Source organism: Vibrio sp. D431a (assembly GCF_030248655.1).
Taxonomy (GTDB): Bacteria; Pseudomonadota; Gammaproteobacteria; order Enterobacterales; family Vibrionaceae; genus Vibrio; species Vibrio alginolyticus.
Map to the genome: position 1 here is coordinate 57,672 of NZ_JAHGAP010000016.1, position 50,531 is coordinate 108,202.

Annotated in this window: 37 protein-coding genes (1 of these 37 only partly in view); 8 read left to right on the forward strand and 29 right to left on the reverse strand. The window is 43.1% G+C overall.

All coding sequences use genetic code 11. The features are described 5' to 3' along the window. The 4 genes from KJB35_RS15145 to KJB35_RS15160 all read left to right on the forward strand — a co-directional run. Positions 1–21, forward strand: partial view of a type II secretion system protein gene (locus KJB35_RS15145; RefSeq protein ID WP_005377704.1) — the 3' portion only. It extends 471 nt beyond the left edge of the window; 21 of the gene's 492 nt are visible here — the last part of the coding sequence; the start codon falls outside the window, past its left edge; it ends in the stop codon at positions 19–21. Between the two features lie 271 nt (positions 22–292). Beyond that, entirely contained in the window at positions 293–2,032 is a 1,740-nt protein-coding gene (locus tag KJB35_RS15150; protein WP_005389070.1) for an ABC transporter transmembrane domain-containing protein, read from the forward strand. Positions 2,033–2,035: 3 nt separating this feature from the next. Beyond that, a complete protein-coding gene (locus KJB35_RS15155) occupies positions 2,036–3,811 on the forward strand; it encodes an ABC transporter transmembrane domain-containing protein (RefSeq protein ID WP_169644495.1) in 1,776 nt (591 codons plus the stop codon). 251 nt (positions 3,812–4,062) lie between these two features. Next, complete coding sequence (locus KJB35_RS15160) at positions 4,063–4,611, forward strand: hypothetical protein (protein ID WP_005377712.1); 549 nt, start codon at positions 4,063–4,065, stop codon at positions 4,609–4,611. A gap of 42 nt (positions 4,612–4,653) precedes the next feature. Here the strand turns inward: KJB35_RS15160 and KJB35_RS15165 are convergent, their stop codons facing one another. The 8 genes from KJB35_RS15165 to KJB35_RS15200 form a co-directional block, all read right to left on the reverse strand. Further along, positions 4,654–6,876, reverse strand: a complete 2,223-nt coding sequence (locus KJB35_RS15165) for a TonB-dependent siderophore receptor (protein ID WP_213907947.1) — start codon at positions 6,874–6,876, stop codon at positions 4,654–4,656. Between the two features lie 199 nt (positions 6,877–7,075). Beyond that, positions 7,076–9,052, reverse strand: coding sequence for a Fe(3+)-hydroxamate ABC transporter permease FhuB (fhuB, locus tag KJB35_RS15170; protein WP_213907945.1), 1,977 nt, complete (start codon positions 9,050–9,052; stop codon positions 7,076–7,078). Continuing rightward, entirely contained in the window at positions 9,049–9,933 is an 885-nt protein-coding gene (locus KJB35_RS15175; RefSeq protein ID WP_005377718.1) for an iron-siderophore ABC transporter substrate-binding protein, read from the reverse strand. The genes fhuB and KJB35_RS15175 overlap by 4 nt, the downstream gene beginning before the upstream one ends. A gap of 11 nt (positions 9,934–9,944) precedes the next feature. After that, positions 9,945–10,709 (reverse strand): ABC transporter ATP-binding protein, encoded by a 765-nt coding sequence (locus KJB35_RS15180; protein ID WP_005377721.1) that lies wholly within the window; start codon positions 10,707–10,709, stop codon positions 9,945–9,947. Between the two features lie 324 nt (positions 10,710–11,033). Next, positions 11,034–11,252, reverse strand: coding sequence for a hypothetical protein (locus KJB35_RS15185; protein ID WP_005377723.1), 219 nt, complete (start codon positions 11,250–11,252; stop codon positions 11,034–11,036). Between the two features lie 87 nt (positions 11,253–11,339). Continuing rightward, positions 11,340–12,464, reverse strand: coding sequence for an HD-GYP domain-containing protein (locus KJB35_RS15190; RefSeq protein WP_017634025.1), 1,125 nt, complete (start codon positions 12,462–12,464; stop codon positions 11,340–11,342). Between the two features lie 274 nt (positions 12,465–12,738). Next, positions 12,739–13,944 (reverse strand): aromatic amino acid transport family protein, encoded by a 1,206-nt coding sequence (locus KJB35_RS15195; protein ID WP_033905238.1) that lies wholly within the window; start codon positions 13,942–13,944, stop codon positions 12,739–12,741. Between the two features lie 161 nt (positions 13,945–14,105). Further along, positions 14,106–15,299, reverse strand: coding sequence for an iron-containing alcohol dehydrogenase (locus KJB35_RS15200; RefSeq protein WP_285358169.1), 1,194 nt, complete (start codon positions 15,297–15,299; stop codon positions 14,106–14,108). Positions 15,300–15,928: 629 nt separating this feature from the next. Between KJB35_RS15200 and KJB35_RS15205 the strand changes: the two genes are divergently transcribed. Next, positions 15,929–17,194, forward strand: coding sequence for an HD domain-containing phosphohydrolase (locus tag KJB35_RS15205; RefSeq protein WP_213907941.1), 1,266 nt, complete (start codon positions 15,929–15,931; stop codon positions 17,192–17,194). Positions 17,195–17,248: 54 nt separating this feature from the next. Here KJB35_RS15205 and KJB35_RS15210 read toward each other — a convergent pair whose 3' ends face one another. Continuing rightward, a complete protein-coding gene (locus KJB35_RS15210) occupies positions 17,249–17,851 on the reverse strand; it encodes a 2OG-Fe(II) oxygenase (protein ID WP_005377733.1) in 603 nt (200 codons plus the stop codon). Positions 17,852–18,011: 160 nt separating this feature from the next. Further along, on the reverse strand, positions 18,012–18,782 hold the full coding sequence (locus tag KJB35_RS15215) for a TerC family protein (protein WP_017820626.1): 771 nt from the start codon (positions 18,780–18,782) through the stop codon (positions 18,012–18,014). Between the two features lie 411 nt (positions 18,783–19,193). On the opposite strand from KJB35_RS15215, the gene KJB35_RS15220 reads away from it, so the two are divergent. Continuing rightward, positions 19,194–20,132, forward strand: coding sequence for a LysR family transcriptional regulator (locus tag KJB35_RS15220; protein ID WP_005377737.1), 939 nt, complete (start codon positions 19,194–19,196; stop codon positions 20,130–20,132). A gap of 19 nt (positions 20,133–20,151) precedes the next feature. Here KJB35_RS15220 and KJB35_RS15225 read toward each other — a convergent pair whose 3' ends face one another. The 4 genes from KJB35_RS15225 to KJB35_RS15240 all read right to left on the reverse strand — a co-directional run bounded on the left by KJB35_RS15225 (position 20,152) and on the right by KJB35_RS15240 (position 24,856). After that, a complete protein-coding gene (locus tag KJB35_RS15225) occupies positions 20,152–21,033 on the reverse strand; it encodes a YjjW family glycine radical enzyme activase (protein ID WP_021033867.1) in 882 nt (293 codons plus the stop codon). Positions 21,034–21,055: 22 nt separating this feature from the next. Next, positions 21,056–22,600, reverse strand: coding sequence for a YjjI family glycine radical enzyme (locus KJB35_RS15230; RefSeq protein WP_213907939.1), 1,545 nt, complete (start codon positions 22,598–22,600; stop codon positions 21,056–21,058). Between the two features lie 212 nt (positions 22,601–22,812). Next, on the reverse strand, positions 22,813–23,436 hold the full coding sequence (locus KJB35_RS15235) for a LysE family translocator (protein ID WP_193837399.1): 624 nt from the start codon (positions 23,434–23,436) through the stop codon (positions 22,813–22,815). A gap of 202 nt (positions 23,437–23,638) precedes the next feature. Further along, entirely contained in the window at positions 23,639–24,856 is a 1,218-nt protein-coding gene (locus tag KJB35_RS15240; protein ID WP_193837400.1) for an HD-GYP domain-containing protein, read from the reverse strand. A gap of 487 nt (positions 24,857–25,343) precedes the next feature. Between KJB35_RS15240 and KJB35_RS15245 the strand changes: the two genes are divergently transcribed. Next, positions 25,344–27,047: a bifunctional diguanylate cyclase/phosphodiesterase gene (locus KJB35_RS15245; protein ID WP_005377743.1), complete on the forward strand. Its 1,704-nt coding sequence runs from the start codon at positions 25,344–25,346 to the stop codon at positions 27,045–27,047. A 107-nt stretch (positions 27,048–27,154) separates the two neighbouring features. Here KJB35_RS15245 and KJB35_RS15250 read toward each other — a convergent pair whose 3' ends face one another. The 5 genes from KJB35_RS15250 to KJB35_RS15270 all read right to left on the reverse strand — a co-directional run bounded on the left by KJB35_RS15250 (position 27,155) and on the right by KJB35_RS15270 (position 31,485). Then, positions 27,155–27,628 (reverse strand): response regulator, encoded by a 474-nt coding sequence (locus KJB35_RS15250; protein WP_005377744.1) that lies wholly within the window; start codon positions 27,626–27,628, stop codon positions 27,155–27,157. Next, complete coding sequence (locus KJB35_RS15255) at positions 27,615–28,952, reverse strand: sensor histidine kinase (RefSeq protein ID WP_017820621.1); 1,338 nt, start codon at positions 28,950–28,952, stop codon at positions 27,615–27,617. Before KJB35_RS15255 ends, KJB35_RS15250 begins: the two co-directional genes overlap by 14 nt. Before the next feature lie 3 nt (positions 28,953–28,955). Then, the gene (locus KJB35_RS15260) at positions 28,956–30,374 is read right to left on the reverse strand and encodes a DASS family sodium-coupled anion symporter (RefSeq protein WP_238843119.1); all 1,419 of its coding nucleotides are present in this window, start codon (positions 30,372–30,374) and stop codon (positions 28,956–28,958) included. A gap of 248 nt (positions 30,375–30,622) precedes the next feature. Beyond that, entirely contained in the window at positions 30,623–31,087 is a 465-nt protein-coding gene (locus KJB35_RS15265) for a GNAT family N-acetyltransferase (RefSeq protein ID WP_053350583.1), read from the reverse strand. Between the two features lie 35 nt (positions 31,088–31,122). Beyond that, positions 31,123–31,485, reverse strand: coding sequence for a hypothetical protein (locus KJB35_RS15270; protein ID WP_017634013.1), 363 nt, complete (start codon positions 31,483–31,485; stop codon positions 31,123–31,125). A 479-nt stretch (positions 31,486–31,964) separates the two neighbouring features. Here KJB35_RS15270 and KJB35_RS15275 point away from each other — a divergent pair, with 479 nt between their 5' ends. Beyond that, positions 31,965–32,522 carry a DUF3750 domain-containing protein gene (locus KJB35_RS15275; protein ID WP_054574115.1) on the forward strand — a complete coding sequence of 186 codons (558 nt, stop codon included), beginning with the start codon at positions 31,965–31,967 and terminating at the stop codon, positions 32,520–32,522. Positions 32,523–32,573: 51 nt separating this feature from the next. On the opposite strand, the gene KJB35_RS15280 is transcribed toward KJB35_RS15275, so the two are convergent. From KJB35_RS15280 to KJB35_RS15325, 10 genes are all read right to left on the reverse strand, one after another. Further along, positions 32,574–34,151: a sensor domain-containing diguanylate cyclase gene (locus KJB35_RS15280; protein WP_005389121.1), complete on the reverse strand. Its 1,578-nt coding sequence runs from the start codon at positions 34,149–34,151 to the stop codon at positions 32,574–32,576. Between the two features lie 184 nt (positions 34,152–34,335). Continuing rightward, positions 34,336–34,806 carry a heme-degrading domain-containing protein gene (locus KJB35_RS15285; protein WP_053350586.1) on the reverse strand — a complete coding sequence of 157 codons (471 nt, stop codon included), beginning with the start codon at positions 34,804–34,806 and terminating at the stop codon, positions 34,336–34,338. Continuing rightward, the gene (locus KJB35_RS15290) at positions 34,803–35,843 is read right to left on the reverse strand and encodes an oxidoreductase (protein ID WP_042522861.1); all 1,041 of its coding nucleotides are present in this window, start codon (positions 35,841–35,843) and stop codon (positions 34,803–34,805) included. The genes KJB35_RS15285 and KJB35_RS15290 overlap by 4 nt, the downstream gene beginning before the upstream one ends. Before the next feature lie 11 nt (positions 35,844–35,854). Further along, entirely contained in the window at positions 35,855–36,628 is a 774-nt protein-coding gene (locus KJB35_RS15295; RefSeq protein WP_025766712.1) for a DeoR/GlpR family DNA-binding transcription regulator, read from the reverse strand. Between the two features lie 177 nt (positions 36,629–36,805). Continuing rightward, positions 36,806–37,648, reverse strand: coding sequence for a phosphate ABC transporter substrate-binding protein (locus tag KJB35_RS15300; RefSeq protein ID WP_238843118.1), 843 nt, complete (start codon positions 37,646–37,648; stop codon positions 36,806–36,808). Continuing rightward, on the reverse strand, positions 37,638–38,258 hold the full coding sequence (locus KJB35_RS15305) for an OmpA family protein (protein ID WP_005377755.1): 621 nt from the start codon (positions 38,256–38,258) through the stop codon (positions 37,638–37,640). The genes KJB35_RS15300 and KJB35_RS15305 overlap by 11 nt, the downstream gene beginning before the upstream one ends. Beyond that, entirely contained in the window at positions 38,251–39,564 is a 1,314-nt protein-coding gene (locus KJB35_RS15310) for a TolC family outer membrane protein (RefSeq protein WP_213917154.1), read from the reverse strand. The genes KJB35_RS15305 and KJB35_RS15310 overlap by 8 nt, the downstream gene beginning before the upstream one ends. A gap of 15 nt (positions 39,565–39,579) precedes the next feature. Beyond that, on the reverse strand, positions 39,580–40,893 hold the full coding sequence (locus KJB35_RS15315) for an HlyD family type I secretion periplasmic adaptor subunit (protein ID WP_047102180.1): 1,314 nt from the start codon (positions 40,891–40,893) through the stop codon (positions 39,580–39,582). Beyond that, the gene (locus KJB35_RS15320; RefSeq protein WP_268206798.1) at positions 40,890–43,061 is read right to left on the reverse strand and encodes a type I secretion system permease/ATPase; all 2,172 of its coding nucleotides are present in this window, start codon (positions 43,059–43,061) and stop codon (positions 40,890–40,892) included. Before KJB35_RS15320 ends, KJB35_RS15315 begins: the two co-directional genes overlap by 4 nt. Beyond that, entirely contained in the window at positions 43,058–50,440 is a 7,383-nt protein-coding gene (locus tag KJB35_RS15325) for an Ig-like domain-containing protein (RefSeq protein WP_285358193.1), read from the reverse strand. Before KJB35_RS15325 ends, KJB35_RS15320 begins: the two co-directional genes overlap by 4 nt. Positions 50,441–50,531 lie beyond the last annotated feature (91 nt).

Sequence of the window (50,531 nt, forward strand, 5' to 3'; positions counted from 1 at the left end):
ATACAAACTGACGATTGCTAATTCCCATATAGAGTGGCAGTAACACTTTTACTTTTGGTGTCTTCATCGTTATTGCAAGGTAATGGCTCCAAAACAACCATTAACAACTATTTCACATAATGTCGTCGCACAGTTAGCTCATAGAGATAAAACCAGTAATTTGCGCCGACACATGGCTATAATTGAAACAATCTATCGTTTTTAAACCCGCCTATAACTTGTGCTTGTAAACTCATCATTTCGCTCAATAATAGTTCTATAACAAATTCAATAATTTAAAGCGGGAGGCGTAATGAGAATATTCTGGCAGCTACGTTGGTATTTCCAACAAAAGTGGAGGCACTATGTCGGATCCATTCTGCTTTTCGCTGTGATATCAGCACTACAGCTTGTTCCGCCCAAAGCAGTTGGCATCATAGTTGACGGCGTCGTAGACAACACTTTAGATACAAATACGCTGATTCTATGGCTCTCAGGGTTAACTGTACTGATCTTTACCATTTATGGGTGTCGCATCTTATGGCGAATTTGGCTTTTCGGCGCAAGCTGGGAGCTCGGGACCATTCTACGTAACCGTCTATATAGGCATTTATCGACACAGCCACCTCGTTTTTTTGAACGTTACAAGACGGGGGATCTGATGGCTCGTGGCACTAATGATGTGCGTAATATCGTTATGACAGCCGGCGAAGGGGTTTTAACCGCCGCAGACTCTTTGATCACTGGTATTGCGGTTTTAATCATTATGGTAACGCAAGTAAGCTGGAAGCTCACCGTAATGGCGCTTCTTCCAATGCCATTTCTTGCCATCATCATCTTCTTTATTGTGCGCATCCTACATCAACGCTTTCGTGTCGCTCAGGAAGCCTTTTCTACCATGTCAGACATGACACAAGAGTCACTTAATGGCGTGCGAATGCTGCGTGCTTTCGGATTAGAAAACCAAGAGCAGCAACGTTTTGAAGAGGTTGTGGATGATACTGGCGAAAAGAACATCGCTGTTGCAAGAGTCGATGCTAGATTTGACCCGGCAATTCAGTTAACCATCGGTCTTTCTTTCCTTCTTAGTGTCGCTGCTGGTGCTTACCTTGTTGATAAAGGTGAGATCACGCTTGGTGATCTGACCGCATTTACGATGTATTTAGGGTTGATGATATGGCCGATGCTGGCATTCGCATTCCTATTTAACATTTTAGAAAGAGGCTCAGCTGCATGGAACCGACTACAAGAGATCTTTGATGAAAAGCCAGAAATTATCAGTGGTAATAAGCCAATAGAAAATAAACCACTTCCGTTAAAAATTGATATCGACGATTTCCACTGGTCTAGTGATTTACCGCCCGCTTTGACGGAAGTAAACATCGAACTTGAACCCGGAAAAATGTTGGGAGTTGCAGGGCCTGTAGGAAGCGGAAAATCGACCCTGTTAACACTACTTTTGCGTCAACATGATTTAGAAAACGGCTCAATTAAATTCGGTGATGTCGAGATCAAGGATGCCCTACTTCCACAGTGGCGAAACCGCTTTGCTGTCGTTAACCAAAGTCCGTTTCTATTCTCCAAATCTATCTTCGACAATATTGCCTTAGGCAACCCTAATGCAGAGAAAGAAGAAGTCTATAGAGCAGCAAAGTTAGCCTGTATACATGACGATATTGAGAAGTTTCCTGAAGGCTACCAAACAGAAGTTGGTGAAAAAGGCATTACACTCTCCGGCGGGCAAAAACAACGTATTGCGATAGCACGCGCTATGCTGCTGAATGCCCAAGTGTTGGTTTTGGACGATGCACTTTCCGCTGTTGATGGACGGACCGAACATCAAATCCTTAAGAATTTGGAAACACACTACCGTGATCAAGCCCTAATCGTTATTGCGCACCGCCTCACCGCTTTGGAAGCAGCAGACGAGATCATTGTATTGAATCACGGACACATTACTGAACGTGGGCAACATAGCGCTTTATTAGCGCATAAAGGCTGGTACGCCGAGATGTTCGAGTATCAGAAACTAGAGCAGGCGATGGAGGAATAATGAATGAACCAGACCAGCACGTTTAAACGGTTAATGTCTTACCCATTATCTCAACCAAAGCCAATGATTAAAGGACTCGCCTTGCTGTTTATTGCTGCGTTAGCCAGCGCTGGCGGCCCTTGGTTGATTCAATATTTCATTGATGAGCACATCGCTAAAGGTGACTATTCACAAAATGTTCTGATTTCGCTAGCAGTAGGTTATATCGCTCTTCAGATCGTATCGGCAACATTCCAGTATTTTCAGTCATTGCAATTTAGCATTGTCGCGGCTAACACGATCAAAGCGATTCGTAAGCAAGTATTTTCTGGCGTGATTAAGCAGCCGTTATCTGCGTTTGATTACACTCCTGCTGGAAAATTGGTGTCGCGAATCACCAACGATACGGAATCTTTACAGCAATTTTATGAGCTTTTGATCGCGACCGTGGTGAAAAACGTGGTCATGATTGTCGTAATGCTTGGCGTTATGTTTTTCATGAGTTGGAAGCTCACACTCGTTGTGCTTGTATTGCTGCCGATCGTCATCGGCTTTATGTACTTGTTTAAGCAGCTAAGTACAGAAAGCTACCGAAAGATGCGTGACCTATTGACCGATATAAATGCGAATCTGAGTGAATCCATTCAAGGGATGAGTGTCATCCAATTAATGCAACAAGAAGAGCGTTTTAATAAACAGTTCAACGAGCTAACCGCAGAGCATCTGGTGGCATCTAAACGAGTGATTCGGCTAAACGGCTATCTGCTAAGACCATTAATGGACTTACTCGCTGGTCTTGCGTTGCTTTGCTTGGTTGCGATCTTTGGTTTTAATGGTATTGAGTTGATTGGTGTGGGGGTACTGTATGCATTTATCAGTTATCTTGCGCGAGTTACTGAACCACTAATTGAGATGACTCAGCAACTTGCTCTACTTCAGCAGGCGTTAGTATCAAGCGAACGTGTTTTTGAATTGATTGATGCGAAAGAACAAACTTACGGGGGCGATCATCAACCATTAAGGTCAGGTGCTATCGAACTTAAAGACCTCACATTTAGCTACGATGGTAAACAGGACGTCCTAAAAGACATTTCGTTGAAGGCCAACCACCAAGACTTTATCGCGCTTGTCGGGCATACAGGAAGCGGTAAAAGCACATTAGCGTCACTGTTAATGGGCTTTTATCCAACTCAATGTGGTGAACTGCTCATAGATGGTCGTCCACTTAAAACATTAGGGAAAGACGTACTTCGCAAAGATGTGGCAATGGTTCAACAAGATCCACATATTCTCCCTGCTTCAGTCAGAGAAAACATCTCTCTCAGTCGGGCGGTTGATGACAATCAAATATGGGATGCGTTAGACAAGGTAGGTTTGGCAGAACAAATTCATCGTTACCCTAACGGGCTAGACACGCAGTTAGGTCAAGGCGAAACTAATTTATCTGCGGGTCAGAAACAGCTTTTGGCGTTAGCACGTGTGCTCGTGGTAAAACCTAAGATATTGATATTAGATGAAGCAACCGCAAATATTGACTCAGGAACAGAGGCTTTAATCCAAAAGAGCTTGGCGGTACTCAGACAAGACATGACGCTCGTTGTTATTGCTCATCGGCTTTCAACTATCCTAGATGCAGACCAAATCATTGTTCTTCATCATGGGGAGTTAGTCGAGAAAGGCACACACAAAGCACTCTTAACGCAAAATGGTCGTTATGCTCAAATGTATCAGTTACAGCAAGCAAACCGACATCTACAACAGATTGAAGAAGACACCAAGCAACTCGAAGAAGCGGTGTGATTTTATGCCCGTGCCTTCTTTTTATTTAGTTGGTATGGGCATAATTGGTGTAACTTCAAAATTTAGCCTTGTTAGCTTCCAATTTCTTCATAATGTAAACTAATTTTCTATTTCTTACCTATTATTGACATAACCCCTCGCTATATCACGCAAGGTCGTTGTAAAATCGTACGGTACTTAAGTCTACTGCCTGTGGCATTGGGCCGAATTCCGCTTTCTAATTATGCACATTAATCTCATGACACAAGTCCATGGACAAAGATAAGTTTACTAACATCTATCGCTTGCCTGGTTCGATTCAAATTCGTATCGGTAAATGGCAAAAGACGTTCCGCGGCACCTCTGATTTAGTTTTACATCAGGCGCTAATGGAGCGTAATAAGCAATTTAAGAAGCCAGACTTTTTACCTAAAGGCTGGTGTGTCACTCCTATTGATGAAAACGACATTACCATTACGCATCACGGTAAATATATCCAAACCGTTATGCGCACAATGCTGGACAGAAAGGTCTCATACAAGCGACTGTTCCTATCTCGAATGAGTCTCGAAGATGGTGAAAAAGTGCTCCACAATTACAAGCTGGAGTGGGTAAGAAAACATAACCAGATCGCCAAAAAGTACAATCAAATTAAAAAGAAACAATATATGAACTTTGCAAGAGAAGAAGAGGAAACCCTCTACCCTTCGATTCCAAAGGGTGAGTTTGACAAAACATTATGGAACAAACTTGTCGTATCATCGTTTGGTCCGCAGAAAAAGTACAAAAACCCGCACTTTGTCCGTAAAGCCGATTTCTAAATAAACACCCCTAAAGTTAGGGGTGTTTATTTATACGTTAACTCACCAGTCGTAAGTTAAACTTGCAATAACATTTTGTCGGTCGCCATACCAACAAAAGCCATCACATGTCGCTATGTACTTTTTATCCGCGATGTTTTTAGCTGCGACTTGTAACTTGTAATCGCCGATTCGATAACTGACCGTCGCATCCATTAAGAAATAACTTGGTACTTTTAGTCTCTCTTCATTGTCTCCGTATGACTCACCTGTATAGCGCGCGCCTAAGCCAACAGCAAAGCCATCAAGAGGTCCATCAAAGAAACGATAATGTGCCCAAGCTGATGATACGGTATTCGCCACTTGGGAAGATGTTTTGCCAACCCATGCCTTATTGATGTCTTCTTTTATCTCTGCATCAACGTACGCAATGTTCCCGATCAATGTTAAGGATGGTGTCACATTAGCTACAGCTTCAAACTCAACGCCGTTATTTTCTATTTTTCCTATTTGCGTTAATTCACTCAAGTAGATACGAGCCAAGTTTTCTTTTGTTGCCCGATACGTTGCAATATTGAAATAACCATCAAATGAATCCGGTTGGTATTTCATACCGATTTCAAATTGATCACCGCTTTCAGGCTTCGCTGGCTTACCATTGCTGTCTTCTTGAATAATTGGATCAAAGTACTGAGAGTAACTAAAGTATGGCGTGAAGCCAGAATCAGAAATATAAGCCGTTCCCACGCTAAACGTCCACTCTCCATTATCGACTTTCGTGCGAGCACCCGTGGTAACATTATGTACTTCATTACTTGTATCGTCGTAACGTGCGCCCAATAACATCGCCCATTTATCGTTGATCAGCATATGATCTTGAAAGTAGACGCCGAGCTGCTGATTATCGATTTTCGTTCTTTGTTTATCGGTTTCGCTCAATGGTTGTAGCGTATTCGGATCGAGTAACATTATGTTATCCGAATAAGTAGGATTAAATATATTAAACCTAGGATCGGGCAAAGCTCCCATTGGTGTGTTTAATAATGCATTACCATTAGCAACGATAGGGTCATTGGCAAAATCTTTACCATCGATACTGATCATTTGAAAATCTATGCCCAACATCAAGTTATGCTCAACACTTCCCCAATTTACTTGGTGCATCAAACGATTATCGATATTAAAAGCATCAGATGACCCATCTTCTGTTGAAGCACCCCGAAGTATGGTTTTGCGTTCATTTGATGGGTCCAAAGCCGGCCCCAACGCAGGCACGTCAGCCGAGTAAACGTACGAATACATTTGTCTTAGCTTAACATCCATTTCGCTGTAACGAGCTGCTTGAACAAATGAAGTGGTATCATTAAATGCATGAGAAAACTCATAGCCTAAAGACACCTGCTCACGCTCAAACGTCTCCCAGTTAGGATTGCCTATCGCTAAACTATCACTGATCTTTCCATTTTCGTTTGGCGTTAACGTTCCTTCAACTGGCAAAAATTGCAGATAAGGATCTGAGTCGTCTTTTTGATAGCTCGTTAGAAAGGTAATTTCAGACGTCTCATTAAATTTGTACGTCATCGATGGAGAGAGAAGAATGCGCTCTGCTTCTACCCCACTAATTCTCGTCCCATTTTTTCTCGCTAACCCTTGAAAGCGGAAAGCTAACTGCTCACTCACCTCAGAGTTTACGTCAAGAGAAAGTTGTTTACGGTCTTCAGAACCGTACTCCAAAGATACAAGTCCTGACCCCCCATCAAATTGAGGTCGCTTACTGACAACATTGATAACCCCACCTGGAGGGTTTTGCCCATAAAGAACAGACGCTGCACCACGTAAAACTTCAACCCTCTCTAACGCAAACGGATCTATTTGCCAACTATAGAAGCCAGAAGAATATAAACGGGTACCATCTTGATACAACCCGCTGTTCGCTTGTTTAAAACCACGAATAATAAACCAATCTTGCTTGTTATCTTCGCCGAAATAATTAGTTTGAATGCTTGGTGTGTACTGTAGTGCGTCAGAAATGCTAATAGAGGCACGATCATCCATTTGCTCTCGCGTAACAACAGACACCGCTCTTGGAGTCTCATTGATAGCAATATCAGTTTTCGTCGCTGCCCGACTCTTCGCTCCGAGATAACTAAAATCTGGACCAACTGCACTGTCTTGCTGCTGTCCAATCACAACTATATTTTCATCTTCCTGAGCCAAGACATTTGGCGTTGATACAGCTAATACAACCGCCATCGACGTTGGTGTCAGCATAAACTGCCGAGTCATATTCTCTCCTTTTTGTCGGCAGCCAAACCAACCCTTCATGACTTCAGCGACCGCTGAAAGAAAAGCGAGTTACGGCATCGCCAGTTGTTTCCGTAAAAGACAAACCAGAGGTTTTGCATAAAGCACTCGCATAGGTTACGAATGCCACTACGAGTGCTTATTTGTATAAGTACTTTCTTGGTTGAGGCTTAGCTCATTTCTATAAGCGGCGTAAACCCCACATTAAATACAAACCGCCAATGAGAGACGCCATAAGCCCTGTTGGTATTTCTTGCGGGTAAAGGATCTGTCGTCCCAACCAATCAGCCAACAACATCACCCCTGCCCCCAGTATCGCGGCGCATAACATGTGTTGTGACGCTTTGTTAAAACCAAATAAGCGAGCTAAATGCGGAGCCAACAACCCAACAAAGCTAATCGGGCCAACAACCAATGTCGCACTGACCGTGAGACAAGCAACTAAAAGAAGCAGTATTGCGCGTGAACGATCAACTCGAATTCCAAGTGCTTTAGAGGAAGCGGCACCGACAGGAAGAATATCTAGCCATCTTACGCAGAGAAAACTCAACCCTATAAAGACAAGCGCAGATAAAGACAATGGGAGTAACGTTTCAACCGAGACATAGTAGGTAGACCCAGACAACCAAGCCAATGCTTGATAACTTCTTGGGTCACCAGTGGCTAGAATAAAGCTCTGTATTGCGTTCATCAGTGCGGTTATCGCAATACCAGTCAACAAAATACGCTCCGGCTGAAAGCCTGACTTACGGTTTAGCAGCACAATGACTAATACCGTCGCTAATGCGCCTACGAGCCCGCCTAGAGAAAGAGTGAAAATTGACGAACCAAACCCAGTAAACATCGCGATGATCAATCCCATCGCTGTCCCTGAACTGATACCGATCACTTCAGGACTTGCCATTGGGTTTCCACTTAGGCGTTGAATCATGGTTCCAGCAATCGCTAACATTGCCCCCGCAATTGCTGCTGCAAATAATCTAGGTGCGCGCCATTCCAAAAAAATCCAATTTTGGCTAGCAAATAAGTTTGTCCACCCTTCATTTTGCACAGCAACCGTGGCAAAAAGAACAACAGAAATTAACGTGCCGATCAACGCCAATGAGATCGCTTTAGGGTTTAGCTTATAAACATGTTGACGGTGTCGAGTTAACACTGTTTGAGTATGGCCCTGCGTCTTTTGTGATAAACGAGGTAATAGCCATAACAGTAACGGAGCGCCCAATGCAGCCGTTGCTGCTCCCGTTGGTATAAAACTCGCCATTAGCCCTGGCAGTTGCTGAATAACCAAATCGGTTAAAGTCAATAACATGGCACCAATAAGCATTGATACCCAAAGCTTATGCTGGACTTTATTGATACCTATCAATCGAGTAATTGCTGGCGCCGCTAACCCGATGAAACCGATGATTCCTACGGCAGAAACCACCCAAGAAGTGATTAACACCGCAAGCCCAAGACAGACAAAACGCAACTTAGCTAGCGAGACACCTAAACTCTTGGCACCTTGCTCGGAGAGTTCCAACAGACTTAACGGCTTTGCAATCACAAATGCAACGACCGTAGCAAGTGCGATTCGAGGGGCAAGATACGAGAAATCTCCCCATCCACTCTGAACAAGCGAACCGGCTCCCCATATCATTAACCCATTCAGCTTTTCGGTATTCATCATCAGAATAACCGTACTTAATGATGCAAAGTACAGGTTTATCACTAACCCAGAAACGACGACAACCGTTGGAGATAACGCTCGTCGCCATGACAACAGCATCACCAACCCCATCGATATCACACCGCCGATGAGAGCAACCAAATTAGGCGCGATATCCAACATCCAAGGTGCGAATAGCGTAGCTAACATCAAAGCAAAACTTGAACCGCTCGCCACACCAAGTGTCGTGGGTGAAGCGAGAGGGTTACGCAGCACTTGCTGCATCAATACCCCAGCAACCGCTAATCCAGCACCAGATATAATCGTGGTGAAGACTCGAGGCCACCAGCTAAAGTGAAGTAAAACAGAATCGATAGATTGAAAGTTAGGCTCCCATAAACTGCTTAGAGCTAACGAAAATGAGCTTACTTGGTACAATTGGAAAGCACCAATAGAAAAGGTAAATGCCGAAAGTAACACCACAAAGCTTAAAGGCATCGTTTTCATTGTGTTAACTCCTCGACCTTACTCGCCGTAACTAACTCTGCGAAACGGAGGGCTGAAGGCATAGAACCAAAACTCCAAACGGGCGCGACTTGCATGACCTTTTCACCAGATTGTTGAACAACATATTGCCAAAATGGGTCTTGAGAGAGCTGCTCCGCTCCACCATAAGGTAATGGCTCTACGATAACGATTTGAGCTTTTATGCCAGCTAACTTGTCGATGCCAACTAGGCTGAAGCCCCAGCTATTCGTCTTTTCATTCCATGCATTACTCAGCCCAATCTTTTCGATAGCCTGGGAGTAAAGACTATTTTGACCAAAAACACGTACGTGCTTTGTATCCATAAACTGAATCATTAGAAGTGGCGGCTGGCCTTTATTTATACGCTGTTTTAATAAAGACAAACGTTTTTCATATTGTTGGATAAGCGCCTCTGCTTCCGCCTCTCTTCCCAGCTCTTCACCAAACCTCCGAGTGAAACTGGTAAGTACCGACCAATCCGTAATCCCGCTTTCATATAAGTCAATGGTGGTAACCGGGGCGATATCAACTAAGCGATGCTTCATTGAGGAGAAGTACGGGGCAATAAAAATACGATCAGGTCTGAGCTCGTAAATGCGCTCTATATTGGGTTGAGTTCTTAACCCTACATCCTTCGTTTGAGGTGGTAACGGTGGCGATTTTACCCAAGCATCGTAATCTTGCCCTTGAGCAACGCCTACAGGTACGACCCCTAAAGCCAACATCGTTTCAGTTTGTGTCCAATCAACCGACATCACCCGAGGTGATGCGTCAGCTAGTGCTTGAAAAGAACTGACCAAAAGCGCACTAAGTGAGAGAGCGAAAGAGAAATGTTTAAGTCGAGTGTTTGTACTACTCATTATTCCAACCTTTAGCTTGGCATCGCCACCGGATAACCCGCAGGGTGGTCAGAGATCATCATCTCTATCCCATATATGTCCCTCAACTTAGGTTCAGTAAACACCTGTTCAACATTGCCTTGTGCAATCAAATCACCTTGATGTAATGCAACGATGTAGTCGCAAAATCGTGCAGCCAAGTTGATGTCGTGTAATACGATAATAACGCCCAAACCCAGTTCTTGACTGAGTTTAGAGATAAGCTTCAACATATCGACTTGATGGCTGATATCTAGCGCAGACAAAGGCTCATCAAGAAGCAAATACTCGGTTTTTTGGGCTAACAGCATAGCTAGCCACACACGTTGACGCTCTCCTCCAGATAACGTGTCCACTAAGCGATCTGCGTATTTTAGTGTGCCTGTCATCGCCATTGCTTCTTCAACAATGTCGTGATCTTTCTTACTCAAACGTCCAAGTAAACCATGCCATGGATAACGACCAAAACCGACTAAATCTCGACCTAAAATACTGTCGGTCACTGGAAGATGCTGAGGCAAGTAGGCAATGTGTTGGGCAAACTTTTTCGCTGAGAGATCGTTAATGCTCGTTCCATGCAGAACCACGTCACCAGCGGTGTATGGCTGTTGCTGTGCCAGCAACTTTAACAATGTGGATTTTCCTGAACCATTGTGTCCAACAAGAGCGTATGTTTTTCCGGGTTCAAATGTCACATCAAACGCTTTTAGCAATGACTTGCCTTCAATCTCAAACTGGAGTGCTTTAGCTTCCAACATCCCTACTTCACCTAATAGCCATTTACGAATAACAGTTATTCAAAGCTCTCATTCGTTGATCACGTTTGCCGTTCTTATTCAACAGAACGATTAATAAGGGAGGTTTTATATAACAACAAAGATACAAATGCAAACCGTTGTCATTATCATTACATCAACAAAATCATTGAGAGAATTGCTAAGTGTTAGTGATAATTTGCTCTGCTGAACTTCATTAGTAAATTATAGGCAGGTCAACGAGAGCAGCGGTCTCCCACTGCTCTCGCATAAATTTGAACGAATACTGCAGCGTATGAAGAAATGAAAAATGCCGCAGTGAATACATTAATGACGAGCGTCAGCGCCAAACTCTACTTCTTTATAGATATCGGCCAGCGACTTTTTACCTTGTTTGTCTTTGGCTGAACGCTTTTTCTTAGTTTGATAATGGTATTCTTGCTCCTGAAGTGCTTGTTCGTGCTCTTTTGCTGACTCAACAAACTCAGGATTTGCAAGTGCTTGTTGGCGTAAGCGGTTTACTCTTTCAAGGGTTTCCCACAACATACTTCACCTCCAAACTTATTACTGTATATAAAAACAGTATTGTTTAAATATTCCTCCTCGTCAACATTTCAACTTTGTTACTGCTCTTCACATTAACCCCAAGCCTGTATAGTGCTCAGGATATTTGTGGATGATTTGCTTTATATAACCTTGATGCTCTCGCAGAGCATCAACACATTCTCGAGATAACCATCCCTGATATACCCATTTTTCAAGTTCTAACAATGCGTATGGGATGGACCACGCTTGTCTGTACGGATGGTGCGTCGTCATAAAATCAAAGGCATTCGCGACAGCCGTAATTTGCGCGGCGATTGGTATATCATCACTGGTTAAACCATACGGATAACCAGTGCCATTTAAATTTTCGTACTGATAAATAATCATCTGCAAAAACAAAGTCACACTCGGGTGAACCGGATTTCCGATACGGGCAACTATGTCATCCGCTGAATCGATACAACGCTCAATATGTTGAATCAATATCGCCTCTTGTTCTTGAGAGTAATTTGTTCGGCGGCTAGCAATTTCAACTGGCAGCTGACTATCACCGAGCGCATGGAACTGAGCAAAAATACCAATATCTTCGACCATTTCGTCATTCAGGTGATAACGATCCGCTAACTGCGTTGCGATAATTTGACTGTAGTACTTCATGCGTTTGGTATGCGCGTAATACTCAGGTGAATAGCCTGGCATCATACATTGCATTCGGTTAGCTAGCGTTTCTATCGCATTGACTACTTGAGTTTCTGATTCAACCGCAAATCGAATCATTTCGAAATAAGGTTTAAGACCATTCAGCGCTTCTAAACTAAACGCATCACGTTGAGTGGAGTTCAAAAATACAAAACCAGTAAAAGCTTTATTGTCATAACAAGGAATAGCAGCCGACGACTGATATCCGTGTTTGAGTAAAATTTGAACCCGAGGACAGTGCTTAATATCATGAAGGTCTTCGACGATACGAGGAACCGCGTTTTTAGAGGCAATATTGAGGTGGTGGAGTTTACGGAATGCTGATTCGTGATGGGCTAAACACCAAGTGTCGAACTCACTTTCTGCAAATGATTTGAGCACATCTTGGTCTGGGTGATATTTTGCAAATGACACCCTATCAATACATGGCAAGTGCACCTGCATCCTGCCTTTTAGCGTTTGCAGTTGCTCGTTAAGCGGTTTTGCAAACGGGTAAAAACTCCGGTGCGCCATGCTTCACCTCCACACCAAAGCAGAGAAACAAGAAAAGCTCATTGTGTTGCAAATTCAATGGTATTTTGAGCGGTTTTCTCCACTTAAATTATCGATATACCACAACTTAAGTGTACGAAATAAAAGCACATTTCTACCAATTTTTTCACCGGATATCTTACGGTAATTTGATCCAGATTAAAAAAGCCAACGAGCGAAACTCGTTGGCCTAACAATACTGATTGATTACGATGGATTCAGTAACTAGAAGTTATTCAAAGAACGTTCTAAACAACTAGCCTAGAGCAGGAAGAACACCCAGCGTAATTAACACCTGAGCGAATACGATGCCAGTGCCAGCGATGCCCGTTATCACTAACGCACCTTGACCACCTGCGACGCGGTACTCCCCAGTAAAATCATCCGATTTACGAACCTTGATCACCATAACCAAAGGCAAAAAGATGGCTAAAATCGCTAAGGCAATCGCTGCATAGCCCAAAGCCATAATAAAGCCTTGAGGATAGAAAAGTGCGAAGCCTAGCGGTGGAGTAAACGTCACTAGTGCCGCAATCAAACGATTAGGCTTATCGTTACTTCCTTTGATGGTATCACCCAAAAATTCGAATAGACCCAAACTCACGCCAAGGAACGATGTCAACAATGCCAGGTCAGCAAACACACCAACAATGCTACCCAAATTTGATTGGTGTACTGTCTGAGATAGTTGACCAATCAGTGCGCTCAACCCTCCGTTCTCAACAAGCGTACTTTGGCTAACCACACCCAACGTCACGATTTGCCAAAAGATATAAATAACGAGTGGAATCGTCGAACCAATAATAACGGCTTTGCGTAAAGAAGAAGTGTCACCGTCTAAGTAATTCACAATTGCAGGTATACTTCCGTGGAAACCAAACGAAGTAAAGATCACCGGAATCGCCGCTACAACAAGGCCTTGTTCGATTGGCATACTTAACAAGTAAGATTCCGTAACGTTTGGAGCAAGAAAAGAAAGCACCGCAACCATCGCAATGAGCTTCATCGCGAACAGAACTCGGTTTACTTTATCGACCGTACCGGTACCCACTGTCACAACTAAAGTCACAATCAAGGTAAAGATTATCGTTGATGTAGGCCCTGAAATATCGAGGTCAAACCATTGTGCAAGGCGGTCTCCGAACTGAGCACCACCGCCAGCGATATACGCTGCACATAATGAGTAGAAAAGAAACAACATCGCAAAACTTGCCACCCACTTGCCTTTTTGACCTAGGATCTGTTTCGCCAAAGTATGAAGTGTAGCACTACTCTCCGCATGTTGATGAAGCTCAAGCATAAGCAAGGCAGTGAAAGCCATCAGAGCCCATAAGCCTAGCATGATGATAATAGAAGTTGAAAAACCAATGCCGGCAGAGGCAAGTGGAAGCGCTAGCATACCAGCGCCTATTGTAGTGCCCGCAATAATTAGCGTACTACCGAATACTTTAGAACGACTCATTGTATATTAATCTTTACACTTTATTAGAAATTATCAGTATTAGATCGGGCAACGGCGGACCGAAACCAACACCATATTTGTATTGCCGTCGATATTGTAGGATCTTTAGCAGAAGATCAAGCAAAGTGTAAGGATAAAAAACCACACATGTAAACTATAATTTACACCTTGCTGATATTTAACAATAACTGTGTGCATTCTTCCCTGTTCATGAACTTGGGAACAGGGTAATTCCAGTGCGCCTCTTTCAGAATTAAATCAACAAGCGCATCAGCATCTTCACGTTGAATGAGCGCACTGGTTTGCTCAATATCAATAGTTGAAAACAAGGACTCCAGATTCGCCAAAAAATGCTGAGCACTTGCGTTACCTAACTGCCCCTCGGCCGTCAACTCATCGAGCTTTCTTAGTTGAGGCTCAATCTCTGATAATGAAAAGCGCAGCACAGGCAACAAGGCTAATCCGTTTGCCATACCATGAGGTATTCCATATCTCGCACCGAATGTGTGAGCAAAGGCATGAACATAACCCAAACTCGCTTTGGTAAATGCTAAACCCGCGTAATAGGATGCCATAGACATTTTATGACGAGCTTCGACATCATCCCCTTGCATCACAGCCCTAGGAAGATATTTAAAAATGAGTTTAATAGCGGCAACCGAATAAGCCATCGTTTCTTGAGTAGCGTTTTTCGATACATAGGCCTCAATAGCGTGGGTTAATGCATCAACGCCAGTATCAGCCGTGATCTTAGGAGGTAAACCAATCATTAAATTCGCATCTAAAGCTGCCATTAGTGGCACCAACTTTGGATCCATTAAAGGGGTTTTAATGTGTGAGGAGGGATCTGACACGACCGCAGCGATAGTAACTTCACTTCCGGTTCCAGCCGTTGTTGGAATAGCAAAAAGCGGTGCTGGCATTCGCCATACCTTCAATAGTCCAGCTAATTTTTTTATTGGCCGTTTATTGGTAACTTTCGCAGCAATAACTTTTGCACAATCCATTGCAGAGCCGCCACCCAAAGCTAATATGCCCTCACAATGAAAACGATGATAAGCCTCTAGACCGCTCTCAATCTGATCATAGGTAGGATCGGGCTTAACTTGCGAGAAAACATCTAACTGTAAATCGAGTTGTGCTGCTGCCTCAAGCACCTTATCTACAATACCGGCTTGGACTAACCCTTCGTCGGTTACTAACAAAACGCGTTTAAATCCCAGCTCGGCCATCGATTCTAATAGCTCATTCATCGAACCAGGGCCGGAAAACAAGGTTGGTCTCGGCATAGGAAGGATAAGGGCTGCTATTTTTAACCCTGCGGTGTAAGTCCGATATAAACGATGCTTCAACATACGAAATCCTTTTCATTTAGAGCTATCATTCTAGCTACTTTTACCACCTATGCTTACTTTGCAATCACACATTTTCAATAAACTTATCTCACCAAAAAGGCTAACATCGCTGGGAAGCCGTACCATTTTATTATCTTTCCTCAACAACATGAGCTACAGAGAAAATGTTTTCAACGACGCTCTATTGTCATGTAGTTAACAAGCTGCTTTCCCTATTACTCTGTTAGTTACAGAGCAAGCCTCGAAGAAGTCCTCTTATTTTTTGCCTTCAAAAGCAACAATATGAATTCTGTTAATCACACATCAATACCGTGTGTCTCTGGTTAAGCCCGAACACGATTTACAAAAATAAAAATAAGAATGTGTTACATCATGATTTATTGTCGTTTTCAAATAAGTCAACAAGAGCAACAATAATCTTTCAAAACTTATACTTAGTTCAAATATCTGACTCTTAACCATGAGCTTCAGGTGATATTATTATGCAACTAGGATTATTATCCCGCCCATAATCAAAACTATGTCTAAACGCCCACCTTTTTGGGGTCTATTCGCTGTCGTACCCAATTTTTCCTATCACCTTCTGATTTGGGTTTAGCGTGGGCTAATTAGCAATGTCGGTATAAACCATGAATCATTCTTGCCATTCCCATACGGACATGGGCTTTGAAGTCGATCTGAAACAAGCACTTATCTGGGTTGCTCGAGCACTCGACTATGTAGGTGTTGATGATACGCACCATAGCCACCGTGTCGCTTACATCGCTTACCAATGTGCTCGGGTCATGAACTGGGAACCAGAAAAAGCGGAGTTTTGCTACTTCGCAGGGATGATCCACGATTGTGGGGTCTCCGAAACACAAGAACATAAAATGTTACTTGAGGAGTTGGTGCCACAAGACGTAAAAACACATTGCTTAAGAGGATACCGAAGCCTCAAGCAGTGTCGTTTGTTGCGTCAGTTTGCTACACCTGTTCTTTACCACCATACACATTGGAGTGAACTAAAATATCTTGATTTACCGCCTTTTGAAAAAGAGGTCGCTGCCCTACTCTATTTAGCCGACCGTCTCGATTTTATGCGTTCCAAATACGTCATGAACTGCCACTGTGACATTGTCACACTTCATGAAGAACTAATTGCAGAATGCATCATGGCAAACGCTGGAACTTTGTTTAATCCAGACATGGCTAAGGCAATGGTTAAGCTCGTTATGACCGACGCATTTTGGTTCGCGATGGAGTCTGAAAATATAGAAACCATCGGATTAAACTTTAAAAGCATTGATTGGCTTCAAAAACAGCTCACCATCCAAGATATGAATAGTTTGGGCATGTTTATCGCTCGAATTGTTGACGCAAAAAGCCCATTTACTTATCAACATTCGCAAAAAGTGGCGGAGTTATCTCGGTATCTAGCCATCAAGCTTGGGTTCTGTGAGCACGACCAAGAGATGTTATTTATTGCTGGGTTGGTGCATGATATCGGAAAGTTAAAAACACCAGATGAGATTCTTCATAAAGAAGGCTCTCTTAATAAAAAAGAGTATACGCGTATTAAACGCCATACAATTGATACTCAGCTCGCATTACACAAAGTGTTTCCCAACGCTAAAATAGCGGAGTGGGCCTCTAATCATCACGAGCGTTTGGACGGTTCTGGCTATCCTTATCATAAAACAGGAGACGAACTCGATGTACCATCGCGTATTGTCGCGGTTGCCGATGTTTTTCAAGCTCTGTCTCAGGACCGTCCCTACCGAGGACGAATGGCTCAAGCACAAATCGCCGCGATTATGGGCGAGCAAGTCGCTAAACAAGAACTTTGTTCTGACGTCTATGCAGTGCTAGAGCGAAACATGACCGAGTGTTACGAGCTATCAACTAATGTTTAATCGATAAAGGGCGTATCTACGCCCTTTGCTGATTTTGTGCAGGTTGCAAATCAATCATTTTGCAATATCAAGTACATTGTCTCGCACACCATTGATTCTGAACCAACCTGCAATACTGAAACGCTCAGCATTGGTCGGTAAAACCTCATGCGGGAATTGCTCAGATAAGAATAAAAGTAAGCGTCCCGATTGAGGAGGGATGGTTGCTATCTTATTATCATTTAGATCGTAAACCACCAATTCACCTGCATCCTTTTCCGTCCAAGATTCGTTCATGTAAAAAACGGTTGTCAATCGACGGTTTTCATTGCCCTTAAAACAATCTAGATGCTTTTGGTAGAAATCCCCTTCCTCGTACTTGGCAAAGTGAGCTTCATACTCAAAAAGCCCCAGAAACAAGTGACGGTTCACTTCTTGGCGTATTTCTTCCATCTTATCTAAGTAAGAAGTAACCGCGTGCCCCATATTGGGCGATAACCATTGAATTTTGTCACTTCGAATTGACTCAATACGTGTCACATCGTCATTACGACCAATACGCGCTTTTTTCCAGTTACTTGGAATGCAGTCTCGTAATTGAGCCACTTCTTGTTCAGAAAGAAAATCATCCCAGATGTAGTAGCCATGGGTTGCTAACGCATCGATCATTTTATCCATTATTGTCGTTCACTCATATTAGTTGGGCGGTCTATATAAAAAATCTTCAACCCCACAACAAATGCGATTTTTTGTCGAAACGACAACAAAATAAAAAGAGACTAAAAATAGGTGATGACGAATATAAAAATGCCGCTCATATGAGCGGCAATATCTTTTATTATTGACGAGCTTCTAATCTCGTTGGATGAACTCGCAACGGACTAAGACGTTTAATAGTCGGGCGTTGTTTGTTTTTTAACTGGATATGACAAAGTTCCAGAATTAAGCCGAATGCCATCGCAAAGTACACATAACCTTTGTTGATATGAATTTCGAAGCCTTCTGCCATCAATAAACCACCTAACAAAACGAGGAATAACAAAGCAAGTGTCTTAAAACCAGGGTAACACGACACCAGGTTATTGATTTTTTCTGCTGTCATGACCATCACGATAGCAGAAGAAACAATCGCTGCGACCATAAGTGGGACATCACTTGTCAAACCAACGGCGGTTATCACCGAGTCCATCGAGAATACAGCATCCACGGCAACAATCTGCAACAGAACTACCGCTAAACCAGTACGGGCGTGAGTTGAGTGAGCCGACTCGTTGTGATTTAACCAACTCCACAACTCTTTCAGGCTTTTAGCCAAGAGGAATGCACCACCCGCAATCATGATAACGTCTCTTCCGGTAAACGCATGGTTCGCCAAAGAAAATAGCGGTTGAGTCAGTTGCATGATCCAAGAGATTGAAAACACTAAACCAATACGAGCAATAACAGCAAGACCAATACCAAGGTTTCTTGCCAGCTTACGTTGGTGCAGCGGCAGTCTTTCACATAAGACAGAGATAAAAACGACGTTATCAACGCCTAAGACAACTTCAAGCGCAAACAAAGTGGCGAAAATAGCCCAAGCTTCTGGTTGCATAAAAAGTTCTAGCATGAGCATGTCTCCAATAATAAGAAGACATATGGTGAAGGGTTTTGTCGACTAAAGGGGTCGTCCATTAATTATTTATACCTTTGTTACTGAGGGATCATGAGTAAATCACCAAACAATCAACAAAACAATATCTATTTTAATTAACAAGGAACAAGTTTAATTCGTGTACAAATCAATCAACTCCTCCAAATTGATTAAAATTACATAGAAGCTTTAGAATTGAATAAATGAAAGCATTAAAGTCCAACAAAACTAAGATAAATTTCTAGACTTATAAGCACCATCAACCCTTATGCAACCCATTAAATGCATTGAGTTCAAAGAGAAACAGGCGTGTTTCCGAGATAAACAATAGTAAAAATTTGTTTCATGCTGATATACTGCCAAAAATCATAAGAAACCATGCTATTTATGGACTACATTGCTCTTTCGCGTATAAGCCTTAAACATCTAACTGTTTTACATATGTTGTTAACCACTCACAGCGTCACACTTGCGGCAGAACGCTTGTGTGTAACACCATCGAGCGTCAGTAAAACGCTCGGACAGTTGCGCGAAACGCTAAAGGATGACCTTTTTTACCGTGATGGCACTCGCTTAGTGCCGACAGCATTTGCGCTGCATATAGGCCCATCAATCCATGGCATACTCTCCAGTATGAATGGATTATTACATCAAGGCTCTTTCAATCCGGCTTACTATCAAGGTAGTTTTTCATTAGCAATGCGTGAAAGTTCATTTGAGCTCTTTGCGCCAGTTCTACAGCACTTGTCCCAACAACTGAGCAACCACGCGCACTTGAATGTCCATGCGAAAGAGGAAATGAGCTTCGATGCATTAGCAAGAGGTCAAGTGGATTTTTTGTTGCTTCCTCACGATCTCAGCCAACCACCCACACAAAATAAAGACTTGGTCTGGAAAACCATTTTGAAAGACGAAATGGTTTGCTTAATGAGAGCATCGAACCCACTCGCTGAGCAACCCTTATCTGTTGAAAGTTACCTTTGTGCAAGACACATCGGTATTCATGATAAAGATCTGTCACAACCTTATTTTGAGCAAAATCTCACCCAAAGGCATTCAAAGCGAAACTTGGCCATGCGTGTAGCCGACTTTGGTTCAGCTGCGGTGATGTGTCAGCACTCGGATTACTTGTTCACATGCTCCAAGCTTTGGGCAAGAGCGGCAATGCAAGCAAAAGGTTTGGTTGAACAAGCTCTTCCATTCGATTACGGACAGGTAGCCTACAGCCTCGTTTGGAACAAAGCGAGCTTAAACGATCCCGCTTTAAAATGGTTACAGCAACAATTACTCGACGCCTGCGCCATGTTAGATGCCTGTGATGCGTAAGCATAGATAAACAACGGTACTACGTGAGTACTGTCGGCACTGTGATAGGGTTACTCACGTAGCATCGAAGCTCTGATTTTAAGCGTTCGATATCATGATGAGAGCACATATCCCAAGTTAACGCCTCCCCCACTACTCCGTGATGCTGAAAGGCATTTAAACGGATAAGCACCGATTCAGGAAGAGTACTCAAGTAACGCCCAATTGCTACGATTTCTATATCTAAATCACTTTTTTGGGGAATATGCAGTAAGCGGACCTCGTACAATTTTTCGTGCTCAACAAGGTACTGAAGGGTTTTAAATACACGATGATTATCACGCCCAGTTAGCCACTGATGCGTCTCCGTCTGCCACGCTTTCAAATCGATCATTGCGCCATCCAGAAAAGGTAGAATACGCTGCCAACCAGCAACCGCTAAAGAACCGTTACTGTCGATGAAACAAGAGAGGTGCCGTAATTCAGGATCTTGTTTTATCCCTTTAAACAGCTCAATAATGAAAGGAAGTTGTAAGGTAGATTCCCCACCGGATACAGTAACACCACTGATGAAAAAGCGATGTTTGCGTATCAAATCGAGCATTGTTACTACAGAGTAGTCAGTAATTTTTGGATTAGATTGGTTCTGACATATCTCTATACAATGATCGCAGTGGGTGCACTCCTCTTTAAGCCAAACAACGTTGTTGTTTTCGTCGAACTTCAATGCGCCTGCTGAACATTCACTCACACACTCACCACAATGATTACAATGGTTTATCGTGTGAGGATTGTGGCAGTTCAAACACTGATAGTTACAACCCTGTAGAAAGATGACTAGACGATTTCCTGGCCCATCAACACAAGAGAAAGGAAGGATACGAGTGACTTTTGCCAAAAGGCTTCCACTTCGTCTAGACATCTTGTTCTTTCCTAAACCGAACTTATGCCTGCGTGTAAGTCGGTGTTACTTCATGACTCACCACACGTGGCGAGCGTTCTAAAATTTTGGTATTTTTTGCTGCTTCTGCACCTAGAAACGTCGTGTTGGTTCTCGAACCTTCTTTATCATATTTCGCGACATCTGAAAGTTTGATCATGTAGCCTGTCACGCGAATTAAGTCATTTGAAGTGACATTCGCGGTAAACTCACGATAACCAGCATTTAGTGCCCCTTTACATAAATTGAACATCGCTTCTGGGTTAGATTTCACCGTTTCATCAATCGTCAAAATATCGCTGATACCCGCACGATAATACTGATGATGCTTCGCCGTTGCTTGTACATAAGTGACAGGGTCTGGCTCTGCACCATAAGGCAGACGTACACCTGGCGTAACATCATGATCTAAGCTAATGCCGCCTTGTGCATGTAAGAGCGCTTTGCCATCTAAACCATATTTCACCGGGGTTGAGTCCACCAGTTTAGCCAGTGTTGCTGAAATATCATGAGCAAAAGTATTTGCTCGATCATTTTTTCCGTATCGCCCTATTTGCCCTTCTTTTTCAAATAGAAGGTTTACCGCTTCGGCCATGCCGTAAACGCCATACATTGGCGCGAAATAGGACTCTTTTATCAACCCTTCTTGCGTCAAAAAGCCTTGAAAGAAGTTCGATTTTTCATGCAAGTGCGTGCTTCTTGCGTTTATGAGCTCGACCATTAATCGATGGTAAGAAGGCAACGCACTGTTTAAGAAGTCGTTACAGTCTGATGCTCGTTTTGCAACTTCTTTTAAATTCATTCGCACCAATGTGTTCGAGCCACCTGCTAATGGAAGCGAGTTGTAGCAACTTACAATACCAAAGCGTGAGCCGTTGTAGGCTTTCGCGTGCATTGGGTAATTGGCGATATGCGGTTTACTGCATTCACAAATGTTCTGTGTCGCTTGACGAAGTAAGTCATCAGGCGTAACTGTCTCGTCGTACATAAAGGTGAGATTCGGTGCGATCTGCTTGAGCTCCGCATCTACTTTTAAAACAGTGCGACAAATAATGTTGTCTGTCGGTCCGACATTCACATGCATAAACGCATCTGGCAATGTGCGATCCAGCATGACCCAAAAATGTTTTAACTTTTTGTAAATCTGGCTCTCTGTTAGGTCGCCTATGTAAGGCAACAAGACATCATCTAACTGACCTAAGTAAACCGGAATGTTCGTTACCGAAGGAACATGATGGTAAATGATGGTCAGCATGTTCAACGCATCATCGAAATCATCAGCCGGAGACAACTCTAGATAGTCTGAGCCTTGCGATAGAAATTTAGCGTAATCAGGCAACACGTAGCGAGGTTTAAACGGTGCATGACCTTCAAACATATCGCAGATGATGCCTTCATCCATTGCTTGTCTCAGTGATGGAGATACGGTCATATAAGGAATGTACGATTCCGCCTCTAACGCTAAAAAACTCGACTTCTGTTTTGGAGAAAGACGGACGTCGGTCGCGATATCTAGAAAACGTTGTTGTAGTTTAGAAAGGCTTGTCATCTAAGATATTCCTACAAAGTAACCACAAGCCCACAAGACAAAATACGAGCTCTACCCCTAAAGAGTAACGTGATTTTACTCCTGCTTGACTATTGCCACTAATGAAAATAAACAAAACGTCTATTTCCATTCTGGAAATAAGACAAAGCTAAATTAGCGCATTCCAACTTACTATATGGGAAAACCTAACTGCGTACCGAAATCTGTCTTATTTATCGGTTTGCCGTCGACAACATCACGCCTGCACCAATAAATACTCCACCAGTCAAACGATTGAACAACTTCGCCCTTCCAGCGACAAACAACCAATCGGAGGCTTTTACCCCTAACAATGCATAAAATGTTAGCCAGCTAAGCTCAAAAACCACAAATGTAGACGCGAAAATCGCGTATTGAGCCAGTAGCGGTGCGGAAGGTTCAATGAATTGAGGAAACAAAGCGGTGAAAAAGACTATCGCTTTGGGGTTACTAGCGCCAACAATGAAACCACTAGTGAACGCGCTGAACGCTGTCGCGGAACTTTGAGTCGTTGCCGTTTTATTAAAATCTGTCTGAGATGAGCGCAACGCTTGAATACCTAACCAGATTAAATAAGCGGCGCCACACCATTTGATAATATTAAAAACTAACTCAGATGAAGCAATGACAACTCCCAGCCCGGTAAATGAGAGCGTAAGGACGATCGTAATCGCAGATAAACTGCCAAGCGCAGTCATGAAAGCAATACGAAACCCACTACTCACTCCTTTACTTAAACACAACAGTGAGCTTGGTCCTGGTGAAGCTGTGAGCACGAGAATGGCAAGAGTGTAAAAAATCCATGTATCTATTTGCATTGGCATCCCTTCCAGCAAAATGAGGTTTATAGCCCATTGTGTATAGAACTATTTTATCGCCCGGTTTCTATCCATGAAGCCGAGGTCTTAATAACCATCTTGCATCTAAATAACTTAGAAAAAATTAATAGATAGTTATGCAAATAAAATACGATCTACATGCAAGGATGTAAAGCCTGTTGTATAAGCTTATCTATTTCTCTTAATCATAAAAAGGCTTAGGATCGATCTCTAACGATGAAGGCGCTATCGCTCTTTCAATTTTGTACGCACTCGTTTTTAAGTCCACCATCGTGACATCAGTGTATCGTTTATACTTGCGGGAGTAGAAACATTTCACTTCTGGCTTTAATGCTTGAGATTCATTTGAAGACCAAACAATACCAACACGCCCATCGTTCAACTCGACAATAGAGCCTACGGGGTACATCCCAATGCAATTAATGAATTTGTAAACTAAGTCGGCGTCTAAATGAAATGGCGTTAGACTCAACAAGATTTTAAACGCTTCGGCAGAACTCATGCCTTTTTTGTAACAGCGATCAGCCGTTAGCGCATCGTAGATATCTACGATACAGCTCATACGGCCGTGAATTGGAATCTCCTCCCCCTTCAAGCCTCTAGGATAACCATTGCCATCTAACTTCTCGTGGTGCATCAAACAAACATCACGGCTTACGTCACTAAGTCCTTTTACGTGAAGGATAATCTCACCTGCGAACACTTGATGTAGCTTCATATGTTCAAATTCTTCAGGCGTTAGCTTCGCTGGCTTGTGCAAGATCTTATCATCGACTTTAATTTTACCTACATCATGAATAATGCCACCTACAGCAAGCTGTTTTAGCGTTGGCTTATCCAAGCCCAAGTACTTACCGAATGACACTAAAAGACAAGCGACATTGACGGAGTGTTCCAATAAGTAAGAGTCTTTTTTTCGGAGTGCAGAGACACACTGCAACGCATCTGAGTCAATCAAAACACTTTCAATGACATCGTCAGCCCAAGCTTCTACTTCATCAACTTCAATGATTTTTCCTTCAAAAGTTTGATTCAATAGTTTCTGCGCCAAATCTTTTGCTTCGGCGATCAGCTTTTTGGCTCGCTTGTGTTGGATGTCTCTCGAACGATAAGTTCGTTGACCCCTCTTAAAATCTGAGTGTTTCTGCTCTCTCGTCTCTTTAGTGGCATCAGTTGATTCATCTACAGGCTTGAAGACACACTGCTGCGAAGATAATGTTTGATCTACCCAAACATACTTTACGCCACTTGTAGCAAGCTTCTTAATGCCTTCAGGGCTAGATATCCGCCCTGCATTGGCTAAATTGACGCGCTTGTTGTGCTCTATCGCGGTAACAAACATACCAACGCCGATATCAGCGAGCGCAATTTTGATTGAATTTTTCGGATCGTACTGCATATAAAGAAGGCTTACTCGATATTAACGTCCGCATTATAAGAGATTTGATTACTTGGCGTGATAATAAATTTGAATTGATTACAATTAATGAGCATCCTGTCAATTAATAATCGGTCGCGCTCATTAAGTCCTTTTTGTTATTATGGTTTTATCCAAGATAACATATATACAAATGACGTTAGAAAACAGCACATTGATACCGACACAACTGAAAATAACTTTAGGATAATTATTCATAAATATTTATAGATTGCGGACGGCATCAATAACTGTATTTTATAAATGATTTTTACTGTTGACTATTTTTTATAAATGTCGATGATTAGCCGCCTAATCTTAGTATGTTATTAACCTAGTAGCGCATAAAATGATAGCCAAACAATTTGAACTGACACTTTTGTGATTGTAATGTACGCCAGCAGATCAACTCTATGTTATCAACCCCAACACTCATCTCTGATGCTAAAAGGCTCGAGGAGGAAATATCTTGACCACCATATTTGACCAACAAGTCTCAGATAGTGACCGAGAGTTCCTAAAAATCGTCGAAGAACGATTCATTCATATCTTCGATGTATTTAACGAAGGCCTCTTTTACATGGATGAGTTTGGCACCATGGTATTTTATAACAAGGGCTTTTATGAGCAGCTTGGTATCAACGCTGGTCGAATCAGCTTAGAGCAATGGTTAGACCTTGTTCACCCTCTCGATCGAGAAAGACTCTCCACTCGGGTCGATGCTCACATCATTACCAACAACACAAGGGTCACAACGACCTACCGCGTGCGTAAACCCAATGGACAGTACGTCTGGATTGAAGGCGTAGCCATGACCAAAGAAACAGAACATGGTCATTATATGGTTGGTAGCCACCGTGATATTTCTGAACGCAAGCTGATGGAAAGCTACATTCATCAAGTCGCATTTCATGACAATGCGTCAGGTATGGCTAATCGCGCCCATCTCTTGCTGGATATTGAAGATAGTGTGCGAGCCACCGATTCTTGTGCATCTATCTGTTACATTCAGATAGAAGAGATTAAATCTTACTTAAATCAATATGGCAGCGAGTTGGTCGATGGGTTAGTGGAAAAATTGCTACAAACTCTCAGTCACCTACCTTCTCCAAATAGTTCTGTATATCGCGTACATGATGATGACTTTGCGATTTTGATTCACGATGAATGCTCGGTAGAAACGCTGCAAAGTTATGCCGAAAGTTTAAAGGAAACCTACCACGAGGCAGTGATTGAAGAGGGCCAATACTTAGGAAGTAACATTAGTATTGGTTTGTATCCTTGCATAGATCCAAGTCACTCAGCAGAGGAAATATTACGTAAAGCAGCACGAACTTGTCAGTACGCAAGCGAGCAGAATAAAGACCGTGTTGCGGTTTACAGTGAGAAAACTCAGCATGCCGTAGACCGTTATTTCTTTATTGAACAAGGTCTAAAAAGTGCACTAGAAAAACAGACATTAAGCGTTAAGTTTCAGCCAATTATTGACGCCAAAAGCTCAAAAGTAGTGAGCTTCGAATCTCTGGTTCGCTGGCGTAGCAAAGAGTTTGGCGAAATTTACCCAGACGAATTCATCCCCGTCGCAGAGAACAAAGGTTTGATTGTCGAGCTCGGATATCAAGTCTTTGCCAAAGCGTGTGAATTTATCAAAAACTACCGTGAGCGTTACCAAAACCAAGTTCGCGTCAACGTGAATGTTTCTGTACTTCAGTTAATGAACAGTGAATTCCCTGCGCGAATTAAAGCCATGGCGGATGAGGTTGGTGTCGATCCTGAGTCTATTGTGTTGGAACTAACAGAAACGTTTATTTTGGATAATAATCAGACAGCCATTGCCCCTCTGAATACCCTCAGGGAACTAGGATTTGCACTCTCTCTGGATGACTTTGGATCTGGTTACAGTTCATTAAATAGCTTCTTCGACCTCCCGATGACACAAATCAAAATTGATAGGTCGATGGCGTGGAAAACACTAACCAACCGCTCTTCACAAGAATATCTGAAGTTTCTTATCACTATGTGCCAGGAAAATAATATTGAAGTAGTGATTGAGGGAATTGAAGACGCCAAAATGTGTGAATTTTTTACCGAAATGGGCGTCGATTATCTGCAAGGTTATTGGTTCTCTAAGCCACTTTCTGTTGCCAGTGCAAGCCGCTATTCGTTGAGTTAAGCATACTAGAGCAATATTCCGCACGGCCACGTTAAACATGCTGAACTATTCACTATAGATTTCAGACACTAACTGGCCGTGACGAAAACAAGCTTAATGTCCCCCGATTAACGTAGACGTTCAAACACCACACTCTGATCTAAATGTTCGTGATACTGAGTGTAATCTAAGCCCACATCAAAGATATATTGGGTCACCAGGTTTCTAACGCACTCTATTAATTGGCTTGCTTGCCATGGTTTTTCAAAGTAGCGGTCAATGCCTGCGGAGTTGATCGCATTAATCGTATCGGTGTGCGTCGCTTGCCCGGTAAGAAGCACTTTCCTCGTAAAGCCAAAACGACCGTCCTTTGATACATCGGTCAGCAGCTCTACTCCCGTTTTACCTGGCATCACATGATCGGAAATAATCAATGCGATCATCTCGCCTTCTGCATCAAATTCATCCATCAGTTCTAGAGCCTCACCTGCTGATTCGCAGTCTTCGACATTCAACCACTGATTTAACGGCTCTAAATCTTGTAGAACCGCGCTTAGTACCTCTCGTTGGTCATCAACGCAAATTACATTAAGCTTCTCCATGTTCACCCTCTACTGGTAACTTGATTCTAAAAATCGTTTTTTCACTGTCGCTCTTTACTACAATAGAACCGTTATATCCGGCGATAATGCGCTTCACAATCGACAGACCTAACCCTAAACCAAACGACAATCCCCCCTTTTTAGTGGTGAAGTTTGGCCGGAAAATTTTTCTACGTGTCGCTTCATCAATTTCTGGTCCGTTGTTAGCAATCGTGACCAAAATTTTACCCTTACTCTCCCGAGTATGTATTTCGATACCGGGTTTCTCCGTTTCACCAAGTGCATCGCACGCATTCTTTAATATATTTACCCAAACTTGGACGAGTTCGGTTTGAGAACCAATAAAAGCAGGTAAATCCGCAGGGCTAAAACGAACACTCACTCGTCTTAAGTCACTTTGCAATAGAGCCAAGGCGCGATTGATTGAATCATTGATGTTAATCGCTTCATCCAAGTCGATATCCGTGCGCCCCAATTGTTTTACGGATCGTACAATGCCAACGGTATGTTTAGAGGCAATGCGTAAGTCATGGAGATCTCGTCCCATTTGCCAGAAACGTATCGCTTCTTCTGGTCTTTTTAGCCAATGTTCCGAAAGGAAATTATTTGGAACGGCACGTGCAAGATCACGAGCAACCTCCTTGGTTAAACCGTAGTATTTTTCGAAGTGGCGCCCCCGCTTTCTCGCTTCGCTAGAAGAGACTTTCTGCCCTTGCATTAAACCAAAATCAAAAAATTGACTCGCTTCCGGATGAACTTCTTCAAGCAGTTCCATGATAACTGTCTCTAGCCGTTCTGATTTACTGCTTACAACGCCTATCGCATTGTTCAACTCATGAGCAATACCCGCTGCAAGCTGCCCCAACGTTGTCATTTGCTCTGCGGTATGAAGCTTTTGTAGTGCTTTTTCTTTAGCCAATGCCTCTTGCATTGCGCGCCGTTGACGACGAGATAATTCGTTAACCATCACAGGCATAAATTGTGTCGTCAATGGTCCGTATATCGCCTCTTCCACGGCGGGTGTATCACGTTGTATCCAAGCCAATTCAACATCGGTTTGAGCAATCACTGTCGAAGAGGCAGTCCACGTACCAGAAAAGAAACTGTGTACGCCAATAAACGCACCTTGAGACGCAGAAAATACCTGGATCGGTTTCTTGTCATCTTCCGCGTAATAGCCCGCCAGCTCTCCCGAAAGCACATAGTACAAGCGATCGTTGTAGCCTGCTTGCTCAATAAGCACCGACCCGGATAAAACCGTTAATCGGCGTTCAAGGTGATTAAAGTAGCGTTGTACTAACGCGTCTAACTTCGTTTCGTACATGGGTTATCCAATATGCCCAACAGTATGTAAAATCCACACCATCACAAAACTGAGTAATACGCCAATCACGCCTAGCACGGCACCGATACGAGCCATTTGGCCGCTCTCGACATGCCCTGTTGCATGAGCTAACGCGTTTGGTGGCGTACTGATTGGTAACGACATACCGAGTGAAGCGGCAAATGTCACGACCAAGATTAGAGTAACTTCAGCGCCGAGAGGCGTTAGCGAAGCCATAGAAGTACCCAGCGCAGCCATAATCGGCATCAGCAAGTTTGCGGTGGCTGTATGCGACATAAAGTTTGCCATTAACAAGCACAAGAAAGCCGCACCAAACAAGACAACATATGGCGAGAACTGATCAAACGGTATGCTGTGTACCACCAGCTTCGCAAGCCCGGTTTTATCTAGAGCAAGGCCCAGAGCAATACCGCCTGACACCAACCAAAGCACATCCCAAGAGATTTTCTTCAAGTCTTCTTTGTTGATGATGCCCGTCAAAGAGAACACTGCGACCGGAATTAATGCTACTGTGTAAGAATTCATTCCATGTGCAGAACCCATCAACCAAAGAATAATCGTGCCGGCAAAGGTGACGTAAACCATTATTGCTTTGGGTGTTTTCAAAAACTTGCTTTTAATGTTCAGATCGATGGTGGTTTGTTCGGCTTTATACAAAAAGCCAATCAGAAACCAGGCTAACGCCATCATCACAATAACGAATGGCACACCAAATACCATCCATTCACCAAACGTAATTAAGTTGTCACCAACCAAATATTTTAGGGCGATGGCATTCGGTGGCGTGCCGATTGGAGTACCAATGCCACCAATGTTGGCCGCAACAGGAATACACAAAGCGAATGCAATTCGACCTGGGTCTTTAGGCCCGAAAACTGCTATCACAGGGGTTAAAATGGACAACATCATCGCTGTTGTTGCGGTGTTTGACATAAACATGGAAAAAACAGCTGTGATCAGCATCAACCCCAGCATAACGAACTTTGGTTTTTGTCCAAATGGTTTGAGTAACACTCGGGCTAAGTTGACATCTAACCTGTACTTTGTCGCCGCCATAGCCAAAAAGAAACCGCCGAGGAAGAGCATGATAATCGGACTAGCGAAGGTCGCCATTATCTCGTTATATTGTAATAGCTCACCAAAATGTGGCTGCCCTTCTTGCAAACGAAAGAGCACAATACCTTTATTTGATACAAGCAATAGCTCTAGGACAATGATCACAACCGAAGTGGCGTAGATTGGAATTGGCTCGAATACCCAGCAAAGTGCGGCAAGCAAGAAGATTGCAATCACTCTTTGCTGGACGATAGTAATGCCATCAAATGGGAACGCAGAGAGAGGCATTAACCAAACAAGCAATGGTATCAATGTTGGAACAACGTATTTGAGATAAGGGCGCATAGTACTACTTCTCTTCCTGAGATGGTTAGCCAGACACATTTGGCGTTTGGAACGCTATTACCCGCCGCAAAACCAAAACTTTCAGACTGTTTTTAAGCCTTCAGAGACGAAATGCGGTAATGGCGTTCCAGAGAAGATTATGTACACTGTTTTCAAACAAAACGTTGGTGCGAGATCAATGAACTCGTTTTCACATTGGAAAACATTTTATATCTGTGTTCAAGCTCACTAAATGCTCACTATTTAAGTTAAATATACTTTTCCATCATAAAGTTAGTTAAGGTTTCTCCCCTAACCTCAACACGTTGTCGAGACTTAACTGTGAAACCCATTTTCTCGTAAAAAGGTCGGGCGGTAATACTCACTTCAGAATACAGTCGTTTTATCCCCTGTACTTTCGCCTGTGAACAAAGAAAAGACATCAAATCACGACCAACACCTTGTCCTTGGTATTCATGATGGCAAAAGAAATGATCAATCAAGCCGTCACCTTGCAAATCACAATAGCCAACGACCTGCCCTTCTATCTCCGCGACGTATGGTTGAATATCGTCCATTTTTCGTTGCCACACATCGAGGTCAAAATCTGATGGTGCCCAAGCGGAAACTTGTGATTCCGTATAATCGCGACGATTAATGATTCGCACAGTATGGTAAAAGAGTGCCCACAGTGTTGGGGCATCCTCGGTGCGATAACAGCGTATTGAGAGCATCAATTTCCTCATTCCTATTCAATAAATACTAAGCATTAACGCAAAGTGATACTAGTGAACTCATCATTTTCAATGCCAATCACTAAAGGCTTCCCAATCTGATCACTGTTCATCAATACGGTAGTATTCAGCTCACGGCTTGATCTGCGTATATTGCTTTTTCTTATGATATGAATATTCACAATATAATCGGAATACTCCTTTGTGATTCCGCCGGAAAATTCTACGTGCTCACTTTCATTGTCTCGGACAACATGAAATTTTCGATTGGCTTGAATATCAGTACTGATGGAGGAATCACCATAGTTCAGCACAACGGACGTTGGTTCGCTATCTTGATTGGCAAAACAGCCAAATGCGAACATGCTTAATGCGAGTATACTTTTTGATTTAAACATTAATTATTCTATTTCTAGTTATTTTTCTGCTATTTGCATGACCAAACAGCACTTGTTCTGTGAGCGCCTATTGTGCCATAGCTGAACGCTGACTCTAAACGCGCAAAAAGATGAGCGATGAAAATTCCGCCCAAAACAAGCAAATGTGAGACAATGTGAGGGTCCCAAACTCACTCAATTAGTCAAAATCCACTGTAAGCCTCTGTTTTTTAATGCTTTTAATGCATGTGGTCGTGTAAGGAATACATACAACCTCTTACTTTTTCATACGCAACTAGACGAATCGTTCGAGAAATACGGCATCGTCTATGCCACATGTTACAAATCGGCTTACCTTATTATTACGTATGAACTGGAATTATGGCACTAACTTCCCTCTCTCTTTTAATAAGGAGAGGATTTCAACAATCAGGCTTGCCACGTTTTTATAGCTAAAATCAGTAGAGCGTTACCAACATCGGTTGGTCTAGGAGCAATAAATGAAAGACCTTCTCAACTTTACTCACCTTGTAAAAATTGGGTTCATGTCAATCGCGGTTATGCTGGGTGGATGCACTCAAGGAGATTGGCGTACTGCTAGCAGAGAACCTGCGGGTATCGCACCCGACCCTTCTAATGTTAAGCATGCTGTGATTGAGTTTTACGCCGCAGATGCGTTTGGTTGGCGAGGCTGGTTTGCTGTTCATACATGGTTTGCAATAAAGCCTGAAAATGCGAACGAATATACAGTGTATGAAGTAGTCGGCTGGAGAGTGAATCGCGGACAACCCGCTCTATATCAGTACCAAACTGGGACGCCAGATCGATATTGGTATGGTGCAAAACCAGAAAAGATCCTCTCCATACAAGGTGAAAAGGCCCGCCAGCTTATCCCTAAAATACAAAGTGTTATTAACCAATACCCTTGGGCTGAAGAATATACGCTGTTTCCAGGGCCAAATAGCAATACATTTCCGGCTTGGGTGGGTAAACAAATTCCAGAGTTAGAGCTAAACTTGCCGTTTCGCGCAATTGGTAGCGGTTACGCCAGCGATTAACAGCAAAGGTTAGTCACTGGCTCGTTTTATGTTCAGCATAAAGCGCAATATCTATTGTGCGTCGTCACCCAACTCCGTTCTATTTCTTCCATTATGTTTCGCTTTATACAGTGCATTATCGGCGTCTTTCATTACCGCTTCAATTGGTGTGTCATTGCCTTTCCAGTGAGAAACGCCCAACGAAACCGTGACCTTACCAACCACCTGAAAGTCATGTTGTTCCACGTTGTGTCTAATACGCTCTGCAACATCCATAGCGTGGTTTACGTCTGTTTTTTCCAAAAACATCATAAACTCTTCACCGCCAGAACGACACAGGTGATCATTAGAGCGAGCTTGGTCTTTCATTAACTGCGCAAACTCTCTAAGTAAGTTGTCACCCACGTCATGGCCATAGTTATCGTTTACGCTCTTAAAGTGGTCAATATCTAGCGCCAAAACAGAGAACGCGGTATTTTCCTGCTTAAACAAACCAAGAACTTTATCTAATCCACGTCGATTCAATAATCCAGTCATCGAATCTGTTAATGTATCCAGTTGCAGCTTATCAATGGTTTTTGACACGATACCAAATGCTTTAAGAAAACTAAGCTTCAAATGTGAGACCTCAAAATACCAAGACTTAACCAGTTTGAGATCATCGATAGATGATGAATGTTCTTCGACACCTCGCACAGCACCCGCTAACTGCCAAAGTGGTCTAGAAATAAGAAGGGACAAGAACCAAATTAGCAACAAAGTTAATAAACCAATTGGAATCGACTTAAGGAAAACATTCCACATCTGTTCATCTAGCACAGATAACGTCATCGATTTCGGGCGCTGAGCAACAATTCCCCATCCTGATGACTTTACTGGCGCATAACCAGCAAGCATTTCGACGCCGCGAGAGTTAACAATTTCTTTGTTGCCGCTCTGCCCCATCGTCACCGCTTTGATTGCTTCATTATCGTCGATTACTTCACCAACCCTCGATTGATCTGGGTGATAAATCAGAGTGTTACTCTCATCGACAACGTAAAGGAAAGAACCATCTTTGTATGCGTGCTGGCTGAGTAACTCTGCGAGAATATTTTCTTTTTCTAGATAAATAGTGCCGCCGATATAACCTAAATATTCATTAGATTGAGAAAATATAGGGTATGAGATGGTTAACAAGTAATTTCCAGCGGGCGATATAAATGGTTCAGTAACAACTGGTGCTTGAGCGTTTAAAGATTGGCGTTTTCTTTCACCCACTAACCTTACACCTTTCACCTGAAGTGTTTCAGGTGATACGGAAATAATAACCCCTTTTGCATTAACGACAACCACAGAGTTAAATGATTTGGTTTGCGTTCTTAATCTCTCAGCCTCTTTATCAAGAAGCTGAGCGTCATGCATCTTGTCTTTTAGCACGTTCGCACTGTATTTTAGCTGCGACATTGAGCTTTCTATGAAAGAGTCTGTCATTTCAGACATTTTTTGGGCGTAAACACGGTTTGATTCTAACGTGTTATTGATGATGAGATCCCTTTGAACACGATAAATCGAGTAGAATGCGTTGATCAAAGTGACAAGCACACTGAACACACATAGGGTGACAATAAGATTTCTAAGATTGAGTTTTTCTTTTCTTCTAAAAGACATTGCCAATGGCCAACTTTGAAGGCTTTCTATATGAATGAGCGTATAGGTTATATGAAATTGATTTGATTTTCAGGTAGTAAGTTGGGATCAATGTTAATATTTGCTCACATTAAAGAACACTTTATGAGCTAAAAAGAGAATTCAGTAGCACGATAAAGAACCGTGCTACTTTCATATTTGGCGTTTAAGAGGGTTTTGTCTCTATCATCGTTTTTAATATATCCACAACTAGCTGATGATCATCTAACTGCGGTAAACCCGATACCGTCACGACCCCAACCAAACCAGACCCAGAAAGCCGAATTGGGAACGCGCCACCATGAGCACAGTACTCACGAGCATCGAGATGAGGCTGATTTTCGAAATCACGTTGCTTTTGCTTGTTGTACAGAGAAAGATAGTAAGAGCTGTGGCCATACCTTAATACTGAGTTTCGCTTCCTACGGACCCAATCTAAATGATCAGCGCAGGTTCCTGCCATCGCGTATTGAAATAGCGTTTGTCCAAAGCCGTAAACCTCAATAGCAACAGCCGCGCCGCGAGCTTCAGCCTCTTCTTTTAGAGCGAGGCCGATAGACCACGCAATATGGTGATTAAATTCCGCCAACTGAAGTTCATGCTCTTGCAGGGCCACGAGTTCAAGCGTCAAACTCATGGTTTCACCTGAATCGTTTTACCCGTTTTACTGCTTTCCAATGCCATCTCAATCAGAGCGATATTCTGTACTGCTTGAGCGGCAGGAACCGGGTTATCAGTGCCCAAACGAATGGCGTCTGCCACACCAACAAAGTAAGCTTGGTACTCGCCTCTCTCCGTTTTGATAGTTTGCGCACCGTCTTCGTCGTAACGGACGCCGTATAACACCTCATCTTCTTCCGACCAAGCATCGTTTTCCGGCAAACGGCCTTCTTTTAAGTAGCCCTCTTGAGGATCTAATCCGAACTTTTCATATTTAGCTTCCGTACCCAATACTTTGTAGCGGAGATTCGGCTCTGGGCTATACAAGTTTGAATGCAAGTGCACAATATGCTCAGGGTAATGAAGTATCAAGTTGTAATAATCAATCGTCGTCGCGCCCGGACGCATCATTCGACATTGTGCGTCTATCGCATCTGGCAAGCCAAACAACACCAATGCTTGATCGAGAAGATGAGGAGCAAGGTCGAATAGAATACCACCGCCATCTTGAGCCTGCTCTCGCCATCGTTGACGAACTTCAGGGCGGTAACGGTCAAAGTGTGACTCAAACAGCTTTATATCACCTAACTTACCTTGTTCGATAAGAGATTTAACCGTGAGAAAATCTCCATCCCAACGTCTATTGTGAAAAACGCTCAGCACTAGACCTTTCTCTTCCGCCAAGGCGATAAGTTCATTACCGTCTTCTATACGAGTAACAAACGGTTTCTCGACGATGACGTGTTTCCCATTGTTCAACGCACGCTTTGCAAGTTCGTAATGTACGTCATTTGGCGCAGTAATGATTACGAGCTCTGCATCACTATCATCGAGTAAAGTATTCGCATCAGAAAACCACTTAGCATCTGGCCAATCATTTTGAACCGCCTCCTGTTGACGAGAGCTTATCGCGCTCAGCGTTAAATTTGGTAGCGCTTTAATGAAGGGTAAATGAAACGTTTTTGCTGAATATCCGTAACCAATCACAGCGGTTTTTACGGGATCGTAAGCCATTGTAAGATTCCTTATTTCGGTGATACAACAATACATTCAATATCATTGTGATCGAGGAGTTGTTGAAAATCTGATTGAGGGGGATGATCGGTAATAATGATGTCGATCTTTGACAAATCACATACGTGGTGGAAATTGTCGCTACCAATTTTTCGGGATTCACAAACGACGATGACCTGCTGAGCTTGAGCAATCATCGCTTGTTTCATTGTTGCTTCTAACAAACTATTTGTTGTCAGCCCTCGGGATGTCAATGCACACACGCCAATGAACGCTTTGTTCACGTGATACTGCTGCATTTGCTGCTCTGCTTGCGCCCCTAAAACTGCTCTGGCATAAGGGTCAAAGTGTCCGCCTAAGAAATAAACGTCCATTGTGTCGTTTGTTTCAGCAGCGGTCAGTACATCAATGCTGTTAGTGACGACGTTGAGCTTGTTTTCTCCACAATGTGCTTTTCCTGCATAGAGTGGGAGCAGAGACAAAATGGTGCTGGTATCAATAACAAGATGGTCGCGCTCATCCAACAACGCTGCGGCAGCTTGAGCTAGTCGATGTTTAACGTCACTCACGGGTCGACTCGCGTATGCCTCGGTATGGGAAGAGATCGGCGCAAGCATGACACCACCTCGTATTCTTTGTAACCCAGGTTGCTGACTCAACTTAACTAAGTCTCGACGAGCTGAATCTCGCGAGATACCAAAGTACTCACAAACTTCAGACAACGTTACTTTGTTTTGCTGCTCCAGCTTCGCTCTGAGTGCTACGAGTCTTTCTTCTTGTGTCATAACTTAAATTCACTTAAGTGGTTTTAAGTAAACTTGCCACAATAATAGAAAAATTACCAACAAAACCACTTACAACCAACTCAATTGACCAAAGGTTAACCAAAGATAAATGAGCAGCAAGGCAAACTTCCTAGAGCGGTACGTTCACTCAAGCCCACATAGTTAGGCGTATGAAGTTTATTTATACCCGTTTAAAACAACTGGCTCATCTAGCCCTAACTTCACCCTATTTATTTTAATAAGCGCTTTTGGTAGTGGAATAAACCCAGCATTTCGTACCTGTTGTGTATTGTTGTCGGTTGTAAGGAGTTCAAATAGCTTTGATTTTTTGATCTTCTGATTAGTGTCGAATTGTTTATTTATATAAACGTAATAGACCACGGAAAATGGATAGCGAAGAGAATAGATGCAATCTGTGCTCAAAGAGCATGAGTCATCGTTATGATGAACGGAGAGAGCCTTGTAGCTCGACCACTGTTCTGAGTATTTAAAATCGGAGTATCGCATATAAGCTTTGGCTAAAAAGTCGTCGCTTAAAGCCCGTTTCAATCGGTCTTCATCAAGCATTTGAATCGATGATTGACAACCATTAGAGCTCACATCTGGGTTACTTAAACGCATCTCCCCGAAAGCATACGTATTTGCATCACAGCGTTTCAATTCACTAACGGAAACACTATCTACCGTACTCTTTTGACTATTGATTACGACAATAGCGTTTGCCATTAAAAACAAACGTATAGGCCTGTGGCCTCTTTCTCGTTGAAATCGAGAGATGTTTTCATCTGACCATTTCTTAGATGTGATCGCAATAGAGGTCCCGTCATTTAGCATGTCGTTAAAACCACCAGACTGAGATGCAAGCGCTACATTTACACTTGGCTCATCTATCAATGTTTCTATCGTTTCTAGTATCTCTGGTTCGACAAAAATCGATGTTCGAGCCTCAGAGTCAGCAAATGCCAGCGGTGAAATCAAACATGAAGCTAGAGCAAATAAAGGCAAGACTTTAATTTTCATAATTCAACTCCAACTTCGAATTAGGTGTCAACTCGCTGTCCGAACTAAATATAGTCCACGCTTGTTCAGTACTTTCAGCTTTCGTGTTTACAACAGCAATTGTGCGCCTTTCCCGTTTTTTTAGTTGTACCGTCAATGCCGTATTCTGATAAAACTCTTGCTCTTCAATTCGATTATCTTGAATGCCGTTTCTCACTAGCAATTCTCGTATAGCTGCCGTCCTTTTCTTTGCCAACGCTTTGTTGTATTCGAGTGACGCTTCAGGGCTTGTGTCTCCTATCAGTATGACTTGCGCATTTGGGTTACTCTGAAGCAGTGCTTTCAACTCGCTTAGCGGCATATCATGAGATGGCGTTACCTGATGCTCATCCATCGCAAAGAAAAAACTGATCAGGTGTGTCTGCGAGTCGTTGACCCAATTCGCACAACCTTCACTGTCAACAACGACACCTTTTGGCGTATCTGCGCAGTTATCTCGTTGGTTTATCACACCATCACTATCATTGTCTTTAAGGTCGTTGTACTGGTAAGTGGTCAACGTCGTATCCGGTGATTCAGCACAGCCCGCTAACATGAAAACTAGAAGACTCGTCACTGCGAATTTATCCATTATTGTTCTCCTTCCAGTTCTCTGGATACTCAACTCGCAACGCATAAGTCAGAATCCCCATCGAGTTGAATAAACGGTAAGTGGCAACCAAATGATCGTACTTTGTTCGGGTGTAGTTCCGTCTCGCAACAAACGTTTCAACTTTGGCATCTAATACATCTAACAAACTGCGTCGCCCTACATTGAACTGCTGGATGTACCCTAATTCAGTTACTTTCGCCGCATCAACGTTGACTTTTAAAAACTCCATTTGCTGTTGAAGCAATGTATGTGCGTCCCATGCCAGCCTTACACCTTCATTCGCATCTAGTTCTGCATTTGCTCGAATAGCCCTCGCCTCCTCAACTCTCCAGGCGGATGACTCCACTCGGGAGTCTGTAGAAAAGCCGTTAAAAAGATCGTAGTTGACCGTCAGCATAACCTTTGCATCTTCGTTAATGCCTTCAATATTATCCACGTTGTCTGTTTTGTTGGCTGACAGCTCAAGCTTGAGCTCTGGGTAGTAACCCCCCTTTTCTCTTTTTACTTCATGTCGAGCTGCCTCTAAATCTTTCATCGCCGACTGTATGGATGGGTGCAACCTAACCGCTTGTTTGAGTGCTTCGTCAAGCTTATTCGGAAGCAATTCCTGCGGGTAAACAGGCTCAACTAAGTTTTGCGGCGCTCGACCAACTAAACGTACAAATCTTGTTCTAGCATCGGAAAGATTGTTTTGGGCGGCAATCAATGAGGACTGTGTTGTCGCGACACGCGAAGAAACTTGCGCTAAGTCGGAGTTGCTGGTTAAACCTTTTTCTTTTTTATCTAGAATGAAACGGTAGATCTCTTGGTGTTCACTTAGGTTTCTTTCTGTCAGTTTCATCAACTCTCGGGCATGTAAAACGTCCACATACGCTCTGACAGTATCTAATGCGACATTTTCCGCAGATGCCAATAAGCCCAAGCGTTCAGCTTCAGCCTCGTAAGATAAGCGATCAACGTCAGCACTTGTTTTAAATCCATCAAATAACAGTTGGGAGATTCTTACGCCCATCTCCGTTCTTTCTAATGTTCTATCTTCACTGTCGATGTAGTTTCCGTTGTTATATCGAGTACCTTCGTACCCTGCTGCTGCATACAAATTAACCTGAGGAAGAAATGAACCATTTATGGCATTTCGGTCTCGTACCATCGACTCATAGCGAGAATAGCGAGCAAGCAAACTTGGGGAGCTATCGAGAGATAACGTCACTGACTCTTCTAAAGTCAAAGCGTTTGGCGACGATGATACTGCAAACAAGACCAATAACGTTGATTTAAGCCGCATCTTATATCCTTATGTCTATCTTTCTCTGAGCGAATTCTCTTTCGCACGTAATATAGGTTTTAACCAATAATTCAGTACTGTTTTTTCTCCTGTAAGAATGTCTACCACAACCTGCATTCCCGGGATGATCGTAAACTTATCATCAACCTTGAAAGTAACGTTGGCACGGTAGTAGGCATTGCCCTCTTCATTTTGAAGTGCATCGGCGCTTACGTAGGTCACTTCTCCTTCTAGGCCTCCGTAAATGACAAAGTCATAGGCAGACAACTTTACCGTTGCCGGCAGGCCTGGCCTTATGAAGGCGATATTCTGAGGAGAAATTCTCGCTTCAACGATTAACGTGCTATTACGAGGGACTATTTCTAAAATAGGCTCACCCGGCTTAACCACACCTCCGATGGTTCTGACAAAAACATCTTTGATGGTTCCATCGACCGGAGAAAGTAACTGCGTTCGATTCAACTGATCCGCAATCGCCTGACGACTTTCATTGAGCTGCGCTAGTTGCGTCACAACTTCATTGAGCTGCCCTTGTGCCTCTGCCCTAAAAGCAAGCGCAGTACCACGATAATCTGCGATGGATTCAGAATACACAGCCCTTTGCTTTTGGGCAGCAGCTTGTGAACTCGCGATGTCTCCTTTGAGCTTTATAACGTCTCTATTCAGTTTTAATAATTCCACTTCAGCTACCGCGCCACTAGAAACCACCTCTCTCAGCATATCTCGCTCTTTCGAGACAATAACCAGACTGCTTTTTAGTGTTTGAATGGTATTCAAGGTATCTAGATAAGCTTGCGATTGTTGCTCAATTCGCAATTTAGCCTCCTCCAGCTCAGACTCCAGTTGGCTCAACCGCTCAAGATAGTTTGCTTTGGCATTCAGATAGGCAGAGTGGCCGGTCATCGAAATATCAAATGTCTGAGGCTCGATACTCACTTGTTGTTTCCAATCCAGTTGGAGGCTATTCACTTTTACCGTTTCTAATTCAATTTGAAGCCTCTGCTTTCTGGCGAGCAAAGATTCAACTTGTTCAGAGGTCTCCGAATAGGTCGACTTAAACCTTGTATCATCCAGAATAGCGATGGTTTGCCCCTTAGTGACGCTTTCACCAGGCATGACAAGTAACTCCTTTAGAATGCCTCCCTCTAAGCTCTGAATCGTCTGAACAGACAAAGTAGGAACAACCTTTCCTTCGCCGACAACCACTTCGTCTAACCTCGCCCACGAGGCCCAAATAATCACACTTAGCACTAACGCGGCAGACAACCAAATCAACGTTCTCGAACGGTTTGCTAAATGAGCATTACTCCAACGAACTGTGCTCATCATTGACCTCCTTCGCGTACAATTGATACTGCGCGTACTCTGTTCGTTTTCGCGTTAGACTGTTGTTTAGCAAAAATTTCTTGGGGCGATCCTTCCCTCAAAATTGTGCCTTTATCAAGCACAACAATTCGATCACAAAGCGATAATAAGGAATGTTTATGAGAGCTAATAATCATCGTCGTCGAGTGCGGCAACGATTTGAGAGCATTAAACAATGCATTCTCAGCAGGCTGGTCTAAGGAACTGGTTGGCTCGTCTAAAATTAATGCTGCTGGGTTTCGATAAAAAGCTCTTGAAATCGCTACAGCTTGCCTTTGCCCCCCCGACAAATAACGCCCTCCTTCTCCGACTTGCGTTTCTAGACCATGAGGAAGGCGACTCATGTACTGGTTCAAACCCGATAATTCTATCGCACGGCGTAAACGTTCTTGATCAATAACATGATGTCCTAATACTATGTTTTCCATAATGCTGCCGTATATAAGATGCGAATCTTGGCCAACCCAACCCGTTTTCTCTCTTATCAATTCGGCGGACCAAAGCTGACTGTCAATGTCATCAAAATAAACGCTACCCTGTAAGGTACTGAGTTGATTGGTAATAATAGAAAGGAGTGTAGACTTTCCGGCTCCTGCACTACCAATAACGCCAACGCGTTCGCCTTGCTTGATAGTAAGATTAATATCTCTCAAACATGGCATATCAACATCTGGGTATTGGAAGCTCACGTTTTCTAAACGTATATTCCCTGTAAATTCGGCAGACGTAATGACCTGACTGCGTTGCACCTCCTGAGGTAAAGACATGATAGAATTTAAGCCTTCAACCGCTGTTTTTGTCTGTTGATAGCGAAGTAACAGCATAGCTAACTGGTTAATCGCCCCTGCAGCACGACCGCTAAGCATGACAATAGCAATGAGCCCCCCCATGCTGAGCAATCCCTCAGAAATTCTGTACACGCCTGTTACAAGTAACATTACGGTAATTATCTGCTGGCTAGATTGAATGGAGTAAGCAACGATATTCGAATAGTTTCGCGATTGATTTTGCCAATCAGAAAGCATGGATACCGTTTGCTCCCAACGCTTTTGTGCTTCTCCCGTAGCGTTATTTTGCTTAATCTCTTTTAAAGAGGACAATGAATCAAACAAGTGAGCTTGTCGCTTCATGGATAGTGCAGCACTTTCCGTATGTGATTGTTCTATTTTTGCTTTTACCGCAAAGCCAAGGATCAGCAGGGTAAACATGACGGCAATAGGTATGAACATCATTGCCCCACCTAGCCAACCTATTAAGACTAAAAATAACAACGTAAATGGGAGATCAACTAAGGTCACAAGAGATGCAGAAGTAAAAAAATCGCGAACACTATCAAAATCTTGTAGTTGTCGAGCGAATGCACCGACTGATGCAGGACGGTGTTCAAGTTTCATCCCCATAACTTTAGAAAAAAGTATCGAAGAAAGCTTGTTATCGATGTACTTACCCGCGGTATCAGTGACAACTCCCCTTGCTTTACGCAATAGCCAATCAAAAATAATGATGACGGAGACACCAGCGACCAAAACCCATAATGTACTGAAAGCTTGATTAGGCACTACACGATCGTAAACGTTCATAGTGAAAAGCGGAATAACTAGCGCTAGCGTATTGATAAGGAAAGAGGCAATCAAAAGATCTCGATACCACGGAGACATTTCTTTCACTACGGCGAAAAGCCAATGTTCATTATAATCCGCTTGAATAGAACTTATCCGTTTGTCCAGCTCTGGACGCATAGAAACTTGCCATGCTTGAGGCTGGAATCGATTATGCAGTTCCTCGCTCGTGACGTATTGCGTTTCACCTTGATCTTCACTAAATAACGTGACTTGATAATCGCTGTTATGTCGCTCAGATATAATAGCGGGTTGTAACGTCTTCCTATTGATTACCACCAATGGAAAGCTCAACATTGCGGTGGATTTTAAATCGATTAATGTGAGTTCAAGATCGGCTCGCTCAGCGGCTCTGATGAATAAGTCAACATCCAATCTACCCCCAACAAGAGGTAATCCAGAAAGCACCTTTTTTGTATGGTGTCTAACCTCAAAATAACGCATCAACCAAGTTAACGAATGCCCCCAAGGATCGTTAGTCAGCTCACTTGATGAGGATGAGTGATGCTTCATGACATACCACCTACTAGCAAGTTGTTGTCATCAATCATCTTCTGTAAGACATTTTCTTCGGCTACGCCAGTCGAGTCACCTTTGTAAAGCTGATCGAGAGTGACGCCCTGCATAAGAATCTGTTGTTTTGTCCCCGTCTCTTCTGGTTTTATGTGAAGCGTTACGCCATCATCATTCTCTGTTAAATCGAGCTTATTATCGACTTCTGTTATCGAGGTAGCGGTGATTATCGAGGCGATATCAATTGTGTCATTATCATCACCAATAACGGATATTTGGAAGTCGTTGATCACATCGTACGAGGGCTTTAACTCGTTACCGAGCCCTGAACTGTCAAACTCGAATACATCGCTGCCACTTCCTCCAATAAGCAAATCATTAGCATCTGTCGCAAGTAATGTTTGGTCACCCTCTTCCACTAAGGCAACATTGACTGTCTGAGCAGCACCTTCTGCGACTGTAGCACCCAGTGTTGCAATCGGTTTTATCGACAACGTAAAATCACTTGCACCGCTAAACCCGCCAACGATGGAAAGATCAGCGACATCCTCTTGATCAACAGTATAAAAGCCGTTCAATCTTTCACCATGACTCAACTCTAGATCTGTTGGTAATCCGCGAATCTCCACACTTCCAAACTCTTCGGGTGCAGGATTGACTAAATTCATGCTCAACCCCAAAGGAATACTCCCAGACGCTTCAGACACAATAGATTGATAATCGGCCGTTAGTGTTGGCTCATCAGCTTCAGGGGTAACAACAATGGTTAGATCGGTAGTTTGCACATCTCCAAAATCGGTTTCGAGTGTCTCTGACACTATCGCTTGATCAAACGTTCTAACATTGAGAGCAACATCCATCGTTCCAAATGCATCCTTCGGAACGAACTCCAAACCTGACACTTCATTTGCTCGCACTAATACCGTCGCCACGGCATTGCCCGCGTCATCGAAGGTAAAGGATGAGAATTGAGTTCCAATACGAATCCTACCTAAGCCTTCCAATGCAGAGGGTTCAGAGCTTGCTTTGATCAACATCGACACTTCTATATATTCGTTGCTATTTGTTTCAAAACCGCTCGCTAAAAAGTCAATCGAAATGGAATCACCTTCATCTCCAGTGAACGTGTTAGAGGTTGTATTCAACGATACATCGTCGCCAATCGGTTTTACGCCGACGTTGAACTGAGAAGTGGTATAGTTATAGTCGTTTGATCCAGACTCTTGGGTAATAGCTTGCAGTGTTAGTGAAATATCCCCACTAAAATCTAGTGGCGGTAGAAAATAAACCTTATCAAGTTGTGCTTGAGTTAGCTGCCACTCCTTGCTCTCACCATCCGTTGAACCGTTATCAGGGAGTAATTCGAACGTCCCATTATTGTCCCAAACCAACACGGCTCCGTCTGGCACTCCTGTCATGACCAAAGACATCGACTCAGAACCATCTTGATCGATTAATGATGCAGATAAGTTCCCTAAATAAATATAATTATCTTCATCACCAACTACGTCTTCTGTTTCCAGAACCGCTTTATCAACCACTGGGGCAACGGTAACGGTAACTTCTGTTGATTTAGTTTGAGTATCTTTCGCACTGTCAGTACTTAAACAACTTCCCGTGACTTCATCAGTAATGTTTGCGTCAACGGAAATAACAAGCTCTCCACTGTAGTTTTCAGGTGGGATTAGCTGAATTTCGTTTAGACGCGTAACATCTGTCACTACCCATGTTCCATCACCGTTGTCAATGAGTAGGCTCGGGTCCACGGCAGTAAACCGCGCATTCTCGTCAGACACAGATAAAGAAACCCAATTGACACTTTCAAGGCCAGTCGCTGCGTCACCTTCTCCAGTAATGGACTGCATTGGCCCTTCGCTATCGCCCAATACAAGAGCAAGATTCAGGTTGGTTATAGTATCTTCTTGAACCGTAACTTCGCTTGGTGCTATCGCGATATCATCGACAACAGGAGAGATTTGTACCGTAATGGTCTGAGAGGTTGTTTTCGAGTCACCATCGCATGGGGCCGTTTCTGTCACTTCTAAATTGAAAGTAATGCAACCAGCAAAGTCCTCATCCACGCCAGTAAGCGTCAAGGAAGACAATCCGGCGCTAGAAATTGAATAACCTAACAGATTGCCCGCATTATCATAAGCAGGTATCACACCTTCGCCAGTAAGCTCGACTCCTTCAGGTAAAGAATCTGCGGCGACAAAGAAGGAAACTAAGTTACCATCACTACTCGCTACATCAGGGTTTAAAAACGCCCCAATTGAGACATCTTCACCTTCTTTACCTACAATATCCCCACTTTGAACGCTTCCTGGTTCACCAGGATCAGCACACTGGTCTCCATCTCCTTCATGGCCAGTAATTTGAATTTGGAACTGACCTGTGATGTATTGAGCATCCGTTCCATCTCGAACATACGCTAACACATTCACATCAAGTATCTCTGTATTAGATGGGCTATAAATCGATGCGCCAGCAAGCAAATCTTGAGCGGTTTCCAACACGCTATCACTTGTGATTCCTTCCATTGGAATCAGCCAGTTCCCATCGGCATCTTGAGAAGCACCGTTCGGATGAGTAACAATGAGGTCTTGACCCTGCGGTATCTGTAAAACGATGTAATTGAGATACTCTGAACCATCAATATCCGCTTCTGTAAATGTAATGCCTCCACTCACGTCGACAGCAGACCCATCCGTACTTGTGAATACTTCAGTCGCGCCTTCTAAACGTGTTTTGTCAATATCTTCATTACCAATATCCACTTTGCCAGAAACCACGACGCTCAAAGAGCCATGGATTGCCTTTACATCAGTCTCCATCGTCGGAGACGTGTCTGTCACTTCGTACTGAACTTCCAGGCTAAATGTCCCACTTAGGTCTTCATTAGCTTTTACAGTGATTCGTCCACTGTTTAACAACTCAGATAATGTTGCCGAGCTACCATCAAGTAGTTCATTGAGTTCTAACGGTAAGTTACTTTCCTCTACTGCATTACCATCAAAGTAAAGTGTTAAGCCATCTGGAATGGATACAATGGTGTATCCTGTCAAGGACTCACTAGAATCTATATCTTGATTAACGACAGGCTCAAGATTTAGTGTGATGAAATTGTCCTCAATACCATTGCTTTGTAATTCTTGGCCGTCAGTTTGATCAACAATAGGGGAGATTTCCATTTCCACTTTAAGAGGGGTTTCAGCAGAATCACCATCCGGCTCTGTTGAAACGACGATAACATCCATGCTCAGTGTTCCACTAAAATCTTGCTCTGTTTTGAGGTAAGTGTTTTCAAGAACAGCGTTTGAGACCTGATAAACTGGCCCCGTTATTGGGTCCACGTAAGCAATTGGAAGAGCAATAGGGTCACCATTTACATCTGTCAGTTGTGTTCCCAAAGGGATGTTCTGAAGCAAGATATTAATTTCTTCTGATAGATCGTCGTCTGATGTCTGGATGATAAAATCCAGTTGTATCAGGTTATCTTCGTCTAACGTAGAGAGATTACTAATTACTTTAGTCGCTTGATCATATTGCCAATTCCCCTGTCCACCATCTAGGACAATTGGTTCATCGACCACGCCTTTTAGCTTAATGTCAATGGTTGCAGATTGGCTCTCGGCGGTTTCATTAAGAGGTGCTAAGCCATCAATAGTCGACTCTGTTGAAATGGCGGTTACTTGAAGGGATAGAGATTCAGTAAATGAGCTGATATCCGATTTTGGTTGAAGTAACGCCTCCGAATTGGCTAGAGCATTGGAGGTCACTAGGTAGGTATTAATACCGATAAGCGTAATCCCAGCTCCGACAGGCAATGTCCAACCATCTTGAACTTCTATGCGATAAGACAGAGACTCCGAGCCATCTGTGTCAGTGAGCCGCCCTAAGATGTACTCTTTTAAGTCAATCGCTTGGTCTTCAAGCCCCTGAATGTTTTTAACGGTCAGCGCAGGCACATCGGCATCTGGAGATATATCGATAACAACTTGCTCAGTGATCTCCGCTGTTTTATCTTGCTCATCGGCAAACACACTACCCGACTCAGTCGTTACTGCCGTTACATCAAAAGTAAATCTTCCGGCTAAGTTTTCGTTAGATGTGATTTCAATTTGATCTAACTCGGATTGGCTATACGATTTCCCTTCCTCAATAGCACTTCCGTTAAGTGTTAATATAAGTCCATCTGGAATATTCGAAATTTGGTAGTGGAGCGTTTCAGAACCGTCTTGGTCAAACTTTTCAGCGACAATATTGAGCGAAAGTGATTCAGCGGAATCTTCAACACTTTGATAAGAAAAGTCCGAATCATTAGACCACTCTGGCAAATCTGCAACCGGTAAGACGTTAACATTTAACGTGTTATTGCCTTGTAATACAAAACCATCTGGTTCGACATCAGATACGATTAATGCAGACACTGCTAACGAAACTTTGATAGTGTTGCCCGACAGGTTTAGCGCTGGTTGATAAGTGAGATCACCATTTGGAACGGTGAATATACCCACCCCCATTAGCTCTGTACCAGAAAGACTAATAAATCCGTCATTATCATCATCTTCAAGGCGCACTCCGTCTAAAAACAGAGCCCCTCCTTGTAGAGATTCAACAGAGATCCTTATCGCTTCAACACGCTCATTATTCTCCGTATCCCCAGGAGAAACTCTAATCGGTAACGCGACTGGCGTGGGGTCTCCACTATTATTCGCGCCATTATCTTCTAACGTATCTACATTAACGGTTCGAATAAAACCCCTGGCATCATCAAGAATTAATTGAGCTTCACTGCTTGCTTGGTCACCGTCTGCATCCGTCACAGTTATCGTTAGATCATCAAGCAAACCACCTACAGGCGTATTAACAATAAGCTCGGTAGTTAGCGTAAATGTCCCATCTTGAGCAATAGTCAGCGTTCCATATTTTAAGTTACCATCACTACTATTGATTAAATCGATGGTCCAAGCATCATTGCTAAATACCGAACTCGCCGTATCGTATGTTTCACCTGCATAGGTCAAACTTGAAATCAACGTGCCATCTGAACTGATTAAGTCGGCATTATTGCTAAACCAGTTTCCCGAAAACTCATCCCCCTCGGTAAGTTCAATTTCTATTGGTGAGCTTGTGTCTTCAGGGATATCATCTACTACACTAACGGTATATGTCTCAGCTTCAGACTGGTCGCCATCCTTATCAACGGCATAAATTGAAAAACTGAGTTCTAATGTGTTCTCGTCCGCTGGAACACCGTCAGGTTCATCGTGTTCAAGTGCACGGTATAGATCAAACTCGACAGTCCCATCGGTATTAAATCTAATTCTAAAGACGTCTTGCTCGCTTTCATCTCTTGCATATAACCAACCATTCGAGTCCGGTGAATCAAGCGAAACCAGGCTACCACTACTTGTTTTATAGCCGAGCGCATTGAACATATCGATATTCACGCTCACACTGGCGATAGAGTCTGAACCTTGTAATAGCGTAATGGATGGTGACGAGCCCTCGATGCCAGAATCAAGCGAATCATCATTCAACCCGCTTTCATTGACTGTGATTCCCTCTGTAATTACTAGTTCCGGAAACAAGCCATCATAGACCAGTATGTTGGACTCCGTAGAGATCTCGCTTCCATCAGAATCTCTCGCCACGATGGGCATAGAGATCGACAATTGCGTCCCATCACCTAAAACATGGTCAAGCGAGTGATAAAGCTCTACAGTTACATTAACGGTAGACGTATCATTTGATGGCAAAGAGAAGTCACTAGGTAACGTGACCCTAAATACAACGTCTCCAGTGTCTGAAATTGCGTCAAAGCTTCCATCATTGTTATCGTACCAAGTGACAGCCTCTCCGTTATAAGTAACAGCATCACCAAGCGTAGTTTTGACAATATCTCCATCATTTATGTCAACACCCAGATACACAATCGGATCGAATGATGACGTAACTATCACATCCGTATTCGCTATGGCTGAAACCCCATCAGGAGCAATGTTTGTATCGACAGGTGTTTCGGTCAACTCGACATTGCCACTATTGATTAGCACTTGTCCATTGTCGTTATCCATCACATTAATGTCTAAAACGACCGACGTGTTATCTTGGTCTGAGTCCATTGCAGTAACAACGAGAGGCACGTTTGGATCAGTATTTTCTTGTTGGTCGAGAGCCTGAAAAAGCTCAAAGGAGTAGGTAATGTCGCTATTTGCATCAATAGGTAATGAAGCATTGAGGGTAGCTTGAAAGATGGGAATCTGAGTTTGCCCATCTTCGTCAAGAATATAACCATCAAGTGTTTTGCCATCCGCAGAGACTTGATAAAGCACAACTTGTTCACCACTCGTCAACAAGGGTTGTTCAGAGACGATGAACGACAAAGATTCGAGGTAATCACTGCCAACCTCAACTTGAAAATTCCCTGAGCTCAACACACTTCCATTTGCGAGATCAGATTCTTTTACTTCTACCCCATTCAAATTATTTAAAGTTGGGTCTGCGCCATCCTTTAGAACATAGTCAATTTCATTCTCTACAAGCGGTGTGGCATCTAAATCTACGCCACCAATGGTCAACGGGAAAGTGACCGTATCACTGCTATTGAATTGATCGATAGGGTGCTCAAGAGTAAGCGAAATTGAAGCTAATACATCGTTACCCGACTCAACGCCACTCAATGTTAACGTAAATACAGTGACACCATTCGCAAATGCTGTAATTTGCTTTCCGCTGGAACTTAACGTGTAGCTAAGCTCATTATCAGAGACTGAGCTTGTAAGCCCTAATGCTTCTAACTTAGTAATAGATGACCCACCGAAATACAAACTACTCGGATCAGGGTTGTCAGATCCCGCGACAATATTGACAGTTCCTTCAAAGTTCAATATCGGGCCATCCAAAGGGACTTCTGTTACGTCTATAGTCGCATTGCCTACGTAACCTGCTTGTCCATCAGTAATGTCAATGGTCGCGTTAGCCAAGCCATAGTCTTGGGAGTCATCTGCAGCTAAATAGCTGAAAGAAACACTTTGCTCGACCGAATGATCTAGGTTTCGACCTGCATCAAACTGCCAAGAGCCATCAGAAAATACGGTTAATTCGCCTTTTTCTAAATTAAAACTTACGGATCCCCCCTCTAGAATTGACTTCTGCTCCCCGCCAGCCTCTACAAATTTCACATAAAGTGTTCCATCAAGATCAATATCATTTTCAAGTACATTGCCCGTAATTGTTTGATCTTCTACGACTGAGTATGTGTCATCTCTAATCACCGGATCAGAGTCATAAATAGTAATCGTTAACGGTGCCACAACCGTCTCTTGTGTACCGTCAGCATCACTTTGAATGCTTTCAACCAATACGTTAGTCACCAGCTCATCTTGACCTACACCATGATCAATCGCTTCATAAAAAGTAATTTGAACCGTACCATCATCATTGACCTCTGCAGAGAAAACTAAT

Coding starts and splice junctions, on each gene's coding strand:
- KJB35_RS15150 (WP_005389070.1), top strand. CDS start 293: ATGAGAATATTCTGGCAGCTACGTTGGTATTTCCAACAAAAGTGGAGG.
- KJB35_RS15155 (WP_169644495.1), top strand. CDS start 2,036: ATGAACCAGACCAGCACGTTTAAACGGTTAATGTCTTACCCATTATCT.
- KJB35_RS15160 (WP_005377712.1), top strand. CDS start 4,063: ATGGACAAAGATAAGTTTACTAACATCTATCGCTTGCCTGGTTCGATT.
- KJB35_RS15165 (WP_213907947.1), bottom strand. CDS start 6,876: ATGACTCGGCAGTTTATGCTGACACCAACGTCGATGGCGGTTGTATTA.
- fhuB (WP_213907945.1), bottom strand. CDS start 9,052: ATGAAAACGATGCCTTTAAGCTTTGTGGTGTTACTTTCGGCATTTACC.
- KJB35_RS15175 (WP_005377718.1), bottom strand. CDS start 9,933: ATGAGTAGTACAAACACTCGACTTAAACATTTCTCTTTCGCTCTCTCA.
- KJB35_RS15180 (WP_005377721.1), bottom strand. CDS start 10,709: ATGTTGGAAGCTAAAGCACTCCAGTTTGAGATTGAAGGCAAGTCATTG.
- KJB35_RS15185 (WP_005377723.1), bottom strand. CDS start 11,252: ATGTTGTGGGAAACCCTTGAAAGAGTAAACCGCTTACGCCAACAAGCA.
- KJB35_RS15190 (WP_017634025.1), bottom strand. CDS start 12,464: ATGGCGCACCGGAGTTTTTACCCGTTTGCAAAACCGCTTAACGAGCAA.
- KJB35_RS15195 (WP_033905238.1), bottom strand. CDS start 13,944: ATGAGTCGTTCTAAAGTATTCGGTAGTACGCTAATTATTGCGGGCACT.
- KJB35_RS15200 (WP_285358169.1), bottom strand. CDS start 15,299: ATGTTGAAGCATCGTTTATATCGGACTTACACCGCAGGGTTAAAAATA.
- KJB35_RS15205 (WP_213907941.1), top strand. CDS start 15,929: ATGAATCATTCTTGCCATTCCCATACGGACATGGGCTTTGAAGTCGAT.
- KJB35_RS15210 (WP_005377733.1), bottom strand. CDS start 17,851: ATGGATAAAATGATCGATGCGTTAGCAACCCATGGCTACTACATCTGG.
- KJB35_RS15215 (WP_017820626.1), bottom strand. CDS start 18,782: ATGCTAGAACTTTTTATGCAACCAGAAGCTTGGGCTATTTTCGCCACT.
- KJB35_RS15220 (WP_005377737.1), top strand. CDS start 19,194: ATGGACTACATTGCTCTTTCGCGTATAAGCCTTAAACATCTAACTGTT.
- KJB35_RS15225 (WP_021033867.1), bottom strand. CDS start 21,033: ATGTCTAGACGAAGTGGAAGCCTTTTGGCAAAAGTCACTCGTATCCTT.
- KJB35_RS15230 (WP_213907939.1), bottom strand. CDS start 22,600: ATGACAAGCCTTTCTAAACTACAACAACGTTTTCTAGATATCGCGACC.
- KJB35_RS15235 (WP_193837399.1), bottom strand. CDS start 23,436: ATGCAAATAGATACATGGATTTTTTACACTCTTGCCATTCTCGTGCTC.
- KJB35_RS15240 (WP_193837400.1), bottom strand. CDS start 24,856: ATGCAGTACGATCCGAAAAATTCAATCAAAATTGCGCTCGCTGATATC.
- KJB35_RS15250 (WP_005377744.1), bottom strand. CDS start 27,628: ATGGAGAAGCTTAATGTAATTTGCGTTGATGACCAACGAGAGGTACTA.
- KJB35_RS15255 (WP_017820621.1), bottom strand. CDS start 28,952: ATGTACGAAACGAAGTTAGACGCGTTAGTACAACGCTACTTTAATCAC.
- KJB35_RS15260 (WP_238843119.1), bottom strand. CDS start 30,374: ATGCGCCCTTATCTCAAATACGTTGTTCCAACATTGATACCATTGCTT.
- KJB35_RS15265 (WP_053350583.1), bottom strand. CDS start 31,087: ATGCTCTCAATACGCTGTTATCGCACCGAGGATGCCCCAACACTGTGG.
- KJB35_RS15270 (WP_017634013.1), bottom strand. CDS start 31,485: ATGTTTAAATCAAAAAGTATACTCGCATTAAGCATGTTCGCATTTGGC.
- KJB35_RS15275 (WP_054574115.1), top strand. CDS start 31,965: ATGAAAGACCTTCTCAACTTTACTCACCTTGTAAAAATTGGGTTCATG.
- KJB35_RS15280 (WP_005389121.1), bottom strand. CDS start 34,151: ATGTCTTTTAGAAGAAAAGAAAAACTCAATCTTAGAAATCTTATTGTC.
- KJB35_RS15285 (WP_053350586.1), bottom strand. CDS start 34,806: ATGAGTTTGACGCTTGAACTCGTGGCCCTGCAAGAGCATGAACTTCAG.
- KJB35_RS15290 (WP_042522861.1), bottom strand. CDS start 35,843: ATGGCTTACGATCCCGTAAAAACCGCTGTGATTGGTTACGGATATTCA.
- KJB35_RS15295 (WP_025766712.1), bottom strand. CDS start 36,628: ATGACACAAGAAGAAAGACTCGTAGCACTCAGAGCGAAGCTGGAGCAG.
- KJB35_RS15300 (WP_238843118.1), bottom strand. CDS start 37,648: ATGAAAATTAAAGTCTTGCCTTTATTTGCTCTAGCTTCATGTTTGATT.
- KJB35_RS15305 (WP_005377755.1), bottom strand. CDS start 38,258: ATGGATAAATTCGCAGTGACGAGTCTTCTAGTTTTCATGTTAGCGGGC.
- KJB35_RS15310 (WP_213917154.1), bottom strand. CDS start 39,564: ATGCGGCTTAAATCAACGTTATTGGTCTTGTTTGCAGTATCATCGTCG.
- KJB35_RS15315 (WP_047102180.1), bottom strand. CDS start 40,893: ATGATGAGCACAGTTCGTTGGAGTAATGCTCATTTAGCAAACCGTTCG.
- KJB35_RS15320 (WP_268206798.1), bottom strand. CDS start 43,061: ATGAAGCATCACTCATCCTCATCAAGTGAGCTGACTAACGATCCTTGG.